Below are 57,671 nucleotides of genomic sequence, written 5' to 3' on the forward strand. Positions count from 1 at the left end.
ACAATCTGTACGCCATCCTTACACTGGTGATGGTATTTTATATCGCGATCACGGCGTTTGACTTCGGGCTTATGAAGAAACATGAGGACAACGCGGCCAAGGGAGACCTTTTTACCAGTGGCGGAGAAGAATTCGAACAGGTCTCTGAAGATGAAGTTAATCCCAACGGAAAGGTGATCGATCTGGTACTTCCCGTGGCGGTGCTCATTGTGTCGGCGATCGGAGCCATGATCTATACCGGATATCTGGGAGGAGCCACGGATATCATCACGGCATTCTCCGGATGTGACGCGGAAACCAGCCTGATCTTCGCAACGATGGTCACCGTGTTCTTCATGCTCTTTCTTTATCTTCCGAGAAAAGTGGTGACGTTCAAAGGCTTCATGGACAGCCTCGTAGACGGATTCAAGCTGATGATCCCGGCGGTCACGATCCTTATTTTCGCATGGTCCCTGAAAGGGGTGGGGGATGCCCTCGGGCTTGCGGATTTTGTGGGACACGTGGTGGGAGACAACGCTTCCGCCAGCATTTTCATCCCGGCAGTCCTTTTTGCGGCGGCAGTGTTTCTGTCCTTTTCCACAGGAACATCCTGGGGGACATTCGCGATCCTGGTACCTATCGCCACGGCTATGTTTCCCGGAGGAACAAATATGCAGATGATGATCATTTCAGTATCGGCAGTCCTGGCGGGAGCAGTGTGCGGCGATCACATTTCACCTATTTCGGACACGACGGTCATGTCTTCGGCAGGCGCTCAGAGTAATCATATCAATCACGTGACCACTCAGATGCAGTATGCGGCTGTCGTGACGGTTATCAGTTTCGCGGGATATATTCTGGCAGGATTCGTACATATCTGGTGGGTAGTGCTGGGAGTGAGTCTGATCGTGCTTCTGGGAGTGCTTACGGGAATGAGAGTGTTCCTGGGCAGAAAGCAGGGCCGGGCAGATGGATGATCCAGGAAGATCCCGGTCAGATGGGAGCGTGTGCATCCGTGCTCCCTATATCGACCAGAGCGGGGCGTATCCTACGGGATGCGAGAGTGTATCCGCGGTGATGCTCCTTCAGTTCCTGGGAGTGGATATCACAGTAGATGAATTTATAGAGAACTGTCTGGAAAAGAAGGAATTCGAGGAGAGAGACGGGGAGCTCTTCGGACCTGACCCGCGGAAATATTTCTGCGGCAGTCCTTATGATGAGGACTCTTTCGGCTGTTACGCCCCGGTGCTCGTGGATGCTCTGAGGAAGACGCTGGGGGACGGGTACGATATCGTGGATGAGACGGGAACTCCCACGGAAGAGCTGATCATGCGTTATATTGAGAAAGGGATGCCGGTCATCTACTGGGCCTGCATCAATATGCGGGAGCCGGTGACAGGTCCCTGCTGGCATCTGTATGACACAGGTGAAATGTTCACCTGGATCTCCAATGAACACTGTATGCTTCTTGTGGGATATGATGAAGAGGGGTACTATTTTAATGATCCTTATGAGAACAATGGGCGGATTCATTATCCGAAAGAAATAACAGAAGACCGCCACCGGGCCCAGCATATGCAGGCGGTGGCGGTCAGGAAAAAAGATTAGAGCAGCTGGATGCCGTTTTCAGCTGCTTTTGTTATGACTTCTTCAGGCCACAGAGAGGACTGGACTTCTCCGATATGAGCCTTTCTCAGATAGTACATGCAGATACGGGACTGGCCCACGCCTCCTCCGACGGTATAGGGCAGTTCTCTGTTCAGCAGCGATTTCTGAAATGGAAGGTCGGCGCGATCCTCACAACCGGCGGTCTTGAGCTGGCTTCTGAGGGAATCTTCATCTACCCGGATCCCCATGGAAGAAAGCTCCAGGCCGATATCCAGCACCGGGTAATAAACGATGATGTCTCCGTTTAAATCCCAGTCATCATAGTCCGGAGAGCGGCCGTCATGCTTTTCTCCAGATGCGAGCACTTTCCCGATCTGGGAAATGAATACAGCGCCTTTTGCCTTGGCGATACGACGTTCTCTCTCTTTGGGAGGACAGTCCGGGAACATATCTTCCAGCTCCTGGGAGGTGATAAAGAAAATGTCATCCGGGAGAAGTGGTTCAATGTAATTATATCTTCTGGATATGTAATCTTCTGTATCCTTAAGCGCACTGTAGACTTTCCGTACGGTATATTCCAGCGTTTCCATGTTCCGCTCTTCTTTGGAGATGATCTTTTCCCAGTCCCACTGATCAACATAGAGAGAATGGATATTGTCTGTATCTTCATCTCTGCGGATGGCGCTCATGTCTGTATAAAGCCCCTCACCAGAGTGAAATCCGTATTTTTTTAAAGCATATCTTTTCCATTTGGCAAGAGAGTGGACGATTTCCGCTGTTGCCTCGTTCTGTTCCCTGATCCCGAATGTGACCGGCCGCTCCACGCCGTTTAGATTGTCGTTCATGCCCGTCTCGGGAAAGACGAACAGGGGGGCGGATACCCGGGTCAGATGGAGAGATTTGGCAAGTGCCCGCTCAAAATGGTCCTTGATCTCTTTGATGGCTACTTCTGTCTCGCGGATCGTGAGAGGAGAAGAGTAACCCTCAGGTATTTTCAGCTGTTCCATTGTCTGGTCTCCTTTAAAACTGCTTAAATTAAAAAGTTCCATTCTATTTTAAAGGGTGCGCGGACAGAAGTCAACAGCAGGGACATGTCAGCGTGTGGAGATAAGAAAGATGTGTGAGAATAAAAGTTTGGAAAGTAATTTTATAAAAAAGTAATTAACAGATAATTTATATAAAAAATTATGAAATAACTAAAAATAGATTGACAATATAAAAAAAGAGTGATATTATAAACACAACAAATAAAACACCTGACGGACAGGGAAACGAAAGCTCAGATGACTGGATACAGAGAAAGATCATAATGACGAGAAAGTTATGAGAGAAGAAAAATCTGTATCAGACAGATATGTCATCGAAGGATCCGGCAGGAATCCAGGAAAAGGAGGTACAGACCACCGGGAACGTAGGTCACTCTATCTGCAAGGGATAGAAATCAAAAAAATAATAAAATGGAATTACCACACTGAAGATGGATGTTGATCAGCACAGTTTGATTGGCATCCATCTTCTCTGTCTTGTGTTTGGAAGAAAAAATTGATAAAATAACTCTATGGCAAAAACAAGGAATCAAAAAGCAAAAATCTTATATTTACTGAAGCTGTTCCGGGAAGAGACAGATGAAGAACATCCTATTTCCCGTAAGGAGATCGAGGAAAGGCTGGCGGATATGGGGATCCGCGCGGAACGGAAAAGTCTTTATGACGATATTGAGACTCTGAAAAATTTTGGCCTGGATATCGCATACAGAAAAGAGCGCCCTGAGGGATACTATCTTGCGGGGAGAGAGTTTGAGCTGCCGGAGCTGAAGCTGCTGGTGGACGCTGTGCAGGCATCCCGGTTTATCACGGAAAAAAAGTCAGATATCCTGATCCGGAAGATCGAGAAGCTGACAAGCAGATATGAGGCCGGAAAACTTCAGCGTCAGGTAGTAGTCGCGGACCGTATCAAAGCCATGAATGAAAGCATATACTATAATGTGGACAAGCTGCATACGGCTATCGCGCAGAACCGGCAGATCACCTTCCGTTATTTTGAGTGGACAGTATCCAGAGAGATCCGCATGAAAAAGAACGGAGGAAATTACAGGGTGAGTCCGTGGGCGTTGACCTGGGACAATGAGAACTATTATCTCATCGGCTACGATATGGACGCGGATCTGATCAAACATTTCCGGGTAGACCGGATGCTCCATATTGAGCTGCTGGAGCTTAAGAGAGAGGGAAGAGAAGAGTTTGGCCGGTTCGATCTGGCCCGTTATACGAAGCGTACATTCGGGATGTTCGGAGGAAATGAAGAGACTGTCCGCATCCGGTTCCATAACAGGTACGTGGGAGTTGTAATGGACCGTTTCGGTAAGAATGTGTCTTTACGGCCGGACGGGGAAGAGCACTTTATCGTCCGCGCGGAAGTTGCTGTCAGTGAGCAGTTTTATGGATGGCTTACCGGACTGGGACGGGATGTCCGCCTGCTTTCTCCGCAGTCCGTAGTAGAAGAGTACAAAAGCCTTCTGGAGGACCTGGGCACAATCTATCAGAGGGACGATGGCGGGAGTGCCGGCACTTTTATGGAGAAATAATAATAAATAAGAGATAAGGTGGGTATTATGAATTTAAATGAAATCTTTCAGAGTATACAGGAGTTTGATCTGAATGCGGTGGTATCTGAGATCAGCGGAAACGGGCATGTACTGACTGGGACAGAGATCACGGTTTTGGCAGTGACAGCGGTCTCAGGTCTGCTTTTGTGTCTGCTGGGGCTTAAGATCATACGGATTTGGGCCGCGCTTATGGGGCTGGCACTTGGGTTTGCCGGTGTGTGTACGGCAGCAGCGGCAGCGGGGCTGGACGGAACAGTGGCTTTGATCGGAGGGCTGGCAGCGGGGATCATACTTGCGGCGCTGGGAGCGGTTCTATACCGGGCCGGTGTGTTTGTGGTGGTATTTTTTTCTGCAGGATTTTTTTGTATCCAGGTGATCAGTCCGGAGAATCAGGCGATGCTGGCGGTTTGTCTGGTCATCGCTCTTGTGGCGGCGATCCTCTCCGTGAAGTTCCTTGTGATTATTACGATACTTGCCACATCGGTCTGCGGCGGAGCGGCGTGCGGAACAGCGGTCAGTTTTCTTCTGTCAGTGAACAACGGACTTATAAGGCTCCTTTTGTGCGTTGTTATCAGTGTTGCCGGTGTGCTTGTTCAGCTTCTTCTGGAATCCAAGAAGCAGAAGCGGAAAAATCTGGAGAAAGCGGCGGAGATCCGGGAAGAATCCTCTACGGCAAATGAGGTAGAACGGGCCCGGGCCGTAATGGAGGATATTGATAAGTAAAGTCCGTTTTATGACACACCTGATCTGATAGGATGGTTTCAGACAAAGAAAATCGTATCAGAGAAAGGTGTGTTTTATTATGTATATCAGAAAGTCGGTTTTAGGAATGATGGTAGCGGCAGGAGGAGCGGCTGTTCTGGCTGTACTGGCGGTGCTGTTCTGTTTCACTGAGATCCGGATCCCGACGGCTGTGTATGGGGCGGCATGGTTTGGATGCCTGTATGCAATGCTGGCTGCCACATCCAGGATCTACAGGTAAATGGAAGACACAGAGCGTCAAAAAGTCAGAGTTCTTTCGGTTGTCACCGGATGATCATATGATGTATAATGGAGTACGGACAATAAAGAAAGGGGGCTCTGCGTATGAAGATCGATATGCACTGCCACGTCAAAGAAGGTTCCATTGACAGCAAAGTAGGGCTTGAGGAGTATATTACGATCCTGAAGAAACATGGCTTCCAGGGAATGGTCATCACGGACCATGACACCTATAATGGGTACAGGTACTGGAAAGATCATATAAAAGGAAAGAAACATTCGGATTTTGTCGTCCTGAAGGGAATCGAGTACGATACCAGGGACGCCGGGCATATCCTTGTGATCATGCCGGAAGGTGTAAAGATGCGTCTTCTGGAGATGCGCGGGATGCCTCTGGCGCTGCTTATTGATCTGGTGCACCGAAACGGAGGCGTCCTGGGACCGGCTCATCCGTGTGGGGAAAAATATATGAGTTTTACCAATGCCAGACGGTTTTATCAGTCACCGGAGATCGTGAAGAGGTTTGATTTTGTGGAAACCTTTAACAGCTGTGAGTCTGTCCGTTCCAACGCGGGAGCGGAAAAACTGGCCCGGAAGTACGGAAAAGTGATGACCGGAGGGAGTGATTCCCACAAGCCTGACTGTGTGGGCAGAGGTTATACGATTCTGCCGGAGCCGGTGACCTGTGAGACGGAACTGATCTCGCTGATCCACAAAAAGACAGTGTTCCGGGCCGGCGGTACGCTTTATGAGAAGACCACGAAGGAGAGGATCGGGAAGATCAACAAGCTGCTGGTCTATTCATTCTGGATATATAACAAGAGCGGCGAGCTCATGAAACGGCGGGGCAGGAATAAAAAGATGGTAGAAGAACATCCATTTGATCCCATCGATCCGGTTGAGCTCTATTATCATTCGTGACAGGACAAGTATGGGAGGACAGGCTGTTTGGAGGCATACACGAGTTTCGCGTCAGTATATGACACATTTATGGACAATGTCCCTTATGAAGAATGGGGAGGATATATACACGGACTGCTCTTAAAATACGGGGCAGAAGACGGGATCGTCCTTGATCTGGGCTGCGGGACTGGGACAATGACAGAGATTCTGGCTGGCTTCGGGTATGATATGATCGGTGTGGACAACTCAGAAGATATGCTGGAGCTGGCCATGGAAAAACGGCTGAGATCCGGCCGGGATATCCTGTATCTGCTGCAGGATATGCGGGAGTTTGAGCTGTACGGAACAGTGCGCGCGGTGGTGAGCGTGTGCGATTCTGTCAATTATATCACAGAGCCGGAAGAGCTTGGTGAAGTGTTCCGTCTGGTCAATAACTATCTGGATCCGGAGGGCATCTTTCTTTTTGACTTCAATACAGAGTATAAATACAGAGAGATTCTGGGAGACCGGATATTTGCCGAGGACAGGGGCGCGTGCAGTTTCATCTGGGACAATTATTATTACGAAGATGAACGGATCAACGAATACGATCTGACATTATTTATACAGGAAAGCGGCAGATCAAAGAGACAGGATCCCGACGGCGGGGAACTGTACCGGAAGTATCGGGAAACCCATTACCAGCGAGGATATACACTGGAAGAGATCCGGTCCCTGTTGAGGGAAGCGGGGCTTGTTTTCGTGGAGGCATATGACATGGATACGCACGAAAGGCCGTCTGGAACCAGTGAACGGATCTGCGTGATCGCCCGGGAGCACGGCAAGCAGATGGAAAACACGACAGGAAGAGGAGAAAGGAAGAGATGAAAGATTATATTGTAAGAGCGTCGGCAGCTGACACACAGATCCGCGCTTTTGCCGCGGTGACGACGGAGCTGGTGGAAGAGGCGAGGACGCGTCACGGGACCAGTCCGGTAGCCACAGCCGCCCTGGGGCGTCTTCTCACCGGGGGAGTCATGATGGGAAGCATGATGAAGAATCCGGAGGATATCCTGACCATCCAGATCCAGTGCTCCGGTCCCATCGGGGGACTTACCGTGACAGCGGACAGCCAGGGAAATGCAAAAGGGTATGTATACGATCCGGGCGTGATGCTGCCCCCGAAGAACGGGAAGCTGGATGTGGGCGGCGCGCTGGGACAGGGTATAATGACTGTAGTTAAAGATATGGGACTGAAAGAGCCATATTCCGGACAGACCATTCTCCAGACCGGAGAGATCGCGGAGGACCTGACCTATTATTTTGCCACTTCGGAGCAGGTGCCGTCCTCCGTGGGACTGGGCGTACTCATGGAGAAGGATAATACCGTCCGCTGCGCCGGAGGATTTATCATACAGGTGATGCCCTTTGTCCAGGACGCGGTGCTGGACCGGCTGGAGGAAAATGTCCGGAATGTCTGCTCCGTGACTTCCATGCTGGATAACGGTCATACGCCGGAGGAGATGCTCTCCCAGGTACTGGAGGGGCTGGATGTCGAGATCACGGACACGATGCCGGCAAGGTTTTTCTGCAACTGTTCCAGAGAGCGGATCGAGAAGGCGATCATCAGTATCGGAAAAAAGGACATCCAGTCTATGATCCGGGACGGGGAGGATATTGAAGTGAAATGCCATTTCTGCAACAGGGCATACAATTTTACGGTAGAAGATTTAAAGGAACTGCTGAAGAAGAGCAGATAGAAAGGCGGGAACAGGATGAGACACGGATTTGTCAGAGTGGCGGCGGCCACACCGGATATCCGGGTGGCAGATGTAGAATTTAATACAGAGAAGATCTGCGAAGAGATCAAAAAGGCCTGCGAAAACAGGGCAAAGATCCTTGCATTTCCCGAGCTTTGCGTGACAGGATATACCTGTGGGGATCTGTTTACCCAGGATGTGCTCCTGCGGGCGGCCAGGGACGGTCTGTTAAAGATCGCGCGGTACACGGCAGACAAGGATATCCTTGTATTTGTGGGTGTGCCTCTCTGTGTAGAAGGCAAGCTGTACAATACGGCGGCGGCTGTCAACCGTGGCAGGGTCATCGGGATCACGACCAAGACTTTTCTCCCTAATTACGGGGAGTTCTATGAAATGCGCCAGTTTACGCCGGGCCCGGACAGAGCAGGATATATCAGTTTTGAAGGGGAGCAGGTGCCTTTCGGTCCGCAGATTTTGTTTAGGGCAGAGGGGATGGAAGACCTTGTGGTCTCTGCCGAGATCTGCGAGGATGTCTGGTCTCCGGTGCCGCCCAGCATCCGGGCCGCGGTAGAGGGAGCCACGGTGATCGTGAACTGTTCGGCCAGCGACGAGACCATCGGGAAGGACGCATACCGCCGGGAGCTGATCGGGGGGCAGTCCGCCCGTCTGATCGCGGGATATGTGTATGCCAATGCCGGTGAGGGAGAATCTACCACAGACGTGGTGTTCGGCGGTCATAATATTATTGCGGAAAACGGCGCTCTCTTAAAAGAATCCCGCCGGTATCACAATGAGATGATCTGTTCGGAACTGGATATCCAGAGGATCGTCAGCGAACGGCGGAAAAATACGACATTTAAGGCAGAGATGGAACATACTCTGATCCAGGTGCCCTTTACTATAGAGAACGAAGAGACGGAACTGTCCAGAGTCTTCCCGAAAAAGCCTTTTGTGCCTTCGGATGAGGGGCTGCGCGCGCAGCGCTGCGAGGAGATCCTCACGATCCAGGCGATGGGACTTAAAAAGCGGCTGGCTCATACCCATGCCAGGACAGCGGTGGTGGGAATCTCAGGCGGACTGGATTCCACCCTGGCGCTGCTGGTCACCGCCCGGGCATTTGAAATGCTGGGCAAAGACAAGAAAGAGATTATCGCGGTGACCATGCCCTGTTTCGGGACGACGGACCGGACATACCGCAACGCATGCGATATGGCCCGCAAGACAGGGGCATCTTTGAAGGAGGTTCCCATCGGCGAGGCGGTGGAGATCCATTTCCGGGATATCGGACAGGATCCGGAGGACCATGATGTAACCTATGAAAACGCGCAGGCCAGAGAACGGACTCAGGTACTGATGGACATTGCCAACCGGACAGGCGGCATGGTGATCGGTACCGGCGACATGTCGGAGCTGGCTCTGGGATGGGCCACCTATAACGGGGATCACATGTCCATGTACGGGGTGAACGCGTCCGTGCCGAAGACGCTGGTGCGCCATCTGGTGAAATACGCGGCGGATGAGACGACAGATGAAGAGCTGAAGCAGGTGCTCTATGATGTGCTGGACACACCGGTCAGCCCGGAACTGCTTCCGCCCAAAGACGGAGATATCGCCCAGAGGACAGAAGATCTGGTGGGGCCCTATGAGCTTCATGACTTTTTCCTCTATTACATGCTCCGTTTCGGCTACGGGCCGGCAAAGATCTTCCGGCTGGCAGAGGCGGCGTTTGACGGAGATTATGAGAAAACCACGATACGCAAATGGCTGGAGACCTTCTGCAGAAGATTTTTTTCCCAGCAGTTTAAGCGGTCCTGTCTGCCGGACGGCCCCAAGGTGGGGACTGTGGCTCTTTCGCCCAGGGGAGACCTGCGGATGCCCAGTGATGCCTGCGCGTCGGCATGGCTGAAGGAACTGGAAGAGATCACAGTAGAGGAGGAACAGAAATGAAACTGATCCGGACACAAGACGCGGTGGGAAGTGTGCTCTGCCATGATATTACGCAGATCATCCCCGGGGTGGTAAAAGGCCCGGTATTCCGCAAGGGACATGTGGTGACCAAGGAGGATATCCCGGTGCTCCTTTCCGTTGGGAAGGAACATCTGTATGTGTGGGAGAAGCAGGAAGGAATGCTCCATGAGGATGAGGCTGCGGAAGTGCTCCGCCAGGTCTGTCAGGGAGACAATATGACGGCCTCTGACCCGAAGGAAGGAAAGATCGAGCTGACCGCCAAGATGGACGGTCTGCTGAAGATCGATCACGAAAAGCTGAATGCCGTGAACGGGATGGGACAGATGGTGATCGCTTCCCGGCATGGCAATTTTCCGGTGAAGAAGGGTGACAAGATCGCGGGTATGCGGGTTGTCCCACTTGTCATAGAAAAGGAAAAGATGGACCGCGTAAAAGAGATCTGCGCCGGCGGGCCGCTCTTCAGGCTCCTTCCGTACCGGAAGATGAAAGCCGGGATCGTGACAACAGGGAGCGAGGTTTTTCACGGGAGGATCGAAGATCAGTTTACTCCTGTGGTCATTGAGAAACTGAAAGAATTTGGCGTGGAGACAATGGGAAATACTCTGTGCAGTGATGACTCTGATATGGCAGCGGACGCAGTCCGCTCGTGGATCGCCCAGGGCGCGGATATGGTCGTCTGCACCGGAGGGATGAGCGTGGATCCGGACGACCGGACTCCTCTTGCCATCCGGAAAGCAGCGGATGAGATCATTACATACGGGGCTCCGGTGCTGCCCGGGGCCATGTTCATGCTGGCTTACAAAGGTGAGATCCCTGTACTGGGCCTGCCGGGCTGCGTCATGTACGCGAAACGCACGATTTTTGATCTGGCCCTGCCCCGCATTGTAGCGGGAGAGCGGCTTAAGGCCGAAGATTTTACCGTGCTGGGCGAGGGAGGGCTGTGTCTGAACTGTCCGGTCTGTACCTTCCCCAACTGCGGGTTTGGAAAGTAAGTTTCAGAAGGGAGACAAAACGTGTTATGAATATTCAGGAAAAAACTGAAGCATATCTGGGAAAGGCAGTTTCCGAGGCATCCGGTGAAGAGATCTACGCCGCCCTGTTCTCTATTGTCCAGGAGATGGCGGCGGAGAAGGAGCGCACGGACGGAAAGAAGAAGCTGTACTATATCTCCGCGGAATTCCTGATCGGGAAACTGCTGTCAAATAACCTGATCAATCTCGGCATTTACCAGGAAGTGAAAGAGATGCTGGAGAAAAACGGCAGGAGTCTCGGTGAGATCGAGGAGATCGAGCCGGAGCCTTCTCTTGGAAACGGCGGGCTGGGAAGGCTGGCGGCGTGTTTCCTGGACTCTGTGGCCACACTGGGCCTGGCCGGGGACGGCATCGGACTGAACTATCATCTGGGCCTCTTCCGGCAGGTGTTTGAGGATCATCTGCAGAAGGAGACGCCTAATCCCTGGATCGAGGACAGATCCTGGCTGAAACGGACGGATGTGGTGTACCCGGTGGAGTTCGGAGGACGGAAGGTCAATGCCAGGATGTACGACATTGAAGTGACTGGGTACAACAATAAGACGAATAAACTTCATCTTTTTGACCTTGACTCCGTGGACGAGTCCATTGTGGGAGAGGGGATCGATTTTGACAAAGAGGACATTGAGCGGAATCTGACGCTCTTCCTGTATCCGGACGACAGTGATGAAAAGGGAAGACTGCTGCGCATCTACCAGCAGTATTTCATGGTGAGCAGCGCGGCTCAGCTGATCCTGGACGAATGTACGGCAAAGGGCTGTGATCTCTATGACTTGCCGGATTACGCGGTTATCCAGATCAATGACACGCATCCGACCCTGGTGATCCCGGAGCTGATCCGGCTCCTGACCGGAAGGGGGCTGGACATGGACGACGCCATCGACGTGGTGTCCCGCACATGTGCCTACACCAACCACACGATCCTGGCGGAGGCGCTGGAGAAATGGCCCCTGGCCTATCTGAAAAAAGTCGTGCCTCACCTGGTCCCGATCATCGAGATCCTGGATGACAAAGTCCGGAGAAAATTTGACGATGAGAGTGTCGCTGTCATCGACCGCAGTGACACGGTACATATGGCCCATCTGGATATTCACTACGGCTTCAGCGTAAACGGAGTTGCGGCTCTGCATACGGAGATCCTCAAAGAGTCGGAGCTGAACAACTTCTATAAGATCTATCCGGAAAAATTTAACAACAAAACTAACGGCATTACTTTCCGCCGCTGGCTTATCCACTGCAATCCGCTTCTTACGGAATTTCTGGATGAGACCATCGGAGACGGGTACCGACAGGACGCGGATGAGCTGGAACGTCTGCTGGACTATCAGGAGGATGACCGGGCGCTGGAGCGCCTGCTGGCCATCAAGCAGGAGAACAAGACGGCGCTGGCCGCTTATCTGAAGGAGACCCAGGGAGTGGAGATCCGTCCGGATTCTATCTTCGATATCCAGGCAAAACGGCTCCATGAGTACAAACGGCAGCAGCTCAATGCGCTTTACATTATTGATAAATATCTGGAGATCAAATCCGGGAAGATCCCGCCTGCTCCGGTGACGGCGATCTTCGGGGCAAAGGCGGCGCCGGCCTACGTGATCGCCAAGGACATCATCCATCTGATCCTCTGCCTGCAGGAGATCATCAACAATGACCCGGAAGTCAGTCCCTGGCTGAAAGTGATCATGGTGGAAAACTATAACGTGACCAAAGCTGAGAAACTGATCCCGGCCTGTGATATCTCCGAGCAGATCTCTCTCGCGTCCAAGGAGGCCAGCGGCACCGGCAACATGAAGTTCATGCTCAACGGCGCGGTGACGCTCGGGACAGAGGACGGCGCGAATGTGGAGATCCACCAGGCAGTGGGCGATGACAATATCTTCGTATTCGGCGCGTCCAGCGATGAAGTGATCCGCCATTATGCAGAGGCCGATTATAAGGCGAAAGACTATTACGAGAAAGATCCGGCCCTGAAGGCTGCTGTGGACTTCATCACCGGGCCGCAGATGCTGAAGGCCGGCCGCAGGGAGAACCTGGAGCGGCTTCAGAAAGAGCTGATCAATAAAGACTGGTTTATGACATTTCTGGATTTTGACGCCTACAAAAAGGCCAGGGAGAAGGCGCTGAAAGCCTACGAAGACAGAAAGTCCTGGGCAAAGATGATGCTGGTCAATATCGCGAAAGCCGGGTACTTTTCCTCTGACAGGACCATCCGGGAGTATAACCGGGATATCTGGAAACTGTGACCGTGCCGGAAAAACTGATATCTGGAGGAAGTAAGAGATGAAACGATCAGGCGGGATTTTACTGCCGGTATTTTCCCTTCCGTCGAAATACGGGATCGGATGTTTTTCAAAAGACGCATATAAATTTATAGATCTGCTGGAGGAGGCCGGGCAGTCCTTCTGGCAGATCCTGCCCCTTGGGCCCACCGGGTATGGCGATTCTCCCTATCAGTCATTCTCCACCTTTGCGGGCAATCCCTATTTTATCGATCCCGGGACTCTGGTCCGGGAAGGGCTGCTGACAAAAAAAGAATGTAAGTCCTATGATTTTGGCGGAACCCCCGGCTGCATCGATTATGAAAAAATCTATCAGTCCAGATTCCGCCTGCTGAGAAAGGCATACTCACGTTTTGAGAAGAATAAGGACTATGAGGAATTTACGGAGAAGAACCGGTTCTGGCTGGATGACTACAGCCTGTATATGGCCATTAAGGACAAAAATGAAGGGACAGCCTGGACCCGATGGGAGGCACCTCTGAAGAACCGGAAGGAAGAAGCGCTGGACCGGATCCGCAGGGAACTGACTGAAGAGATCGATTTCTACCGGTTCCAGCAGTATGAGTTTGACAGACAATGGAGAAAGCTCCATGCCTATGCCAATAAAAAAGGCATCCGGATCATCGGGGACATCCCCATTTATGTCGCCTTTGACAGCGCGGATACATGGGCGGCCCCGGAACTGTTCCAGTTCAACGAAAACAAGGAGCCTACAGGTGTGGCAGGATGCCCGCCGGACGCGTTCTGCGAGACAGGACAGTTGTGGGGCAATCCCCTCTATGACTGGGAATATCATAAAAAGACAGACTACCGGTGGTGGATCCGGCGAATCCAGTACAGCCTGCGGATGTACGATATTGTACGGATCGATCATTTCCGTGGGTTTGATGAGTACTATTCCGTGCCCTACGGGGAGAAGACCGCGGTAAACGGGAAATGGATGCCGGGACCCGGCATGGACCTGTTCCGTGCCGTTGAGAAAAAGCTGGGACAGCCGAAGATCATTGCCGAAGATCTGGGCTACCTGACGCCCAGTGTGCTCCGGCTGCTGAAAGACAGCGGCTTCCCCGGCATGAAGGTGATACAGTTTGCCTTCGATTCCAGGGAATCCTCCGATTATCTGCCCCATACTTATCCGAGAAACTGCGTGGTCTATACCGGGACCCATGACAATGACACGACCCGGGGCTGGTATCACACCGTGGGGAAAGAAGCCAGAGACTTCGCGAAAGAATATATGTGCAAACAGAGACTGGACGAAGATACACTGGCGAAAGATTTTATCTCCCTGGCCATGGGAAGCGTGGCTGATCTGTGTATCATCCCTCTGCAGGACTATCTCGGACTGGGAAGCGAAGCCCGCATCAATACTCCGTCCACGCTGGGCGGGAACTGGGCATGGCGGCTGACGAAAGGGCAGTTCAATAAAAAAACAGCAAAAGAAATAAAACGGATTACAAAACTCTATGGGAGAATCTGAGTTTGTTGAGGGAGGAGGATGCCAAGCTGGGAAAGGAAGAGGATATCCATCTCGGGCACGCTTTCGCTCGGGGCTGCAACGCAGCGGCATATAAGGGCACAAAAGACGCGCCCTAAATGCCGGCGTTGCTGCACGGCCCTCGACGGACACCTCTTTCTTTCCCGGCTTCCTATCCTACCGTCTCAACAATCTCGCGATTTAGAAGTGATTGAGAAAGTGGAACGTTATCGACTATATGGTCTGCCTTCAAGAAAGTCAGAAAACATATGCCAGAGATCCGTGGATGTCAAGGCCAATCCGCATTACGGGCGGTGCTTCGCAGCCCTGATATCTACGGATCTCTGGCATAAAGAATACCCAGGCGGAGTAAGCAGCATCCTGCCGCTTACTCCGCCATAATAATACCTGGAGCCTAAATGTTTCTTTTTCCAATATAGTACCTGTCTCGTGTTACTTTCAAATCGCGGGTTTGCTGCGGGGGGGATGAATCATGACGCCGGAGAGGCTGGATAAAGTGCAGGAAAGGGAAAGAGCCGCGGGTGGAAGAACCTTTCTGCGGCGGCAGATGGGTGAACCGGTGACTTTGGAGGAATCCGATGGAAAAACTTAAGGGACTTAGAATCCGCCGTTAAGCAATCCGATGAGATTGTCTGAGCGAATGCGAGTTGCTCATCGGATTGCTTTGTATTTAGGCGGGGTCTAAGTCCCTTTATGTTTTTCCCGGATTCCGGAACGGAGACGGGGACACCCATCTGTTGCCGCAGAATACGTTTTTCGATACCAGCTTTTTTCTGTTTTCTACGCTTTCTCCATCCTTCCCGGTGGCCACATCCACCAACCCAACAAACTCAGATTTGTTCATTTTTTGTTACGTTTTATCAGCAGCCAGTAAGTGAATATGATCATCGCGATAACGCATAGTATGCTATCTATTTTTACCCCTCCTTTCAGAATTCTTTCCGGTTTATGATGGATATGCTGATCTTCATGGAGATCAGCCAGAGTATGATGGCCACAGTGATCGCGAGAGCGGCCCCCGCTCCGATACCCAGGGCGGGAAGTCGGTTAATGATGCCCGCAGGATCCATGTTCAGGGATTCGGATACCTTAACGATAACGACGCCTATGACAAACAGCAGACCGATGGAAGCGATGATGGCGATCCGGCCCTTTTCTCCTCCGAATTTAATCTGGAACGGCAGCATGACGGCCTGGATCAGAAACATCAGGATCAGTATGATCAGAGCGGATACTATGACATCGTGCAGTGACACCGTGCCCTTCAGCATGCCGGTGATGCCCGCCAGGATCCCGGCTGCTATCCAGGCACCCAGTCCCAGGATCAGACCAAGACAGTATTTTTCTATGATATAGGTCGGGCGGGTGACAGGCAGGCTGAATAAAAAGGGATAGCCGTTGTCAAATTCGTCATAGCTGACTGTGCTCAGTGTAAACAGAGAGACGATGAAGGTAAGGAATCCCAGTGGAAATACGATGTCGTCTGAAAAAAACATCATTCCGATCACGACAGCGATAATGATCAGGAAGAAATTCTTTTGTCCTTTCATCAGTTTAAAGTCTTTGATCAGTAATCCTTTCATAATTTTTCACGTATAATCCAATCATATTAGATAGTGATTGGATTTTCTCCTTTCTCCCAGGTTCTACTGGGTAATTCAATCCTAATCTGATATATTTACTTAAGCACTGTGGATCTGTATCTATACTTTTACAGCTTTGACTGTTCCGAGGTGACTCAGACCACAGCTTTTCGTCTATTACTGTTAATCAGTTTGTTAACGCTTGACGTTTCTATTTACGTGATTACACAGCCGAATTCCCTGTGGAAGACAACAGTGCTAAATACATATCAGGAGGTATTTTTTATGTCCATGTACTTTGTTGGAATTGATATTTCCAAGTACAAACACGATTGCTGCATCCTCTCCGCAGTTGATCAAAACGTCGTTACGAAATTTGCTATCAAAAATGATAACTCTGGATTTCAACAGCTTATCAAAACTTTACATTCGCTCTCCAATTCCGAGGATATAAAAATAGGGTTTGAATCTACTGCCCACTATGCCCTCAATCTGAAACTTTTCCTTGAGAATGCCCACCACAGCTTCATGGAAATCAATCCACTCCTCATCAAGGAATATAAGAAATCCACTTCTCTCAGGCGTACCAAAACCGACTCCGTTGACTGCGAATCAATAGCCCGCTGGTTAATGACAGTAGAGTACAAACCCCATTCAAAAGGATTTTACCATGCTTACTCTTTAAAGTCACTAACTCGTTTAAGAGACAGGCTGGTTCGGCAGCGCTCTTTCTATCTTGTGAAAATCACAAACGTTCTGGATCACACTTTTCCTGAGTTTAAGCCATTCTTTCATGAGCGCTTATCTAAAACTGCTCTGTATCTGCTCGAAAACTACGGTTCTGCTGAAAAAATGGCACGAATGAATGCCGCTTCTTATGAAAAACTCCGCTCCTTATCAAGAGGACGTTTCTCCCCACAGCAGTTCCTTCAGCTAAAAGAACTTGCTGCCAATACGGTCGGCATAAATAATTCTATCTTTGATGTGGAACTCAACAGCCTTCTTACGTTATACAAATCTCTTGTAAAGGAGATTGGCACACTGGAAGCAGAAATCAACAAGTTGATCGAGGAGGTCCATCCTCACTATATGTCCGTTCCCGGAATCGGTCCCATATCTGCCGCTGTCATCTACTCTGAATACGGAGATCTGTCAAATTTTTCTACACCGGCTCAGATGCTCGCCTTTGCCGGTATTGAACCTGGCATAAACCAATCTGGAACAGAATCTCACGGAGGGCGGATGGTAAAACACGGCTCATCACAGCTCCGGTATACTCTCATCAACTGCTGTCTTCCATTAATCCGTTTTGATATGACATTCGCGGCTTACTACGCTAAGAAGCGCGCGGAAGGCAAACCCCACAGAGTCGCGATCACTCATGTTGCCAAAAAGCTTGTTAGAGTCATCTATGCATTGGAGAGGCAGGGAACAGACTTTAACGTCCAAAAGCTCAGATAGCTGTTTAAATCAATAAACTTTGTTCCATCTGAAATACGCTGTATTCAGATGGTCTGTTAAAGTTACCCTTTTTTATACATCAAAAAACTTCCAAAATCCTCTTGACTATTTATAGTTTGTCACCTCGTATCATCATCGTGATCACTTCGTCGATGGTTCCTTTTTCGATGACCGCAGCAGGATAGTTATCCACATAATACTGTTTCTGGTCTGTCAGGCAGCAGTAACCGTATCCCTCTTTCCTGACCCGTAAAAGAAAGCGTTTGTCCAGGGCTTCATACTGGGCGTCACTGACTTTCAGCAGCGCATAGCCGCTCAGAAGGATATCCGTATCCTCGTGCAAAATGATCTTGCCTTCGTGGATCATGTACAGGTCATCGCACAGTGTCTCCAGATCGCTGGAAATGTGGGAACTTATCAGGATCGAACCATTTTCATTCCTTTCCATGAAATCTCTCAGGATATCCAGGAGTTCATCTCTTGCGATGACGTCCAGTCCTGCGGTAGGCTCGTCGAGCAGAAGCAGTTCGGCGCGATGGGAGACTGCCGCCAGTACTTTCAGCTTGGCCTTCATGCCTGTGGAAAATTCTTTGATCCGTTTGTCCAGAGGCAGCTGAAATTTCATGGTCTGTTTCATGAAATATGACTGGTCAAAATTCCGGTACAGATTTTTCATGACCGGCAGGATATCCCGGATGGTCAAGTATCCGCTGAAACCGGAGTCAGAAAGGACTACGCCCAGTTTCTCCTTGTCACGGGCAGTAAAATCCCGGAGATCCTTTCCAAGAATTGTAACAGTCCCGCTCTCCGGCGAGATCAGTCCCAGGACTGCCTTGAATGTGGTGCTCTTTCCGGCGCCGTTCTGGCCGATGAGGCCGGTCACGCAGCCAGGTTTAACTTCCAGGGTGCAGTCCAGCGTAAAATTGGCATAGTGCTTTTGCAGTTGTTGGATCTTTAACATATATCAGCCCTCCATAATCAAGTCAAATAAACTTTTTATATCATCGTCGCTGATGCCGTAGCGTCTGCCCTTCTGGACAGCCTGTTCCAGGTCTGCCTCCAGTTCTTTCTTCTGCTCTTCCAGCAAAAGTTCTGTATTGACCGAGGCTACATAGGTTCCCTTTCCGTGTACAGTCACCGCGAACCCTTCGTCTTCCAGGCTGTCGTACGCCTTTTTGACAGTCAGAGCACTGATCTTCAGCTCTTTGGAAAGGGTGCGGACCGACGGAAGGATATCATTTTCTTTCAGTCCGCCGTTGCGGATGAGGGTTTTTACCTGATCTATGATCTGCTCGTATATCGGCACCATTGAGGTCGTGTTGATTATAATTTTTATCACCGGTGGTTCCTCCTTTTATGTATAACAGCATATAACAGTGATTAACTGTTGTCAAGTGTTATATACTGTTTATTTCTATTTTTTGAATATTTTTTAAAAATCTGTTGACATATATCCGAAATCGGATATAATAAGAATGTACGAAATCGGACAAGGAGTTGAAAATATGCATTATCTGAAAACGGGCAGACAGTATACATATCTGGCAGGGGAGATCAATGCACTGTACCATGAAGCTGCTGTTAAAGCGGGCGTTTCGGACAGTGTCCAGAATATTTTATATGTGTTGTGTGAAAATGGAGAGGAATGCCGGCAGAGTGAAATAAGCAGACTGACCGGCATCAGCCGTCAGACGATTAATTCGGCCATCCGGCGGCTGGAAAAGGACGGGATCGTTTATCTGAAACAGGGAAAAGGAAGAAATACGATCGTCTGTCTGACTGAGAAGGGCAGGGAATTTTCATCTGAAAAAATCAGTCCTTTACTGGAAGCGGAAAATAAAATCTGGGAAGAATGGACAGCTGACGAACAGCAGCAGTATTTAACGCTCACGCAAAAATACCGTGACGCGCTGGAGAAGTATCTGAAAACTGTTTTCTGAAGCGGTCCTTATGAAGGAGCGATCGAACATGAACAGAGAAAATAAACGAAAATTATACGAGAAAGGCTATTATAAAACCCATGGATGCAGCGACAGTTTTACATGTAAAGTATGCGGACGCCCGGTTGTGCCGGCCGGAGCCGGAAGCTCACACCGCAATCATTGTCCCAATTGTCTCAGCAGCCTGCATCTGGATATCGAGCCGGGAGACCGGGAGGCTGACTGCGGAGGCATCATGGATCCGGTGGGCGTCTGGATCCGAAAAGACGGGGAGTGGGCGGTCATACACCGATGCCGCAGATGCGGACATTTCAGTTCCAATCGGATCGCGGCGGATGACAATCCGATGAAACTGATGTCCATCGCGATGAAACCGCTGACTCAGCCGCCGTTCCCTCTGGAGCGCATCGAGGAGATGACGGCGCTTATGGGAGGAGACGGGTGCCTGTACAGGAAGTGACAGGATGGATTAAAACGAGGAAGGAATCAGAATTTTCTGGTTCCTTTTCTTACTTTACTGTGATAAAATACAAAAGTAATGCGTCCTGCACACCGGGCCGCATTTGCCTCAGTTGATTTTAATTATGAAAGGAAGTACATATATGGCATATGAGAAGATCCTGGCGATGGGGAATGAGGCGATCGCCCTGGGAGCGATCCGGGCAGGAGTCCGCATGGCGGCGGGGTACCCGGGCACTCCGTCCACAGAGATCCTGGAGACCATCGCAAAGCATAACGACGGCCATATCCATGTGGAATGGTCGGTAAATGAGAAAGCAGCCATGGAAGTGGGAGCCGGCGCGGCCTACGCGGGAGCCCGCACGCTGGTCACGATGAAGCAGGTGGGGCTGAACGTGGCCTCAGATCCGCTGATGAGCCTTGCTTATATGGGGGTGAAAGGCGGCATGGTGATCGTGTCCGCGGATGATCCGGGTCCGATCTCTTCCCAGACCGAGCAGGATACAAGGACATTCGCCCAGTTTTCCAAGCTGCCTGTGTTTGATCCTTCCTCTCCGGAAGAGGCTTATGAGATGATCGGAGAAGCATTTGAATTTTCGGAGAAATACAGTACACCGGTACTGTTCCGTCCTACCACAAGAGTCTGTCACTCCTGCGCCAGCATCACGCTCCTGCCGGATATGGAAGTGCAGGAACCGGAAGGGTTTGTCAAAGATACAATGCGGTGGGTCATTTTCCCCCGTACATCTTATCTGAATCATATCCGGATCGAGAAGCGGAACCGGGAACTGTCAGACATACTTTCTGATTATCCCCGGAATTTTGTCCAAAATGGAACGGGAGCCGGAGGGAATATCGTCAGAGGCGTGGCGGCGTCCGGCGTGAGCTTTGCCTACACGATGGAAGTGCTTCCGGAGACAGTGCCTCTCCTGAAGATCTCCACACCCCATCCGTTTCCGGAACGGCTGGCAAAGGAATTCCTGGAATCTCTGGATGAAGTGCTGGTGCTGGAAGAACTGGATCCGATGGTGGAGAGAGAGCTTCTCCGGATCGCGGGGAAATATCATCTGCCGGTAAACATATACGGCAAGCTGACCGGGCATACGAAAAATGCCGGGGAGAACAGTGCAGAGAGTATCCGCGAGGATCTCAGGAAATTTCTGGGAGAGGCCGGAGAAGAAAAAGAAGCTGCACTGGGGAAACGGACAGAACCCTCTGCTCCGGAACTGCCGGTACGGCCTCCGGTACTCTGCGCGGGCTGTCCCCACAGAGCATCCTTCTATGCGGTGAAGAAGGCGATGAAGGGGAAAAAGGCAGTATTCTGCGGTGACATCGGATGCTATACCCTTGGAAATGCAAAGCCTCTTGACATGGTGGACACCTGCCTGTGTATGGGTGCCGGCGTGACCATCGCCCAGGGACTCTCCGCCATTGAGCCGGATGTGGTGAATTTTGCCTTTATCGGAGATTCTACCTTTTTTGCGTCAGGGATCACAGGCGTGGTGAACGCGGTATATAATGGAAATGATATCGTGCTTGTCGTGCTGGATAACTCTACTACGGCTATGACCGGCCATCAGCCCCACCCCGGAACAGGCAGGAATATCATGGGGGATGTGGCGGCAAAGGTGAGCATCCGGAAGATCCTGGAAGGAATCGGTGTGGAACAGATCTATGAGTCAGATCCGCTCAAGTTGGATGAGGCAGCAGAGACCGTCCGAAAGGCGGCGGAAGGAGACGGTGTGCGCGCGATTATTTTCAAATCCCCGTGTATCGCGGTGACAAAACCGCAGACCGGTTATGAAGTCAGACAGGATCTGTGCCGTCAGTGCAGGGCCTGTGTAAGAGAACTGGGATGTCCGGCAATCATTATGGAGGGAGAAATGGTTAAGATCGATCCGTCTCTTTGTTATGGCTGCGGCATCTGTGCGTCAGTCTGCCCGTTTGATGCGATCACGGAAAGAAAAGAACAGGGGGTGACAGGCGATGAATAAGAATTGTCTGCTGTGCGGAGTCGGCGGCCAGGGAGTGGTACTGGCGTCCCGTCTGATCGCCTTCGCGGCTATGGAAAAGGGGAATTTTGTGCGGACGACAGAGACCATCGGCATGGCTCAGCGGGGAGGCTCTGTGGTCAGTCATGTAAGGATGGGAGATCAGGTACATTCGCCTCTGATCCCTGAGGGAGAGGCAGACGTGATCCTGGCGTTTGAACCGGGCGAGGCAGTCCGCTGTCTTCCCTATTTAAAAAAGGGAGGACTTGTGATCACCAACCACCGGATCGTGAAGCCGGTGACTGCCAGCCTTGGCGGGAGCAGTTACCGTGCGGAAGAAATGCTGAGCTTCCTGAATGAAAAAGCCGGGCGTCTGATCGTGATCGACGGTGGGGAACTCTGCCGCAGGGCAGGATCGCCGAAAGTGCTGAACACGGTGCTGCTGGGAGCAGCCTCTGAGTGCGGCGCGCTCGGCATTACAACAGAAGAGATGAAGGAAGCGGTCCGGGCGAATGTGAAAGAAAGATTTGTCAGTCTGAACGAAAAAGCTCTGGATCTGGGCAGCGGCGCGGTAAAGGAATCTTCAGAAGACCGGGATTATAAGGCAGGAGGAGAACAGCCATGAAAATGACAGAACTTCAGTTTGAAATGATCAAAGAAAATCTCCGTCAGCTTACATCAAAGGAGTGTTTTTACAAAGAAAAATTAAAGGAATTTGATATTGAAGCGATACAGTCCCAGGAGGATTTTGAGAAGCTTCCCTTTACATGGAAGGGAGATCTAAGAGAGGCTTATCCTCTGGGACTGCAGGCGGTGCCTGACGAAGAGGTGGTGCGTATTCATTCCTCCTCGGGGACAACCGGGATTCCGGTGATCATTCCCTATACAAAAAAAGACGTGGAAGACTGGGCAAAAATGTTTGCCCGCTGCTATGAGATGGCAGGGATCACAGCCCTGGACCGGATCCAGATCACGCCGGGGTACGGACTGTGGACCGCCGGGATCGGGTTCCAGGCAGGAGCAGAATACCTGGGGGCCATGACGATCCCTATGGGACCGGGAAATACAGAAAAGCAGCTGCGGATGATGCAGGATATGAAATCAACGGTACTCTGCGCGACATCTTCTTATGCGCTGCTTCTGGCGGAGGAGATCGGCAGACGGGGGCTGACCGATAAAATCTGTCTGCGCAAGGGAGTTATCGGTTCAGAGAGATGGGGCAGCAAGATGAGGGCCCGCATCGCGGCCGAGCTGGGTGTACAGCTCTATGACATTTACGGGCTGACAGAAGTGTACGGGCCGGGGATCGCCATGAGCTGTGAGTACGAGTGCGGCATGCATTACTGGGACGATTATCTCTATTTTGAGATTGTAGACCCTAAGACCGGGGAGAACCTGCCGGACGGAGAAGTAGGAGAGCTGGTGATCACAACTCTCAGGAAACAGGGAGCGCCGCTGATCCGTTACCGTACCCATGATCTGACCAGATTCATTCCGGGAGAATGTCAGTGCGGTTCAAAATTCCCGCGGATCGATACACTGATCGGGCGGACAGATGACATGGTAAAGGTGAAAGGAGTCAATATATTCCCGAGCCAGATCGAGGAAATGCTGAAGAATGTCCCTGAAGCTTCCAGCGAATATCAGTTTATGCTGGACCATCTGTTCGGGAAAGATGAGTGTACGCTCTTTGTGGAAGTGAATAAGGGTGTGGACAAAAAGCAGGCAGAGACAGCGATCCAGAAGGCGTTTAAGGATAAGATCGGTATCCTGGTGCATGTAAAGCCGGTCTCCATCGGAGACCTTCCGAGAAGTGAGAAGAAGTCCACAAGGATATTTGACAACCGGTATTGATAAGAAATTTTAGAGTGCGTTCGGTTTTTCTCTTGACAAATGTTTTTGATAAGGGTACCATAAAAGCATTAGAAATTCAGCGAGGAGGATATGATTATGAAAATTTTGAAGAAGGCAGCAAGCGTGGCGCTTGCGTCCGCCCTTGTATTTTCGCTGGCAGCCTGCGGAAACGGGGGAGGAGACGAGGGCTCATCCGATGCGGATACATTTAAGATCGGCGGCATCGGACCCACGACAGGAGACAACGCGATCTATGGAACGGCCGTAGAAAACGGGATCCAGCTTGCGGTGGACGAGATCAACGAGGCAGGCGGCATCAACGGATATCAGATCGAGTACCAGTTTGAAGACGACCAGTCTGATTCCGAGAAGTCCGTCAACGCGTACAATACGCTGAAAGACTGGGGAATGCAGATGCTGGTGGGAACCGTGACATCCACACCGTGTACGGCAGTGGTGGAGGAGACCCATGCGGACAATATGTTCCAGCTGACACCGTCCGCGACAGCTGTGGAGAGTATTCAGTATGACAATGCGTTCCGTATGTGTTTCTCTGATCCGAACCAGGGTGTTGCGTCCGCAGATTATATCTCAGAAAACGGGCTTGCTACAAAGGTGGCAGTGATCTATAACAGCTCTGACACATATTCTACGGGAATTTATCAGAGATTTGTAGAAGAGGCACAGACGAAAGGCCTGGAGGTCGTAGCGGCAGAGGCATTTACCGCTGACAGCAAGACAGATTTCTCCGTCCAGCTTCAGAAAGCAAAGGACGAGGGAGCAGAGCTGGTATTCCTTCCGATCTACTATCAGGAGGCTTCCCTGATCCTGGCACAGGCAGACAAGATGGGATTCGCACCGGAATGGTTCGGCTGCGATGGAATGGACGGCCTGCTGGCGCTGGAAGGATTTGACGCAAGTCTGGCCGAGGGACTGATGTTCCTGACGCCATTTACCGCGAATGCGGAAGATGAAGCGACACAGACATTTGTAGCTGATTATGAGGCGGCTTTCGATGAGACGCCGAATCAGTTCGCGGCAGATGCTTATGACTGTCTCTATGTGATCAAAGAGGCGGCTGAAAAAGCAGAACTCACGCCGGATATGAGTATTCCTGACATGTGCGATGCCATGAAGACAGCTATGACAGAGATCACGATCGACGGTCTTACTGGAAAACAGATCACATGGGGCGAGGATGGCGAGCCGTCCAAGCAGCCTACAGTTGTAGTTGTAAAAGAAGGAGAATATCAGGTTCTTCAGGCAGAGTAGTACAGGAGCGGAGGTACACACAATGGAGAAAAAAAATCTTGACTGGGAAAATATTGGATTCAATTATATCCAGACCGATAAACGGTATGTGGCAAATTACAAAGACGGGAAATGGGACAGCGGCGCACTGATCGATGATGCCAATATCGTCATGAATGAATGCGCGGGAGCGCTGCAGTACGCTCAGACTGTTTTTGAGGGAATGAAGGCATATACGACAGAAGATGGACGTATTGTTACTTTCCGCCCGGACCTGAACGCGGCCCGTATGGTGGATTCAGCAAAACGTCTTGAAATGCCGCCGTTTCCGGAGGACAGGTTTGTAGACGCGGTGGTTTCCGTAGTAAAAGCCAACGCGGCATATGTTCCTCCTTATGGATCCGGAGCCACACTGTATATCCGGCCGTATATGTTTGGAATCAACCCGGTGATCGGGGTGAAGCCGGCAGATGAGTACCAGTTCAGGATTTTTACGACCCCGGTAGGGCCGTACTTTAAAGGCGGCGCGAAGCCGATCACGATCTGTGTGTCTGACTTTGACCGGGCAGCGCCTCATGGCACAGGACATATTAAGGCAGGACTGAACTACGCCATGAGTCTTCATGCGATTGTGTCTGCCCATGCAGACGGATTTGATGAGAACATGTATCTGGATTCTGCTACAAGGACAAAAGTAGAGGAGACAGGCGGTGCCAACTTCATTTTCGTCACCAGGGATAATAAGGTTGTGACGCCTCATTCTACCACGATCCTTCCGTCTATCACACGCAGATCGATCATGTATGTGGCAGAGCATTATCTGGGACTGGAAGTCGAGGAGAGAGATGTCTACTTTGACGAGGTGAAAGATTTCGCGGAGTGCGGACTCTGCGGGACAGCAGCCGTCATCTCCCCGGTAGGAAAAGTGGTGGATCATGGCCAGGAGATCTGCTTCCCCAGCGGGATGGAGAAGATGGGGCCGGTGACACAGAAACTGTACGACACTCTGACAGGCATCCAGATGGGGCATATCGAGGCTCCAAAAGGGTGGATCAAAGTCATCGAATAATAAGAAAATAGTGATAAGAGGGCCATTGCCAGATAGATACGTAATGATCTATGGAGCAATGGCCCTCTTTTTCTGATTCAGAGCTGAAACAGGATTGTCGCGATATTAAAATAGATCAGGATGGAGAAGGTATCCACCAATGTAGTGATCAGCGGTGACGCCATGATAGCCGGGTCCAGATGCACCTTGCTGGCAAACAGAGGAAGCATGCATCCGATGAGTTTGGACATGACCGTGGTGCCGATCAGGGAAAGCGCGATCACAAGGGCCAGAGCGGGATCCTCGTACTGGATCAATATGCGGATCCCGTTGGCCAGTGCCAGTACAATCCCTACAATAAGGGAGATGCGGAATTCCTTGAAGACCACTCGGAAAATATCCCGGAACTGAATCTGCGAAAGCGCCAGCCCCCGGATGACCAGAGTAGAGCTCTGGGAACCGCAGTTCCCGCCGGTATCCATCAGCATGGGGATGAAGGAGACCAGCAGGGGAATAGCGGCAAAGGCATCTTCATACTTTGTAATGATGGTCCCGGTAATGATGGAGGCAAACATCAGGATCAGAAGCCAGGGGATCCGATTCTTTGCGTGCGTAAATACGGAAGTCTCAAAATAAGTCTTCTCGCTGGGATTCATGGCCGCCATTTTTGTGATATCTTCCGTGGCTTCATCTACCATGACATCCATAGCGTCATCGAATGTGACGATGCCCACCATCCGGCCGTCCTGATCCAGGACAGGAAGCGCCAGAAGATCATATTTCGTGAAAATCCGGGCCACTTCTTCCTGGTCAGTATGGGTATTGACGGAGATGATCTCTTTCTCCATCAGATCCCGGATCAGCATATCATCATCGGAGGTCATCAGATCTTTGGCACTGACGATGCCGATCAGTCGTCTCCTGTCCGTGACATAACAGGTATAGATGGTCTCTTTATGGATGCCGGTCGCCTTGATGTGCGCCATGGCCTGGGATACGGTCATCGTCTCCCGGATATCCACATATTCTGTGGTCATAATGCTCCCGGCGCTGTCTTCCGGATAATCCAGGAGCTGATTGATCAGCGCCCTGTCCGAAACACTGACCGTATCCAGGATCCGGTTTACCAGATTGGCGGGAAGCTCCTCCAGAAGATCTACGGTGTCATCCATATACAGGTCATCCAGGAGCTCTTTCAGCTCTTTTTCAGAAAAGATTTCCACAAGGTAAGTCTGCATGGAAGTCTCCATGTTGGAGAATACTTCCGCTGCCTTATCCTTCGGGATGAGACGGAAGGCAAGGGCCAGCTCTCTGTCATCCAGCTCTGAGAGCAGGGAGGCTATGTCCACTTCGTTCATCACATCCAGGATACTTCTGACAGCCTTGAACTGACGTTGTTTCAGGAGTTTTACAAAAATGTCCTTGTTCATGATAAGTACCTCTCTTTCTGTGATTTTCTTTATTTAAGCCGCACAAGTGACAACCGGCGCCAGAGTCCATAACCTCACCTCCTTTATCAGCAAAAATCAATGAAAGACAAACAGAAAACTCCGCCACTGCCTGAACAATGACGGAGCTTAATATTTCATCACATAACATGACCAGCATGCATCGTTCAAGCTTTAGCATCACAGGGCATATCAATTGCATTAGGTTGCGCCTTCACGACACAGCCTGCTGACCAGCTCATCGTGTCTCCACGATCCCGCGGCAGCAATCTTCGGGATAAACCCAATCCCTGTGGTAACCTCACCTACCGAAATGACGTATTCTGTTTTTATCTGCCGTCTTATTGTAGTCCGGCAGCAGCCATCTGTCAAGTAGAAATTATCTTGTTATCCATGGAAAAAGGGCGTATACTTCTAAATGGCATAAACAGCGGCATAAGAACATAGAAAAAATCATGGAGAAATGGCACAGAAAAACGAGATGTAATAGATGGAGGACGCGATGGAATATAAGATCACAGGGTACAGACCGGAAAAACTGTTTCATTTTTTTGAGGAAATCAGCGCCATCCCCAGGGGATCCGGCAATGAGAAAGAGATCAGTGACTATCTTGTGAGATTTGCGAAGGAACGGGGACTGTGGGTCTGGCAGGATGATGTGTATAATGTCATTATCCGGAAAGAGGCCAGCCCCGGTGATGAGGCCAGGCCGCCGGTTATGCTCCAGGGGCACCTGGACATGGTCTGCGACAATCAAGCCGGAACCGTCCATGATTTTGAAAAGGAAGGGATCCATCTGGCAGTAAAGGACGGCATCCTTTCCGCGGACGAAACTACGCTGGGAGCGGATAACGGTGTGGCAGTGGCAATGATGATGGCAGTGCTTGACAGCTCAGACCTCAGGCATCCTCCGCTGGAGTGTGTCTTTACCACAGAGGAAGAGACCGGGCTTGGGGGAGCGAAAGCTCTGGACAAATCTCTGCTCCGTGCCCGGACTATGATCAATCTGGATTCGGAAGAGGAGGATACCGCCACTGTAAGCTGCGCGGGAGGTCTCCGCATCCGCTTCGCGAAACCGGTCAGGAGAAAGAAGGCAAAGGGAACGCTTCTGGAGGTCAGAATAGAAGGGCTCTTAGGCGGGCACTCAGGCTCAGATATCGACAAAGAGCGCCAGAACGCGGCTCTGCTGATGGCCCGTATGGCAGATGAGCTGATCCGGAATACAGGAGCAGAACTGGTCACCTTTGAAGGCGGGACAAAAGACAATGCCATCCCGCGAGAATGCACGGCAGTATTTCTCTGCAGGGACAGAGACCAGGCAAAGGAAGCCGAAGAACGGGCCAGGTTTCTGGCACGGCAGATGGCGGAAGAAGTGTGTACAGCGGAGCCGGATTTTACCTGCAGAGTCAGAACCGGAGAAGAGGCTGCGATCCGGGTGCTTTCACAGGAAGATACCGCAGCATTTACAGGAGTTCTGCGTCTTGCGCCCAATGGAGTGCTGAGGAGAAAAGCCGGGGCAGACGGATTTGTTATTGCCTCGTCCAATCTGGGAATCGTCCGGACTGAGGAGGACAGGCTGGAAATCCTGTTCGCGCCTCGTTCTTCATCGGCATCCATCCAGAGCGATACAAAAGAACGGTTCCGGCTGCTGGCGGATACATTCGGCTTTGAAGCAGTGTATAGCGGAGAATATCCGGGATGGGATTACAGGGAACACTCCAGAGTGCGGGAGATCTTTCAGGAAAGCTATCGTAAGCTGACCGGGAAAGAGCTGAAGATCGAGGCCATCCATGCGGGTCTGGAATGTGGGATCTTCGTGGGAGCGCTTCCGGATCTGGACGCAATTTCTGTAGGTCCGACGCTTTATAATGTCCATACACCGGATGAGTGTATGCCGCTGGATTCCCTGGAGCGCTTCTACCGGCTGCTGACGGACGTACTTGAGAGGCTGGCGGAAGAATAAAGGCTTTGTAACAGGAGAACCGCAGATTGTATTTGACAGGAAGAAAGGAGAGCAAAAGTGGATCCATTCTACAGAGAACTGGAACAGGCGCTGGAGAGCGCGGAGGGGGACATCTGGACAGAGACTGTGCTGGAGGGAGAACACAGAGGAGAAAAACGACTGCTTTCTGCTGCGCCGGATGAAGAAATAACTGTACCGAAAGAAAACCAGGATGTGACCGGTACAGACGGGACCGGCTGCCGGGTATTCCGGGAGCGGATAGGCCGGACGCCGAAGTTGATTGTCTGCGGCGGCGGGCACGTGTCCGTCCCAATCATCCAGATCGGGAAGATGCTGGGATTTACTGTGACTGTACTGGAAGACCGGCCGAAATTCGCAGATCATGCCAGGGCAGCGGGAGCAGATACTGTGATCTGCCAGGAATTTGGGGACGGACTTGCCCAGATAAAAGGTGACTGGGATTCTTGGTTCGTGATCGTGACACGAGGGCATCGGTATGATGCCGAGTGCCTGGAAAAAATCCTGAGAAAAGATTATGCCTATGTGGGAATGATGGGCAGCAGGCGGAGAGTATCCATCGTAAAGGAACAGCTGGAGCAGAAAGGTGTGAATCGGGAGAGGCTGGACGGGGTACATACCCCCATCGGACTGAAGATCAAAGCGCAGACGCCGGAAGAGATCGCGGTATCTGTTATGGCAGAGATCATAGAGATCAAGAACAGCAGAGGGATGTCAGGAGGATATTCCGCTGAACTGCTGGAAGCGCTTCTGGACGGACAGAACCCGCAGAAGAGAGTGCTGGCTACGATCATCTCGAGGAAAGGATCTGCTCCCCGGGGCGTGGGGACAAAGATGCTGATCCTGGAAGACGGAAACACCATTGATACGATCGGGGGAGGCTGTGTGGAGAGCGAGATCATACAGACCGCTCTGTTAATGATGCGCACAGGGGAGCCTGTTTTTCAGATCCGCCGGGTGGATATGACCACCGATGTCGCAGAGGAGGAAGGCATGGTCTGCGGCGGAGTAGTGGAAGTCATGCTTGAAGTATTATTTTAACTGGAAATCAGAAGGTGGATATGATAGGATATAAACAAAGCATTTACAGCATTTCCAGTATGATTCATTCTCAGACGGCAGACGCCGTGTCAAAATTCTGACAACAGATCCAGGAAAGAAAACTCAATGCTTTTAATTCCCAATCAATATGGCAGAGAGGCTTTCCCGGAAACAGAAGAGGACTAAGCCTCCTGCGAGTTAATTAAAAAAGGAGGATGTCCATGAAAAACACGAGAGAAACCATCGACAACTATGGAACGAGTGTAAACCGGACCTATAAGTCCACGGTATTTGCCATGCTGTTTACAGAGAAGGAGAACCTGCTGGAACTGTATAATGCCATCAGCGGGAAGCATTACACAGATCCGGAACTGCTGGAAGTAAATACCCTGGAGAACGCCATCTATATGTCCATGAGGAATGACATTTCCTTTGTGGTGGACGGAAGACTTTCCCTGTATGAGCATCAGTCCACTTACAGCCCGAACCTGCCCCTGCGGTTTCTGTTCTACATCTCGAACCTGTATTCGGGGATGACCCGGGAGGTGAACCTGTACGGGACGCGGACAGTGAAGATCCCGGGGCCGGAGTTTCTGATCTTCTATAACGGGAGAGAGGAGATGCCGGAGCGGCAGGTGCTGCGGCTGTCGGATATGTTTACCGCAAAGGGAGAGCAATGCGGACTGGAGCTGGAAGCGGTGATGCTGAACCTGTGCGGGGAGCACAACCGGAAGCTGAAGGAAGCATGCCGGAGCCTGCGGGATTATGCAGAGTATACGGACCGGATCCGGAAGTATGTCAGGGAGATGGAACTGGAGGACGCGGTGGAACGGGCGATCCGGGAATGCATCGGGGAAGGGATCCTGAAGGAATTTCTGGAGAAACACAGAGCGGAGGCGAAGAGCATGAGCATATTTGAATATGATCAGGAGAAGCACATGCGGATGGAGCGGGAAGAGGCCTGGGAGGAAGGCCATGCAGAGGGTCATGCCCAAGGCCATGCGGAAGGATTTGCCGAAGGACGGGCTCAGCTTTTTGGGATCATAGAAAAGAAGCGAAAGAAAGGTGAGACCGCCGAACAGATTGCCGCGGATCTGGACGAGGAGGTGTCTGTGATCGAGGAGCTCTTAAAAGAGCAGGGATTACATAAGTAGCTATCTATGTGCCGCGTATGAGCTATTGACACTCTATTCCGGAGATGCTACGATAATTACAGATGAATACTGCGTGCTTATATAGGTTCATAATCGGTTGAACGTCTCTACCAGCCGCCGGAACGGCTGACTATAGGTATGCGGGATACAGCATGCGCTGTACCGCATATGTTATGGAGAGGAGTCAGGCCGATGAATGAACCTGTTTTTATTTTAAAAGGAAATATCATATATAGTAAAAGTGTGAAAGAATTTGCCGTTTACGAGCACAGCTATCTTGTCTGTGAAGAGGGCAAGGTCAAAGGAGTATATCAGACACTGCCTTTCCGGCTTGGCGGAAGGCCCATCCAGGATTTCGGGGACTGTCTGATTATCCCGGGTCTGGTGGATCTGCATACCCACGCGCCTCAGTATTCCTTCCGGGGGCTGGGCATGGATCTGGAACTGCTGGACTGGCTTGAGACAAATACATTTCCCGAGGAAGCCAGGTATGGATCTTCGGAGTATGCCGGGACCGCCTACCGTATCTTTGCGGACAGTATGAGGAAAAGCGCTGTCACGAGAGCCTGTGTTTTTGCCACGGTTCACCGGGATTCCACTCTGATTCTTATGGATCTGCTGGAAAAGACCGGGCTGGACACTTTTGTGGGAAAGGTAAACATGGACTGGAATGCTCCGGAGTATCTGCGGGAGGAGACGGAGGAGTCGGCAGAAGAGACGCTGGAATGGATCCGGGATGTGGAACACCGTAAATATGCCAATACCCGGCCTATCCTGACGCCCCGGTTCATTCCCAGCTGTACGGACGGACTTCTGGAGGAGCTGAAAAAGCTTCAGATGCGTTTCGGACTGCCGGTGCAGTCCCACCTGTCAGAAAATCTCGATGAGGTGGCATGGGTAAAGGAACTGTGCCCCCGGGCAGAGTTTTATGGAGACGCTTATGACCGGTTCGGTCTGTTCGGAGCGGACTGTCCCACTGTTATGGCCCACTGTGTGTACAGCGATGACAGAGAGATCGGACGGATGAAAGAAAACGGCGTATTTATCGCCCACTGTCCGGAGTCCAACATGAATGTGTCTTCCGGCATCGCGCCGGTGCGGAAATTTCTGGAAGAAGAGCTTCATGTAGGACTTGGCAGCGATGTGGCGGGAGGCAGCACGGAGAATCTGTTCCGGGCCATGGCCCATGCGGTACAGGCCTCCAAGCTGAGGTGGCGCCTTCTGGATAACAGTCTGGCGCCGCTGACAGCGGAGGAAGTTTTCTATCTGGCTACAAAAGGCGGCGGAAAATTCTTCGGGAAGGTCGGAAGTTTTGAGCCGGGTTATGAGTTTGACGCGGTGGTCCTGGACGATGGCAGACTGGCCCATCCCCAGGCGCTTGATATCAGAAGCAGGCTGGAACGGATGATCTATCTGGCAGACGAGAGGGAGATCCGGGCGAAGTATGTAAAGGGACGAAAGATCGATCTCTCCTGAACCGAGAACGGAGGTGAGCGGAAACGATGAGTATCATGAAGAATACTGCGAAAGAACGGGAACATGTAACAGGGAAAAGCGTAAACCGGGTGGATGCCTTTGAGAAGGTTACCGGCCGGGCGAAATATGTTGATGATCTCTGCGACCGCAACGCATATGTCGCGAAAGTGCTGCACTCCACGATTGCTCACGGGTATGTGAGATCAGTGGACACATCCCAGGCAGAGAAGATCCCCGGAGTGGTGAAGATCGTGACCTGTTTTGACGTGCCGAAGAATTATTTTCCTACAGCCGGACATCCCTGGTCCACAGAGCCGGCCCATCAGGATGTGGCGGACCGCCTGCTCCTGACAGATCATGTGCGCTTCTACGGGGACGATGTAGCCGCTGTGGTGGCGGAAAATGAAGTGGCCGCGGCACAGGCTGTGCGGGCGCTGAAGGTGGAGTATGAGGAGTTTCCTTTTGTGCTGGATGTCCATCAGGCCATGGAGGAAGGAGCGCCTCAGCTTCATGAGAAATATCCTGGAAATGTGCTGGCCCATACGTCCATCCGAAATGGAGATTATGAGAAGGCGATACGGGAACCGGGGCTGACAAAAGTGGAGGGCTGGTACCAGACTCCGACAGTACAGCACTGCCATATCGAGAACGTGATCTGCTATGCATATATGGAGCAGGGAAGATATGTGGTTGTTTCTGCCACTCAGATCCCTCATATCTGCCGCCGGGTGGTGGGGCAGGCCCTGGGAGTGCCCTGGGGGCAGGTGCGGATCATCAAGCCTTATATCGGCGGCGGGTTCGGGAACCGGCAGGATGTCCTGTATGAACCGTTGTGCGCGTATCTGAGCGCTCAGGTTGGAGGAAGAACCGTGAAGCTGGAAACATCCAGGGAGGAAACCTTCGCCTCCACAAGAGTCCGGCATGCCATCCATTTTCATATTGTATCCTATGTCAGGCCGGATGGGACCTACGCGGCGCGGAAGTTCGAGAGCTTCTCAGACCAGGGTGCCTATGCATCCCACGGACACAGTATTGCGGCCAAAGGGATGGGATGCTTTCCTCAGCTCTATCCGTGTCCCAACATTGAGGCGGACACTTATACGGTTTTTACAAATAAATCTGTGTCCGGAGCTATGAGAGGATACGGCATTCCTCAGGCTATGTTCGCCATGGAAAGTCATACCGAAGACGTGGCCCGGGCCATGGGAATTCCTCCTTATGAATTCCGGATGAAAAATGTGATGCCGAAAGGATTTACAGACGGATTTTCTAAAAATGTTAATTATTATGATACGTTCCGGGAATGTATGGAAAAGGGGCGGAAAGAATTTGACTATGACCGGAGATTAAAGGAATATGAGGGACAGACCGGAGATGTCCGGCGGGGCGTGGGCATGTCCGTGTTCTGGTACAATACCGGCGTATGGCCCATCTCTCTTGAGACATCTGCCTGCCGCATGGTGCTCAATCAGGACGGAAGCATCCAGGTCCAGGTGGGAGAGACGGAGATCGGGCAGGGGGCGGATACCGCCTTTGCCCAGATGGCGGCAGAGACGCTGGGCATCCCGCTTGAGATGGTCCATGTGATCTCCACGCAGGATACAGATGTAACGCCTTTCGGGACGGGGGCTTACGCCTCCAGGCAGACCTATATGGCGGGGTTCTCCATCCGGCAGACCGGGGAGCTGTTGAAAGAAAAGATTCTGAAAACCGCCTGCGACCTGACCCGGCAGATGGAGGAAAATCTGGATATTATCAATGGCGATATTATCCGGACGACGGACGGGGAAGTGCTGATGTCACTGGGAGAGCTGGCCACGGAGAAACTTTACAGCCTGACGGACAACGGCCATCTCACGGCGGAGAGCAGCTATCAGATTAAGAATAATGCCTATTCGTTCGGCTGTACTTTTGTCGAGGTAGAGGTGGATATTCCTGCCTGCAAAGTACAGGTGACGGATATCCTTAACGTTCACGACTGCGGAAGACTGATCAATCCGGCTCTGGCTGAGGCACAGGTCCACGGCGGCATGAGCATGGCGATCGGATATGCCCTGTCGGAGAAGCTGCTGTATGATGAGAAGACAGGAAGGCCGCTGAACAACAACCTGCTGGATTACAAGCTGTCGACCTTTCTGGATCACCCGGACTTAAGAGCCTCCTTTATTGAAAATTACGAGCCCACCAGCGCATACGGAACAAAGGCGCTGGGAGAGCCTCCTGCGTGTTCTCCGGCTCCGGCGATCCGGAACGCAGTCCTGCAGGCCATAGGAGTGGCGGTAAATGAGATTCCCATGCGACCGCATATCCTGTTTGAGGAATTTAAGAAGGCCGGACTGATCTGACGGCTGTCGGCCGGGTGGATTTATAAACGCAAGATTTAAGACTGTAAAAGGCAGAAAAGAGGTGGAATCATGTATGACATGAAGGCATTGTACGAGGCCGGGAGTGTGGATCACGCGATCTGGCTTCTCAAGGAACATCCCGGAGCTCAGATCATCGCGGGAGGAAGCGACGTGCTGGTCCAGATGCGGGAGGGAAAACGCTCCGGCGCGGAGCTGGTCAGCATTCATGGCCTGGATGAACTGCGGGGTGTGAAGATGGAGAAGGACGGTACACTGCGCATCGGTTCTCTCACCAGCTTTTCTCATATTACAAAGGATCCGCTGATCCGGGAATATTTTCATGTGCTGGGAGAAGCAGTAGACATGGCAGGCGGACCTCAGATCCGGAATATCGCCACTATAGGGGGAAACACCTGCAACGGGGTGACCTCGGCAGATTCAGCATCCACCCTGTTTGCCTGGGACGCGGTCGTGGAGCTGACCGGAGCGGAAGGGATAAGACGGATCCCGATCGCAGATTTTTACCTGGGTCCGGGGAAGGTGGACCTTCGTCCCGCAGAGCTGCAGACAGGGATTTTGATCCGGAAAGAATCCTATGAAGGATACAAAGGACATTACATAAAATATGCGATGAGAAATGCAATGGATATTGCGACTTTGGGATGTTCTGTAAATGTAAAACTTTCTGAAGACAAAAAAATATTTACAGATATTCGTATTGCATATGGGGTGGCAGGCCCTGTACCCCTGCGGGCAGTTCACGCGGAACAGGCAGGAAGAGGTCTGGATGTAACGGAAGAAAACATAGAAAAGATCGGGGATGCCGTTCTGGAAGATATCAGGCCCCGGGACAGCTGGCGAGCCAGCAAAGCCTTCCGGGAGCATATTTCCAGGGTTTTGTGTAAGCGGGCTCTGCGGGAGGCAGCCGGAAAGGCAGGTGGCAGGACAGATGAGTGAAAACGGGAGAAAACAGTATAAGCTTGTGAGGTGCCGGATCAATGGAGTGGAGCGGGAGACGATGGTGGATGTCAGGGCTTCGCTGACGGATATGCTGCGGAATGATTATTCCCTGACCAGCGTTAAGAAGGGCTGCGAGGTAGGTGAGTGCGGCGCCTGCAATGTAATCATCGACGGAGAATGTTATAATTCCTGTATATATCTTGCAGTCTGGGCGGACGGAAAAGAGATCCGTACTTTGGAAGGCCTGATGGGTCCGGCCGGAGAGCTGTCCGATATCCAGCAGGCATTTATCGACGAAGCGGCTGTCCAGTGCGGATTCTGTACTCCGGGCATGATCATGAGCGCGGTGGAGATCCTGGAAAGCGGGAGGGAATACACACGGGAAGAACTCAGAAAACTGCTCTCCGGACATCTGTGCAGATGTACCGGGTATGAAAATATTCTGAACGCAGTGGAAAAGACCATGCGGAAGCGGCTGGAAAACGCGAGAAGGCAGTAATGCCGTTGAAAGATTCCCAAAACATAAAATAAGGAAAAAGGAAAAAAACACCGGGAGACCGATACATGCTCTGAAAGCATGGATCTGGCTCAGGTGTTTTTTTTTCGTCCGGCCGGAAGCTCTTCTTTGAAGTCAAAGAAGTAGTATACAGGGATTTCAAGAGCATCCGCAATATTGAATAATGTCTCAAGGGAAATAGAAGTGGGAACATTAGGCGCTTCGATATTGCTTAAATGTGTCCGGCTTACGTCGATGCGTTCTGCAAGCTGCATTTGAGTCAGTCCCCGCAGTTTGCGGTAATAGGCTATGTTCAGTCCAAGTTTGATATATCGTTCTTCGTGATTCAATGTCGTATTTTTCATAGTCCTCCTGTTCCGTGACATGTATATATTATACACGAAAATAACACTTATTAAAATATTATGCTATTTACACATATTTTTCAATGGGTTTTTGGGGGCAGATGTGCATTTATATTATTTGCTGGATTCGGGGAATCATTCCGATTACGGTGGATAAATTAAAGACATCCTAATTTTACAACATAATAATAAGTGCATAAACAATATATTTATATGCTATTGCAATACTAAATTTTGCAAAACTGTTGAAATTTAAACAGAGGTGTGCTATATTTAAAAATCAAAAGGGGTGGATTCGAGTTAAAGAAAGGATGTGAGGGCTCCGTGTTGGGAAAAAAAGGACATAAGATACTGACCTTTAAAAGAGCGGCGGCATTTTTAATGAGTATGTGCCTTCTTCTGGGAAGCTCTGATTTTGGGTTGACCCTGGAGGCGGCAGAGAATGTCAGCGCGACTTTTTCAGAGAAACTTTCGGAGGACGGGACATCTTCAGAAATAACTATGTCTGTGTCCGCGGCGGATCAGAATACAGAGATACTTCAGATAGAAAATCCGGACGGGACGGTGTCCGGGGATGCCTCAGTGACTACATACAGCGTGGCGGAGAACGGCACGTATGAGTTTACTGTGACTTATCAGGTGAATGGGGAAGATGAGTCGAAAGAAACGTTCAGCTATATTGTCAGCGGGATTGGAAAGACGGAAGAAGGAACAGCGGTTACGGATGAGAATAGTGAGGCCGGAAACGCAACAGAGGAAGAAAATATTCCGGACGTAGCCGGAGAGGCGGGAGATGGAAAAGATACAAATGAAGCAGCCGAGACAGAAACCGGGAATACAGGCGGCGTAACCGCAGCGGTGAACGGACCGGCGAAGGCGCCGAGAGCAGTCGGAGATGTGGAAGTAAATGCTGATAATTTTCCAGATGCAAATTTTAGGGAATATATCCGTACTCAATTGCCATGTGCAGAGGATGGGGTAATTTCAGCTAGTGAGTTGTCCTCTGTGACAACCATAGACTGCAGCACTATGGGAATCGGAAGCCTGGAAGGAATTAAGACATTTACCTATTTAAATACTCTCAGATGTAATGGAAATAGTCTAACGGAACTGGATCTCAGCAATATGCGTATGCTGAAAACTTTACAGTGCATGGAGAACAATATCCGCAGTCTGAATCTGACAGGAGTTCAGATAGACTCCGGTTTTATCTACGATAACTGTCTTACCAGGGTGGAGTGCAGTGCTCAGGCATTCAGTACAAGCAGACAGTTTTCCGGTGGCAGCCAGAAGGTTGAAGTAGTGATGGTACCGTCTGACAGCGGCTGGAAGAGCCAGAACAGTGTGTTCAATTATATGCAGAATCCGACCTTAAGCACGGGAAATGTGGATACAAGTGGATTTATCACACTTTCATCAGGGCAGAAACCGAGTACGTGTACATTTGATGCCAGTGCTTCCAGGTATGATCTGGACTGCCGACTGAGTGGAACGATCAGCTTTGTTTACCAGGAAGAAGTCGGCCTCCCGATCAATGAAGAAAACTTCCCGGATACGGTCTTCCGCCAGTATATATCAGAAAATTTTGATACCGATGGGAATGGAACCCTTTCAGAGGAAGAAATCAGAAAAATTAAGGTGGTAAATGTCCAGAATCTTTCGGAAGGGAAAATAAAAACTCTGAAAGGGATTGAGTATTTTTCGGAGCTACAAGGATTATTTGCCAATGAGAATGAACTGACAAGCCTGGATCTGAGCAGTAATCAAAAATTGATGACTTTGATGTGTGATAATAACGCTCTTACCGAACTGACACTTGCGACTTCCGTTGATATAATCCTGATCGGTTTTCAGAATAACAAATTAACGCATGTGACAGGGGAATACAATGTGACGGGAATGACTGGAGAAGCTGCAGGAAGCAACCAGAAACCAGAGCTTCCGGTGACCTATGACAGTGTGGAAAAGGTATGGCGGACTGCTGATAATTCATTTGGAGACGGCACAAGTATCACGACACCGGGAGTTACCTTTGTGGAAGACGGAAACTACGTGACCTTTTCTGATATAAACATTAAAGAGTCAAATTTTGAATGGCAGGGAAATGGAACATTGAAGGTCATGGGGGCCGTTACTTTTGTCTTGCCGGAGGGTATACCTATAACAGAAGAGTATTTTCCTGATGAGTATTTTAGAGCTTATTTGAAGCGACAGGACTTTGGACAGGATGAGTTTATAGATGCAGAAGAAATTTCTGGAATTACTGAATTGCGTATACCAAGTGGACAAAATAATTACAGGATTGTAACTTTTGAAGGAATTCAATATTTTACTGCGTTGGAGACTCTTGAATGTAATGAAATTACGTATGCTCAAACGTTAGACGTGAGTCAGAATAAAGCGCTTAAATATCTGGACTGTGCTAGATGTACGTCTCTGACAGGATTGGACGTGAGTCAGAATTTACAGCTAGAGTATCTAGACTGTACTGCAACTAGGACTCAACATTTGGATGTATCCAAGAATATTGCTCTAAAAGAATTGCGGTGTAATTCATGCAACCTTAAAGAGTTAGACTTAAGTAATAATGAAAATTTAATTTATCTGAACTGTGGCCTTAATTCTTTAACGGAGTTGGATATCAGCCATAATACTAAACTGGAAGTGTTGCACTGTTTCCATAATAATTTAAATAGTCTGGATGTATCTAATAATATTTTATTAAAAGAGTTGCATTGTTGGAGTAATGACGAATTACATAGTTTAGATTTGTCAAACAATATTTCGTTAACAACCGTAGAAGCTCGTATAGCTGCTTTGACTTATATTATTAGCGGCGATAATAATTATGAGAATTTAGTAACTGCTAATAACAACAGACAGTCAGTTGAGCTGCCGGTTACGTATGATGCTGCAGAAGGAGTATGGCGGACAAAGGATAATACGTTTATGTCAGATACTCAATTTACAGCTTCGGGAATTAGTTTTGTTGCCGAGGGGAATTATATAACATTCCCGGATGAGATCGCTGAAACAGAATTTACATGGACGTTGCCGGCAAATTCTAAAATGACAGTAAGTGGAACTGTTACTTTTAAATATTTGTATGATTATTTCCGGAATGGATATATCAGTGCCGATGAAGCCCAGTCAGTAGAAGACTTAAATGATGTTTTGGCGTTTGAATTGTATAGTAAACTTACAGAGACTGAGATAGCGAGTATAAATGTAACAACTATAGATAATTTTGAGGCATTTAAATCAGGAGAATTAGGAACCTATAATGTGACATATAGTTGGCTGAAAGATGATGGTACTCCTATGCAGGAGACTAGAGAGATTACAGTCGTACACTCTGGGAGCGTATTTACAAGTAACCGGGATTCTTATATGAGCCTGCCGCTTGAGGTTGAGATATCGCTTGATAGAGGAAAAGATCTGGCTGCAAATGGCGTGATGGTAGATTGGCTGTTTTTCCTCAAGAATACCGCTGAAAAAAGTGAAAAATGGGGATATTCTTTTGGAAGTTATAATCCCTTATATGAAGATATAAGTCTGAATGATTTGTTACTACAAGAAAATAGAATAGAAGGGTTGGAGCGCCTTACCACATATGGAGATTTTCCGGTAGTTTATAATTTAGTGCTTCCGCAGGGCAATGGCGGAATAAGTCTGACCCAGATTATCCATATACAGATGCCGGAGGAACCTACATCTCTTGTGATTATACCAAGTGAGATCGAACTAGAAGAGATAAAAGACAGCCAGACAATAGAAGCTTCTCAGACAAGCGAAGTGAGTTTGGTTCCAGAAGCTCAGGGTGAGTATATGCGAGATGTTAATGTCAGTGTAGATCCTGCGTTCCAAATCACCAATGAGGATCAGGAATCGCTGGAATGTGTAGTCTATGTTAATGGAAGCAAATATGACGGTTCGGGACCGCTGGCGGTACTGAACAAGAAGAAGGATACAGTGTCCCAGCAGTTTGAGATCCGGGCCCTGAAGGGTGAAGAAGCGTACGTCGGCCAGTTCAGCGGAACTATGAATTTCACTGTGAGTTATGAGGAGTAGAAGAATATGAAGAGGATATTAAAAGCATTTACCGGTATTCTTGCTGTCTGCTCCTTCACCGTACTCACCGTATTTACGGCCGGAGCGGCAGAGAGAAGCCAGGAGACGAAAGTCAGTTTTACTGTATCACAGGAAGGCAAGTATGAGTTGAGTGTGGAGGCCTCTGGGAACGGCGAGATCCGTGATGGGGCCAAGACCATCCGGAACGGAGCTGTAGAGTACCAGCTTTCCGTGGGAGAGACGAAGACCTTCCGTATCATGCCCGATGAAGGATATAAGATTGGCAGCGTGATTTATGAACAGCCGGAGATTTCGAGGATCCAGGACTTTACAGAGCAGGCGCTTACCGGAGAAATCGAGATTTCTATGGAGAGTACCAGCGGCATCCTAAGGATTGAGTTTGTTGTTGATACTTCTGCCGGCGGGGGCTCTCAAGGAGCCGGGACAGGAGGTTCCGGGGGCGGACAGGATGCGGTCAAGACAGGGGACAGCACCCATGTGGCAGGCTACGCGGCGGCCGTGATCGGAGCAGGAGCAGTCTTTGCTTATCTGTACAGGAGAAAGAAAAAAGCAGACAGCGGGGAAGCAGAAAGTTAAAGATGCATGCCGGCCTGAGGAAAGAGGCCGGGCAAAAGAATGCATATGTATGCGCGAAAGCGTATTTTACATATGACGCCGATAGATTTACCGGCGGAACAAAATTAAATTTTTCATTTAAGGAGGAGAAAAAATGAAAAAAAGAATTTTAAGTGGGATCCTTGTAGCGGCAATGGCTACAACAATGTTCGCGACAACAGCGTTTGCAGCAGAAGCAGAGGGAACAACAAAGGTAATTTATGACAACAGGAAGCAGATAACTGATCCCGATAATGGGAACAATCCGCAGTGGGCAGTAAATATTCCCAGTACGATCATATTTACGGACGATGATAAGGAAATTGCGACAGATGTTGAGCTGACAGCGCTGAATGGTTCCAATATTGAGGCTACGACCGTTGCAGTTACAGTAACATCTACGAATAATTATGTTATGGGCCTTGGCGAGGATAAGACAGATGACCCGGTAGCATATTCCCTGCTGTATAATGACACAGTAATGTCAGGCGAGAAAGCAAGTGTCGGATCTCTGACAGGTGATGGCGATACAATATCAGGTGTGGCAAGAATGACAGGAACAGCTACAAAAGCTGGCGAGCATACTGATATACTTACATATTACGCATCAGCAAACTAATCTGAAAGATAAAATTTCATGAGAGGGACTGCAGAGCAGTCCGCCTTTCACCGGGGAAGGGGCGTCCGCCCCTTCCCCGGAATTTATTTTGACAAGAAAGCAGGTGATCTGCATTGGACCTTTCTTACAACAGACGAAAAGGTTATGACAAAGAATTAAAAACAGCAGATGGTTCTGTTATCGGATATTACAGCAAAACCCGGATGAAGAAGAAATTCCCAAAAGGCGGTTATATTCTGGCGGGAGGGATCGGGAGCGGGATGGGGACATCCATTGGGGACCTTCTGACAGAAGAGGGCAGCATCCCATACTATACACTTCAGTATTCCAGGTTTATATATGGCGTTGACGGGTATATCGACTGTGGAGACAGACAGTATCTGGCAGTGGTGAAAAACCGGCTTCCGAGGAATCTCGTAGTTCTGGTCCTCGTCCTTGCTGTTCTGGCAGGACTTGGTGTATGGATCTATCATCTGGCCGGGAACGGAAATGGCCTAGATCCCAATGCGGAGGATTATGAGCCGTCATTTGACTTCCAGGAAACGGCTGATCCGAACCACATTGCCCTGCCGGGATACGAGGAGATCACGATAACAGCCGGGACGGATACGGCTTATGTGGCGCTGTGGAATCCACCCTCCAACCCCTGCTATTTTCAGTTTCAGATGGTCTATGACGATGAAGTGCTTTATGAGAGCGGATTGATCGAGCCGGGGAAAGCTGTAACGGAAGTGCCCCTGGGGCGAACCTTTGATGCCGGTATCTATGATCTAAATATCGTGATCAACACCTTTTCCCTGGAGGACGGGGAGACTCCGATGAACGGTGGAAATATTGAGTGTAGTCTGGTGGCTGTCGAGGCGCCACAGGGGGATTGACATATCCAGACAGCGAAGTAGCAGCAAGGAGGAGAAAGCGTATGGAATACCGCCTGAGGCAGAGAAAGGACTGTGATAGAGGGTGGACAGTCAGAGAGGGGAAGAAAGCAGAGGGATACTCACTTCGTGCTTTTCGGGAACGCTATCCGAAGGAAGCCGGAGGGTATCAGGTAATCGGAGCCGTCGGGGCAGGCTGCAGGAAAGAGACAGGGGAATGGCTTCTGGGAGAAGAGGTAGAAAAATATTATGAACTGTCCGGCAGCCGTTTCCTGTATAGGACGGCAGGATATATCGAAGTAGGGGAGAATATTTATCTGGCTGTGAGAAAGAGCAGGCTGGCGGAGAGGATTGCAGAGATCCTTCTGATCCTGGCCGTCATTGGCGGGATCAGTGCCGGGATATGGTATCTGTTCTTCGGACCGGAGGGACCGGATATTGACCCGGGGGCCGGAAAGTATACGGCGGATGTTGAGCTTCCAGAAAATATAGATCCAGATCGGATCAGTTTGCCGGGATATGATCAGATTATGATGGCTGCAGGGACGGATACAGCTTATGTGGCGCTGTGGAACCCGGATCGGAATCCGTGCTATTTCCAGTTTGAGGTTGTGTTGGATGAGACCGGAGAGGTGATCTATGAGAGCCGGTTGATCCCGCCCGGGAATGCGGTAACAGAGGTGCAGTTTGACCGGATATTTGACAGGGGGATCTATCCGATCACGATCCGAATCAATACCTTCAATCTGGAGGACTATGAGCAGCCGATGAATGGAGGAGAAATAGCGGCCGAGCTTGTAGCTGTGGAACAGGGATAACAGAATATGGAGATATACAGATACCGGGGGCAAAATGCTTCCGGTTTCTTTTCTGTTTTTTGTTCTTTTCTGTGTGGAAGTTTCTTTTTTTTGGTGGAAATTCTGAGACAGATATGTTAGTATAAACACAAAGCATTTCCTACATTTCCAACATGGTTTATTCTCAGACGGCATGTGCCGTGTCAAAGTTCTGACAACAGATCCAGGAAAGAAAACTCAATGCTTTTAATTCCCAATCAATATGGCAGAGAGGCTTTCCCGGAAACAGAAGAGGACTAAGCCTCCTGCATCAGTTTTACAACAAGAGGAGGGTGCCTATGAAGGACACGAAAGACACCAATGAGACCCGTGTGAACCGGACCTATAAGTCCACGGTATTTGCCATGCTGTTTACAGAGAAGGAGAACCTGCTGGAGCTGTATAATGCCATCAGCGGGAAGCATTACACAGATCCGGAACTGCTGGAAGTGAATACCCTGGAGAACGCCATCTATATGTCCATGAGGAATGACATTTCCTTTGTGGTGGACGGAAGGCTTTCCCTGTATGAGCATCAGTCCACTTACAGCCCGAACCTGCCCCTGCGGTTCCTGTTCTACATCTCGAACCTGTATTCGGGGATGACCCGGGAGGCAAACCTGTACGGGACGCGGACAGTGAAGATCCCGGGGCCGGAGTTTCTGATCTTCTATAACGGGAGAGAGGAGATGCCGGAGCGGCAGGTGCTGCGGCTGTCAGATATGTTTACCGCAAAGGGAGAGCGATGCGGACTGGAGCTGGAAGCGGTGATGCTGAACCTGTGCGGGGAGCACAACCGGAAGCTGAAAGAAGCATGCCGGAGCCTGCGGGATTATGCAGAGTATACGGACCGGATCCGGAAGTATGTCAGGGAGATGGAACTGGAGGACGCGGTGGAACGGGCGATCCGGGAATGCATCGGGGAAGGGATCCTGAAGGAATTTCTGGAGAAACACAGAGCGGAGGCGAAGAGCATGAGCATATTTGAATATGATCAGGAGAAGCACATGCGGATGGAGCGGGAAGAGGCCTGGGAAGAAGGTCATGCCCAAGGCCATGCAGAAGGCCATGCGGAAGGATTTGCCGAAGGACAGACTGAGCTGTTGCAGAATATCATCCGAAAGAAGCTGAAAAAAGGTGAAAACGTATCCCGGATCGCAACAGATCTGGAGGCGGATGAAGCTGTGATCAGAAAATTTGTGAAAGAAATAGAAGAGGCAGAAAAACAAAATACGTAATGAAATTTTAAAATTTTAAAATGGAAATAAGAACAGGTCTCTTGCCCGTTAACAGGGTAAGAGACCGTTTTATGTATAAGGGTTCTGTATCGAAAACGAAAACTGTAAAGAGAAAATATGAAAGTTTCGGAAAAGTGCTCTGATAGTTTTGTGTATGCTTCACCGGATTATGAAGAAGTGATATTCAGCCCGGCAATCCAGTCAGAGACTTCGCTCTGGGCATCTGGCACATTGTTCCTGGAAATAGAAAGGCCGCTTTCTACAACAGCCGCATCCGGCTGCAGCTCCTGTATTGTCTGGACGGTCCTGGAAAGGCCGCTTCCGCCATGGGTCGTGAAGGGAATGATGGTTTTCCCGCTGAAATCATATTCTTCCAGAAACGTGTAGAGGGGCATAGGCAGGTCGGAATTCCAGTTAGGGTATCCCAGGAAGATGACATCATAGTTGTCGGGATTTTCAATCTGGGAGGCAAGTTCAGGCCTTGCGTTTTCAGAGAGTTCATTGTAGGCATAATCCAGAAGCGCGTCATGGCTGCCGGGATATTCCTGCACTGTTTCAATGCGGAACAGATCCCCGCCTGTTTCCTGGTGGATCAGCTGCGCAATATACTGGGTATTGCCTAAAACCTCCCCGTCCACTACAACACGGCTGGCTCCGCTGACAGTGTCAACCCCGTCTGTCTCGGGAACAGAGAAGTAGGCGACCAGTACATTTCCGTCTTCAGTGGATATAGTGGGCGAGTCAGCTCCGTATGAACTGCCGCCGCTTTGACTTCTGCTGCCGCAGGCAGACAGGCTAAGGATCATAATGGCTGAAAGAAGCATTGCCATAGTTTTTTTCATAGTAAGGTCCTCCTTTATTTCTACGATATTTATCATGAAATGTCATATTGATCATCGGTCCGGACGTCCCGGCCCGGGTAAAGGCCGGGATACTGCCGTATGGCAGTTCCGGATCAAGCCCGCCGGATTAAGTCCGTTGGGAGTTTAAATATTCCAGTATGTACTCTGTCGCTTTCTGAGCGTCTTCCCTGTAAAATCCATGACCGCCGCCTTCTATTATTTTCAGTTCCGCAGACGGATAGATTTCCAGTGCCCGCTGGGAGAAGGAGAGTGGAACAACACTGTCCGCGCTGCCATGGATCAGCAGTACGTCCCGGTCATAGGAGGCGATGTGTTCGTAAATATCATACCCGATCAGCGGTTCAAAATAGGCGCGGCCTACATCCATCCACATAAAATAGAGGGAATCGGGGATCTCTTCCGTGCTCCGGAACATTTGGTTGGCGCGTTCCGAAAGGATAAAAGCAGGGTAAAGGAGCACCATGCCGCGGATGTCTTCAGGATGAGACGCACCGGTCAGGGCCGACACGACGCCGCCCTGGCTGGTACCGATCAGAAAGAGGTTGTCACTGTCCACATAGTCGAGTCCTTTTACCCTGGTGATCACAGCTTCCAGATCAGCCTGTTCTGTAAAAACGGACATCTCCAGTGTTGAACCGTCGCTTCTGCTTTCGGGGCTTCCGCCGCAAAAGTCGAAGCAATATACAACATATCCATTTTGCGCCAGTTTTTCAGCATATGAAGTTCCTGCTCGATAGCTGCCGCCAAATCCGTGGGAAAAAATCACGGCAGGCATTTTTTCTCTGGCCTCCTGTGGGATGTAGATGATCCCGTAAATCTGACGGCCATCGTCCTGAATCCAGAGTTCCTGCGTTTCATATTCAAAAACAGCGGCGTCTTCTGGCTCGTCGGTCTCTGTTCCGCTGGTCGGACTGCAGCCGGCCAGCGTCAGGGGAAGAAGCAGAGCAGTACAAAATAATAATAAGGATAATCTTTTTTTCATTTTTCACCTGTGCAGAGTTTGGGCAGTCTGTTTTTATGGGATCAGGCCATTATCCGAGAGATAGTCGTCGATGGCTTCTGTATCGGAAGGTCTTGCGAATAACCCGTCATTTACTGTGGCTCCGGCAGAATTGTCGCGTACAAATTCGATGGAATTGTCAAACTGTTCCGTATCCATGGAAGCAGACTGAGTAAAGGGAAACACTTCTTTACCGTTCAGGTCATAGCTTTCTAAAAAAGTACCGATGATCATAGGCGCGGTGTGCCACCAGATCGGATAACCGATCAGAATGGTATCATATTCATCAATAGATTCAGGCAAATCCGCGATCGCCGGCCGCGCGTTGCTGTCCCGCTCTTCCAGTGCTACATCGCCGCATTCGTTGTAATCTTCTGGATAGGGAGTTTCCGGCTGGATTTCCAGAAGATCTCCGCCTGTCTGTTCCGCGATGTAGGAGGCCATTTCTTCTGAATTTCCGGACCAAGAGAAATAGGCCACCAGTATATTCCTCTCCCTGGGAGTCTGAGCGCAGGTGGACAGAGAGAAGCAGCAGGCCAGTGCCAGCAGCAGACTTATGAGTTTTTTCATAGCAACCTCCTTTGTTTTTTTATAGGGGCAGTCCTTCTACATACATTCACAGAGAATTTCATAGATCTCTTCTCTGTCCAGTTCTCTGGGGTTACATTTTATAATGTTGCAGGTGTCTGCCACGTGTCGGAGCAGCTCCGGTGTGATCCGGGCTTTTGACCGGAGTTCTCTGAGTTTCGTGGGAAGTCCGCATTTTTTAATAAATCCGGCCAGGGCATCCAGCCCTTCTTTGGCTGTATCCACACCGAAAACCTCTTTTGCGAACCGGGCGAACTTGTCTTCTGCATCCGGCAGAATATGACGGTAATAGACGGGGTGGATGACAGCCAGCCCCTGCCCGTGATTACAGTCCGTATAAGCGCCGAGCTGGTGCTCGATCTGATGAGCCTGGAAATCGGTGAGGCGTCCTACCTTCAGGATCCCGTTTTCCGCCATGGCCGAGTCCCACATAAGATTGCCGCGGGCCTGCATATCATTGATATCCAGGAGCAGGCGGTTCATATTGGCAACGGTGTTGCGCATGATAGCCAGCGCTACGTCGTCAGATACATTATCCTGGTCAGAATTTCCCAGATAGGTCTCCATAGCGTGGCTGAGCGTGTCGAAAGCTCCGGAAAGCACCTGCATGGGAGGGACCGTCGCGGTACAGGCCGGATCGAGGATCGCGAAAGCAGCGGCTGTTCCCAGGATCGGGCCTTTCCAGACTTTTTCTTCATAGGTGATGACCGCTCCGGAATTCATCTCCGCGCCCGTGCCTGAGGCAGTGACGACTGCTCCCATGGGAATTCCGTCTGTGGGGAATTTGCCGGAGGAATATTCCATTTCCCAGATATCTTCCTCTATGACGGCCTGGGCAGACACGACCTTGCAGCAGTCGATGACACTGCCGCCCCCTGCGGCCAGAATGAAGTCTACATGGCGCTCCCTGGCAAGACGGGCCCCTTCCTGCACCTTGGCATAGGTGGGATTGGGCATGATCTGGTCAAAATCTACCACTTCTTTTCCGGCCTGGAGAAGCAGGCCCTTCAGCTCATCATAGATTCCGCTTTTTTTCAGGGAGCCTCCGCCGTATGCAAGCATGACGGTTTTCCCCATTCCGGAAAGTTCCTGTCGCAGTGATCCCGCCAGGGTCCCTTCACCGAAATAGACTTTTGTAGGATAAGAATAAGTAAAATGATTCATCGTCGAATACCTCCTTGCAGTTTTCAATGTTTTCCGGACCGTTCTGCTGTTTCTTCGATACATCCTCTGTGGTGTACCCTGTTGTACGGTATCTTGGGACACCTTGGAGTGAAGGTGACGTCTTGAAACAACTCCGGATCCATGCTATAATCCGATGGAAACTATCGGTTCACACAACCGATTATATTATCCGGTAGTAACAACCGGTCAAGAGCTTTTTGAAAAAAATTTTATTTTTTAGGAGGATATTTCAGGTGTACACGATGATGCAGGTTTGCAGAGAGACGGACATGACGTACCAGGCGTTAAAATATTACTGTAATGAAGGATTGATTCCGAATGTGAAGCGGGACAGAAACAACCGGCGTGTATTCGATGAAAAGGATGTGAAATGGATCAAAGATCTTGTGTGCCTGAAAAAATGCGGCATGAGCATCCAGGAGATGAAAGAATATCTGGATCTGTGTCTTCAGGGAGTGGATACGATCCCTCGGAGAAAGAAGATGTTGGAGAAAAAGCAGAAAGTTCTGCGGGCTTCGATCCGGGAACTGGAGGACAGCGTGGCCTATATTGACTGGAAACAGGAATTTTATGATGATGTGCTCTCCGGAAAACGGCCCTATGTCAGCAATCTGATCCGGACAGAAGACTGAGCCGGGAGAGAAGAGCCGATTGCCGGTTATGGGGCAAAAATTCCTTGCAAACCCTGTATTTCTGTGCTATACTACGAATGTTGCAAAAAAACACGTATGCGGATTTCCCGGAAGGTGCCTAAGCCGGATTCCGGACGGTCTCGGAGAAGAACAAAGCATGCGGAAGTACAAAACCAAATGGAGGAAAGAAACATGAGTGTTATTTCAATGAAACAGCTTTTAGAAGCGGGTGTCCATTTCGGACATCAGACAAGAAGATGGAACCCGAAAATGGCTCCGTACATTTACACAGAGAGAAACGGGATCTACATCATTGACCTGCAGAAATCTGTAGGCATGGTAGACGACGCATATAATGCCGTTTCTGATATCGCGGCAGAGGGCGGCACCATCCTGTTCGTCGGGACGAAGAAACAGGCGCAGGACGCCATCAAGACAGAGGCAGAGCGCTGCGGCATGTTCTATGTGAACGAGAGATGGCTGGGCGGTATGCTCACAAACTTCAAGACGATCCAGAGCCGTGTGAAACGTCTCAAAGAGATCGAGGCAATGTCAGAAGACGGAACATTTGATGTTCTTCCGAAAAAAGAAGTCATCGCGCTGAAGAAAGAGTGGGCGAAGCTGGAGAAGAACCTTGGCGGTATCAAAGATATGAAGAGACTGCCGGACGCGATCTTCGTTGTTGATCCGAAAAAGGAGAGGATCTGCGTTCAGGAAGCACATACACTGGGCATTACACTGATCGGTATCTGTGATACAAACTGTGATCCGGAAGAGCTGGATTATGTGATCCCGGGCAATGACGACGCGATCCGCGCGGTCAAGCTGATCGTATCCAAGATGGCGGACGCTGTCATCGAGGCAAATCAGGGAGCGACAGGCGAGGATGGATACGCGGACGAAGAGTATTATGAAGAGGGAGCTGCTTACGAGGAAGAAGCTTACGATGAGACAGAGGCAGCTGAAGTAGAAGAAGCTGCGGAGGAGTAAGAATTTATCCGGGCAAGAACAGTATCTGATCAACGAAGTTAATGGAGGAATTTATCATGGCAATCACAGCGGGAATGGTAAAAGAATTAAGGGAAATGACAGGCGCCGGCATGATGGACTGCAAGAAAGCCCTGACAGAGACAAACGGCGACATGGACGCGGCTGTTGAGTTTTTAAGAAAGAACGGCCAGGCAAAGGCTGAGAAGAAGGCTGGAAGGATCGCGGCAGAGGGTATCGTCAAGACAGTTGTCAGAGATGATAAAGTGGCAGCGATCGTGGAAGTCAATTCAGAGACTGACTTTGTGGCAAAGAACGATGAGTTCCAGGGATTTGTAGAGAATGTTGTGAATCAGGTTGTTGATTCCGACGCTGCGGATATGGACGCGTTCATGGCGCAGGCATGGGCAGCAGATCCTTCCAAGACAGTGAAAGACGCACTGGTAGAGAAGATCGCGGTGATCGGCGAGAACCTGAATATCAGAAGATTTGAGAAGGTTACAGCAGAGAACGGATGCATCGTATCCTATATTCACGGCGGCGGACGTATCGGTGTTCTTGTAGTGGCTGATACAGATGTTGTAAATGATGAGATCAAGACCTGCCTGAAGAATGTGGCTATGCAGGTGGCGGCAATGTCTCCGAAGTATGTCTCCAGAGATGAAGTGTCTCAGGAGTATATGGATCATGAGAAAGAGATCCTGCTTGCTCAGGCAAAGAAAGAAAATCCGGAGAAGCCGGACAATATCATTGAGAAGATGATCATCGGACGTCTCAACAAAGAGATGAAAGAGATCTGCCTGCTGGATCAGGTATACGTTCAGGACAGCGACCTTACAGTTGCGAAATATGTTGACAAGGTAGCGAAAGAGAACGGAGCGAAGCTGGCAGTGAAGAAATTCATCCGTTATGAGACAGGTGAAGGAATTGAGAAAAAGCAGGAGAACTTCGCGGAAGAAGTAGCTGCACAGATGGGAATGTAATCTCATAAGTTAAAAGGTGCTTGAAGCCCTTGAAAATCCCGTAAAACGGGCATTTTCAAGGGCTTTTTTCTGGATTGAAAAGGAGGAACTGGCTGACTGGATAAATAATGGTTCTGCCGAAGGGAAATATCCCCCTTATATTAGCGGAAATCACTTGATATTAGGAAAAGGCATGTGATATATTATTGCTATATGGACGTAGTATGATTCAGAAAAAGTATTTATGAAAAAGAGAATGGCAATAACGACACGGAACACGATAATTCATGACTTGACAGACAGAATCAATCTGCCTGCATTTGGAGTGGAAAAATTGAAATCTGTTTTCGCTGATATGGGCTGAAGACAGAGTTTTTTTGCGTTGAAAAACAGGGGGAGGAAGCAGCGGACTGCATGGAAAGGACGGAGGAAGAAGAATGAAAAGAAAAAGCAGGAAATTATTGGCGCTGATACTCTGCGCGGGAATGCTGATGCCGTTATTCAGCGGCGTTGCCTCTGCAGAGGAAGGCGGTGCGCAGGGAGTCGATGAATCGACGGATCCGGCAAACCCGGGCGGGAGTGCAGTGGTGCAGAACGCGGACCCGGTACCGCAGAATGTAACGCTGGCAGAAACTCCGGTGATCGACGAGGCAACTCTCCTTGAAGCATTGACTGCCGGCGGAACGGTAACTCTGGGAGAAAGTTTCGCTTTGACCGCAGATGCGACAATCGGAACCGACGTTGTGCTGGATTTAAACGGAAAGACGCTGACGACCGGAAGCTACAGTTTGAAAATAGCCGGCGGAGACCTTACGATCCAGGATACTGCCGGAAACGGCAAAATTACGGGAACAGACTATATCGTCGATATGATGACAGCCGGCGGAGATACGGTAACACTGGAAAGCGGGATACTGGAAGGCACCGGATGGACTGCGGCCGTGCGTATCGCGAGCGAAGACCTCTTTTACATGACGGGCGGAACCGTGCGGCAAATGCAGAGCAATGTCCAGAGCGTTCTGGCAGTAAACGCAGGCGGCACTGCGGAAGTGACCGGAGGACGGATCGAAGGCGGGATCCGCGGGATTTCGGCCGCCGCCGCTTCATCAAAGATCATTGTAGGAGAAGTGCCTGCCGGTGCAGCGCAGACAGAGGAAGAAGCCGGTAAAGTATATGTTTCCAGCGTATACGCCAGCAATGCCGGCGCCGGAGTGACACTCAACAGCGGCACAGTCGGCAGGGTGTTTGGCAATGTGGGCACAGGCTTTGTATTAAACTGCTGGTTTGAACAGGATGTGTCCGGTTATTTGCCGGCAGGAATGACGTGTTCCAATGTAGACGGGCATTGGGTAGTAGAACAGTTAAACGAGCAGAACGCCGCGGCAAGGATCGGGGATGTCTATTACGCTTCTCCGGTTAAAGCAGCCGCAGAATTGCAGGACGGAGAAACGCTCGTGCTCCTCAGGGATTATGTCGGCACCGGGAGTGTAAAGATTCAGGCAGATACTGCTGTGATAGATTTAAACGGATATGACATTACCAACACCGCATCGGGAGGATACGGTTTGGAGATTACATCTGACAGTGATCTGGCTGCAGGAGAAACAGGCATTGTGATATGCAATAGTGGGGCGGATACGGCGGCGATTACGGCGGCGGTTCCTGTTCATGCGCATTCCGGGAACAGTCTGAAGGCACTGCCGATCACCTTGGAAGACGGCATCATGCTGGTTTCCACGGAGGAGGGCGGAACGCAGATCGAGCTGGGTACAGCCGCGTATATCGAATACAGCGAAGAAACTGCAGGTTATATTACGGTTGGAGGATTTCTTTCCACTCACAGCGACGGAAAACAGTATATCCATGGCAGTTTTACACAGGCGGCGGAAAACGATGTAAATAAAACGGCGGTCTTATTGAATGATTATACAGGAAGCATTTCGCTGAGCTCGGAGGACAGCCTGACGCTTGACTTAAATAAGAATACCGTGACTAGCAGCGGCACTGCGGTCATCCGTGTAAATGCAGACAACGCTTCCCTGACCATAAAAAACGGAACAATGATTACCGAAAATGGCTCCGGCGCCGAGGTGGGAATACCGGCCGACGGGGGCATAGGCGGTCTTGTTATCTATAATAATGTGACCTTGAATTTAGAAAATGTGGATTTGACAGCGAACGGAACGGAAGCAGATGATTACGGGATTGTCTGTAATGGGCAAAGCTCGGGGATCAATATTAATCTTAAGGGCGGTTCTGTGGCTGCGCCGAATGTAGTCGGAATATACTTCCCCGCAAAGGACAGCACACTGAATATTGACGGAACGAAAATAGCCGGAACCATGGGCGTAGCGGTGAAAGGCGGAACCGTAACCGTTAAAAACGGTACGGAAATCAGCGGCACCGGCGCAGAAAATATCCCGGATGCGGGCGTTTCAAGCGGCGTAAATAATACTGGCGCGGCGCTCTATGTAGAAGGGAATTATACGGATCGTGAAATCAAAGTAAACATCCTGGGCGGTACATTCCAGAGCGAGCATGGCGAAGCTGTACAGATGCTTTTTGCGGAAGAGACTGGCGCCGGCAGGGAGATCACTGTTACAGGCGGTACCTTCAGCGACGACAGTGCGGAGCCATATCTGGCCCCGGGCGCTTCTCTTGGCGAACCGGACGGAGACGGAAATTATACTGTAACAGCACATTATGTTGCGGAAATCGACGGACAGCAGTATGTAAACCTGGCAGATGCCATCGCTGACGCGGATGGCAGGACCGTCAGACTGCTGGATAATATCGAGACTGCCGAAACAATCGAGATCACAGGGACGGACATTACCCTGGATCTGAACGGCAGGACGATCAGCGGGGAAATCCGGTCCGACGGACTGATCAAAGCGATGCCGGGGACGAGCCTCACGATTACAGACAGCGCCCGGGATAAAGGCAGAATCGTGAACAGCGCCGCGTCGCTCCCCTATGGGGTCTATGTGGACGAAAACGCAAGTGTGATCCTTGACGGCGGTGTGATCCTGAACGATGAGGGCGGAAGCACTTCCGGTGCGGCCGTATATATGGATTCAAACGATACTGCTCCGCCGCGTCTCACGGTAAAAGACGCGACGCTGACCTCCGCGAAAGGATATGCCGTTAGGCTGAGATCCAGTTTCTACAGCGGGTATGTCACCATTGAGGGCGGCAGATTCGAAACGCCGGGGAAAACAGAAACAACTTCTGTAATCAATGGCTCAAATACTCCCGTAGCCGATTATATCACCATCTCCGGCGGTACTTTCACAAACTGGAACGCTACCACAAGCAATGCGTGTCTGGCGGAAGGGTGCAGCATCAGCGTGGACGAAAACAACAGTGTAAGCATTGTAAAAGAAGCTCCGGCATCAGCTGCTGCGTCGGCCACCAGGGGCGACGTTACGGGATATCTGACGGGCGGTGATCTTTATAACCTGATCCAGCGCCTGGGCATTATCTCGCAGGATTCTTCTTTTGAGATTTTCAGTGATGTAACGCTGACCTATCCGGAAGACAGCGGGTTCGGTCTTGACAATGAAACGGCGGCCATACCGATGGTGACGCTGAACATTGCTCCCGGAGCAGAGCTTTCCGGCAATATGTATCTTAAGGTGGCTGATGTCGCTGTTACGGGCGAAGGAGCGGTTGCGGATGATTTCTTCCTGCCCGTGAATGAGGATTTCACAGTGGGACAGACCGGAAACATCATTCAGGGACGCCTGGCAGACAGCGCTGTCGTGGCCACTGCCGCGGTTGATGGGAACACCTACCGCTACACAGATTTCACAAGCGCCTGGAGCCTTGTCAGCGGTTCCGGGACTTCGGACTGTGTGATCACGCTGTATCAGGATATCAGCGCCAGTTACGGACGCAGCATTTCAACAGCGAACCTGACGCTTGACCTGAATGGACACACGTATACCTTTACCAGCAGGAGCAGCTCCGGCAACGCGTTCACGGTCAATTATGATAAAACATTTACCATTGTGGATCATTCGGAAAACGGCGGCGGCAGGATTACTTCTACATACGACAACATAAATTCTCTGCTGCTGACGGGAAGAACATCTGACGGCGCGGTCATCAGCATTGCAGAGGGCGTAACAGTGGAAGGCCCTGTTCTCATCCTGGGGAAAAATGCGACACTGGACGTCTATGGCACGATAAATACGGAAAACCGCGGGAGCGCGGCTGTCTATAACAACGGAGCCGATACAGAGAACAGCATCATGAACCTGTACGATGGCGCAGTGGTAAAAGGCGATCATCACGGCATCTATCACCCCGGAACCGGCACGCTGAACGTATATGGCGGTTCGGCGGTCGAGGCGGACAGTGTAGGTATTGAGATCCGCAAAGGCACATTGAACGTGTACGAGGAAGCGGTAATTACCGGCGGCAGCGACGGTGAAACTACATCCACTCCGAACGGAAGCGGCACAACAACGCAGAACGCGGCTGTTGCGGTAGCACAGCACGGGAACTCCACAGATCCCGTCGTTGTCAATGTCTACGGCGGCACACTCACCGGTGCATCCTCGGTGTATGAATCAAACCCGCATCAAAATGAAACGCAGTATACCGACCTGATCGAACTGAACCTGCGCGACGGGAATTATGTGGGCAGCGTTTACAGCGAAACACAGACAGGATTTATCTCCGGAGGTACATTTACAGAAGAGCCGGAGAACGGGGATATCTATCCGGGCCTTCAGGCGGTTCAGGAAGGCGGCAGCGGTAATTTTATCATAGAGCGCCTGCAGGATGTTTATGTAAACGGTATATCCGGCGACGATACCAATAATGGCACGGACGCCGAAAACGCGGTACAGACACTGGAACGCGCCTTGAAGCTGGCAGCCGATGACGGCACGATTTACGTCTGCGGGACTGTAACGGTGGATTCCGGTCTCACGGTAGACGGCGCGAAGATCGAGCGGGCGGATGGTTTTGATGGTGTACTTATTTCCGTGGATGGAGCAAACGCGGTGATGACGCTTAAAAATACATCAATAGACGGGAAGGACGAAACCGTCTCTTATGGCAGCTATCTGGTCTTCATTACAAACGGCGGCACGCTGAACATTGAAAGCGGAACAGAGATCATCAACAACAAAACAACCGCCGTATATGTAAATAACAGGAGCTATCTCTATATGGCCGGCGGCGCAATCAGGGATAATGAGAGAATAAACCCAACGGCAGACGGATTTTATGATGGCGGCGCGGGCATTTATAACTGCGGTACTACGGAAATATCGGGCGGTGAGATCTCCGGCAACACCGTAACGGAATATGGCGGCGGAGGTATCTTGAATGGAAGAGGCACCGTAACACTGAGAGGCTCTGCGGTCGTGAAAGGAAACAGCGCGAGCTGGGGCGGCGGCATCGCCACGCTGGGAGCGCAGACGATTCTCAGTGAAAACGCCTCGATTGAAGGAAATATATCGCAGCATAATGGCGCGGGTGTATATTTGGAGGGATACAGTAATTTCGAAAATACTCCGTCGGTCTTTGAGATGACGGGCGGTTCCATCACCGGAAATGAGGTAACGGCAAACGGATGGGGCGCAGGGATCTTCGGATACCATGTCGAAGGGGAAACGGTGGTCCGGATTTCCGGCGGCACAATTGCGAACAATCAGTCTTCTTATGACGGCAAGGCCATAGCCCTGGGAGGAGACTTTGAACCCTATGCAGGGCTGGAGCTGAGCGGCACGCCTTCCATCTCC

50 protein-coding genes and 2 riboswitches (2 of these 52 cut by a window edge) are annotated in these 57,671 nt (G+C 50.4%); of the genes, 39 read left to right on the plus strand and 11 right to left on the minus strand.

Translation table 11 applies throughout. The features are described 5' to 3' along the window. Positions 1–956: the 3' portion of a Na+/H+ antiporter NhaC family protein gene (locus BQ7367_RS07495; protein ID WP_072524871.1), read on the plus strand. Its footprint begins 571 nt before the window's first position; only the last 956 of its 1,527 coding nucleotides appear in the window; its start codon lies off the left edge, out of view; its stop codon occupies positions 954–956. Further along, positions 949–1,587, plus strand: a complete 639-nt coding sequence (locus tag BQ7367_RS07500) for a C39 family peptidase (protein WP_072524872.1) — start codon at positions 949–951, stop codon at positions 1,585–1,587. The genes BQ7367_RS07495 and BQ7367_RS07500 overlap by 8 nt, the downstream gene beginning before the upstream one ends. Here BQ7367_RS07500 and asnA read toward each other — a convergent pair. After that, positions 1,584–2,594 (minus strand): aspartate--ammonia ligase, encoded by a 1,011-nt coding sequence (gene asnA / locus BQ7367_RS07505; RefSeq protein ID WP_072524873.1) that lies wholly within the window; start codon positions 2,592–2,594, stop codon positions 1,584–1,586. The genes BQ7367_RS07500 and asnA overlap by 4 nt on opposite strands. 316 nt (positions 2,595–2,910) lie before the next feature. On the opposite strand from asnA, the gene BQ7367_RS14450 reads away from it, so the two are divergent. The 11 genes from BQ7367_RS14450 (at position 2,911) to malQ (ending at position 14,570) form a co-directional block, all read left to right on the plus strand. Next, positions 2,911–3,075 carry a hypothetical protein gene (locus BQ7367_RS14450; protein ID WP_159431635.1) on the plus strand — a complete coding sequence of 55 codons (165 nt, stop codon included), beginning with the start codon at positions 2,911–2,913 and terminating at the stop codon, positions 3,073–3,075. A 70-nt stretch (positions 3,076–3,145) separates the two neighbouring features. Then, positions 3,146–4,171, plus strand: coding sequence for a helix-turn-helix transcriptional regulator (locus tag BQ7367_RS07510; protein ID WP_072524874.1), 1,026 nt, complete (start codon positions 3,146–3,148; stop codon positions 4,169–4,171). Between the two features lie 27 nt (positions 4,172–4,198). Continuing rightward, entirely contained in the window at positions 4,199–4,915 is a 717-nt protein-coding gene (locus BQ7367_RS07515) for a hypothetical protein (protein ID WP_072524875.1), read from the plus strand. A gap of 79 nt (positions 4,916–4,994) precedes the next feature. Then, positions 4,995–5,174: a hypothetical protein gene (locus BQ7367_RS07520; RefSeq protein ID WP_072524876.1), complete on the plus strand. Its 180-nt coding sequence runs from the start codon at positions 4,995–4,997 to the stop codon at positions 5,172–5,174. Positions 5,175–5,278: 104 nt separating this feature from the next. Next, entirely contained in the window at positions 5,279–6,094 is an 816-nt protein-coding gene (locus tag BQ7367_RS07525; protein WP_072524877.1) for a PHP-associated domain-containing protein, read from the plus strand. A gap of 27 nt (positions 6,095–6,121) precedes the next feature. Next, positions 6,122–6,943 (plus strand): class I SAM-dependent DNA methyltransferase, encoded by an 822-nt coding sequence (locus tag BQ7367_RS07530; RefSeq protein WP_072524878.1) that lies wholly within the window; start codon positions 6,122–6,124, stop codon positions 6,941–6,943. Next, positions 6,940–7,815 (plus strand): Hsp33 family molecular chaperone HslO, encoded by an 876-nt coding sequence (gene hslO, locus BQ7367_RS07535; protein WP_072524879.1) that lies wholly within the window; start codon positions 6,940–6,942, stop codon positions 7,813–7,815. Before BQ7367_RS07530 ends, hslO begins: the two co-directional genes overlap by 4 nt. 15 nt (positions 7,816–7,830) lie before the next feature. Continuing rightward, the gene (locus BQ7367_RS07540) at positions 7,831–9,762 is read left to right on the plus strand and encodes an NAD(+) synthase (RefSeq protein ID WP_072524880.1); all 1,932 of its coding nucleotides are present in this window, start codon (positions 7,831–7,833) and stop codon (positions 9,760–9,762) included. After that, positions 9,759–10,775, plus strand: a complete 1,017-nt coding sequence (locus tag BQ7367_RS07545; protein WP_072524881.1) for a molybdopterin-binding protein — start codon at positions 9,759–9,761, stop codon at positions 10,773–10,775. Before BQ7367_RS07540 ends, BQ7367_RS07545 begins: the two co-directional genes overlap by 4 nt. Positions 10,776–10,801: 26 nt before the next feature. Beyond that, the gene (locus tag BQ7367_RS07550) at positions 10,802–13,054 is read left to right on the plus strand and encodes a glycogen/starch/alpha-glucan phosphorylase (RefSeq protein ID WP_072524882.1); all 2,253 of its coding nucleotides are present in this window, start codon (positions 10,802–10,804) and stop codon (positions 13,052–13,054) included. 37 nt (positions 13,055–13,091) lie between these two features. Next, positions 13,092–14,570: a 4-alpha-glucanotransferase gene (gene malQ / locus BQ7367_RS07555; protein WP_072524883.1), complete on the plus strand. Its 1,479-nt coding sequence runs from the start codon at positions 13,092–13,094 to the stop codon at positions 14,568–14,570. Positions 14,571–15,279: 709 nt separating this feature from the next. On the opposite strand, the gene BQ7367_RS14455 is transcribed toward malQ, so the two are convergent. Both BQ7367_RS14455 and BQ7367_RS07560 read right to left on the minus strand, forming a co-directional pair. After that, positions 15,280–15,432, minus strand: coding sequence for a hypothetical protein (locus BQ7367_RS14455; protein WP_159431636.1), 153 nt, complete (start codon positions 15,430–15,432; stop codon positions 15,280–15,282). Between the two features lie 85 nt (positions 15,433–15,517). Further along, positions 15,518–16,171, minus strand: coding sequence for an ABC-2 transporter permease (locus tag BQ7367_RS07560; RefSeq protein ID WP_072524884.1), 654 nt, complete (start codon positions 16,169–16,171; stop codon positions 15,518–15,520). 285 nt (positions 16,172–16,456) lie between these two features. Here BQ7367_RS07560 and BQ7367_RS07565 point away from each other — a divergent pair, with 285 nt between their 5' ends. Beyond that, a complete protein-coding gene (locus BQ7367_RS07565; RefSeq protein ID WP_072524885.1) occupies positions 16,457–17,632 on the plus strand; it encodes an IS110 family RNA-guided transposase in 1,176 nt (391 codons plus the stop codon). Positions 17,633–17,741: 109 nt separating this feature from the next. Here BQ7367_RS07565 and BQ7367_RS07570 read toward each other — a convergent pair whose 3' ends face one another. Together BQ7367_RS07570 and BQ7367_RS07575 are read right to left on the minus strand one after the other, a co-directional pair. After that, positions 17,742–18,593: an ABC transporter ATP-binding protein gene (locus BQ7367_RS07570; RefSeq protein WP_072524886.1), complete on the minus strand. Its 852-nt coding sequence runs from the start codon at positions 18,591–18,593 to the stop codon at positions 17,742–17,744. A gap of 3 nt (positions 18,594–18,596) precedes the next feature. Beyond that, a complete protein-coding gene (locus BQ7367_RS07575) occupies positions 18,597–18,968 on the minus strand; it encodes a GntR family transcriptional regulator (RefSeq protein WP_072526135.1) in 372 nt (123 codons plus the stop codon). A gap of 169 nt (positions 18,969–19,137) precedes the next feature. Between BQ7367_RS07575 and BQ7367_RS07580 the strand changes: the two genes are divergently transcribed. From BQ7367_RS07580 to BQ7367_RS07610, 7 genes are all read left to right on the plus strand, one after another. Next, positions 19,138–19,572, plus strand: coding sequence for a MarR family winged helix-turn-helix transcriptional regulator (locus tag BQ7367_RS07580; RefSeq protein ID WP_072524887.1), 435 nt, complete (start codon positions 19,138–19,140; stop codon positions 19,570–19,572). Between the two features lie 28 nt (positions 19,573–19,600). Further along, positions 19,601–20,032 (plus strand): RNHCP domain-containing protein, encoded by a 432-nt coding sequence (locus BQ7367_RS07585; protein WP_072524888.1) that lies wholly within the window; start codon positions 19,601–19,603, stop codon positions 20,030–20,032. A 142-nt stretch (positions 20,033–20,174) separates the two neighbouring features. Next, the gene (iorA, locus tag BQ7367_RS07590) at positions 20,175–22,025 is read left to right on the plus strand and encodes an indolepyruvate ferredoxin oxidoreductase subunit alpha (RefSeq protein WP_072524889.1); all 1,851 of its coding nucleotides are present in this window, start codon (positions 20,175–20,177) and stop codon (positions 22,023–22,025) included. Continuing rightward, positions 22,018–22,647, plus strand: coding sequence for an indolepyruvate oxidoreductase subunit beta (locus BQ7367_RS07595; protein ID WP_072524890.1), 630 nt, complete (start codon positions 22,018–22,020; stop codon positions 22,645–22,647). The genes iorA and BQ7367_RS07595 overlap by 8 nt, the downstream gene beginning before the upstream one ends. Beyond that, positions 22,644–23,876, plus strand: a complete 1,233-nt coding sequence (locus tag BQ7367_RS07600; protein ID WP_072524891.1) for a phenylacetate--CoA ligase family protein — start codon at positions 22,644–22,646, stop codon at positions 23,874–23,876. The genes BQ7367_RS07595 and BQ7367_RS07600 overlap by 4 nt, the downstream gene beginning before the upstream one ends. A gap of 96 nt (positions 23,877–23,972) precedes the next feature. Continuing rightward, on the plus strand, positions 23,973–25,148 hold the full coding sequence (locus BQ7367_RS07605; RefSeq protein ID WP_072524892.1) for an ABC transporter substrate-binding protein: 1,176 nt from the start codon (positions 23,973–23,975) through the stop codon (positions 25,146–25,148). 22 nt (positions 25,149–25,170) lie between these two features. Next, complete coding sequence (locus BQ7367_RS07610; protein WP_072524893.1) at positions 25,171–26,196, plus strand: branched-chain amino acid aminotransferase; 1,026 nt, start codon at positions 25,171–25,173, stop codon at positions 26,194–26,196. Between the two features lie 77 nt (positions 26,197–26,273). On the opposite strand, the gene mgtE is transcribed toward BQ7367_RS07610, so the two are convergent. Beyond that, the gene (gene mgtE / locus BQ7367_RS07615; protein ID WP_072524894.1) at positions 26,274–27,605 is read right to left on the minus strand and encodes a magnesium transporter; all 1,332 of its coding nucleotides are present in this window, start codon (positions 27,603–27,605) and stop codon (positions 26,274–26,276) included. A gap of 171 nt (positions 27,606–27,776) precedes the next feature. Beyond that, positions 27,777–27,943: riboswitch (M-box (ykoK) riboswitch) on the minus strand. 182 nt (positions 27,944–28,125) lie between these two features. On the opposite strand from mgtE, the gene BQ7367_RS07620 reads away from it, so the two are divergent. From BQ7367_RS07620 to xdhC, 7 genes are all read left to right on the plus strand, one after another. Next, complete coding sequence (locus BQ7367_RS07620; protein ID WP_072526136.1) at positions 28,126–29,586, plus strand: aminoacyl-histidine dipeptidase; 1,461 nt, start codon at positions 28,126–28,128, stop codon at positions 29,584–29,586. Between the two features lie 57 nt (positions 29,587–29,643). Beyond that, entirely contained in the window at positions 29,644–30,645 is a 1,002-nt protein-coding gene (locus tag BQ7367_RS07625) for an XdhC family protein (protein WP_072524895.1), read from the plus strand. 221 nt (positions 30,646–30,866) lie between these two features. Continuing rightward, positions 30,867–31,799, plus strand: a complete 933-nt coding sequence (locus BQ7367_RS07630) for a hypothetical protein (RefSeq protein WP_072524896.1) — start codon at positions 30,867–30,869, stop codon at positions 31,797–31,799. A 57-nt stretch (positions 31,800–31,856) separates the two neighbouring features. Next, a riboswitch (purine riboswitch) is annotated at positions 31,857–31,952 on the plus strand. A gap of 39 nt (positions 31,953–31,991) precedes the next feature. Next, on the plus strand, positions 31,992–33,275 hold the full coding sequence (locus BQ7367_RS07635) for an amidohydrolase family protein (protein ID WP_072524897.1): 1,284 nt from the start codon (positions 31,992–31,994) through the stop codon (positions 33,273–33,275). Positions 33,276–33,301: 26 nt separating this feature from the next. Beyond that, the gene (xdhA, locus tag BQ7367_RS07640; RefSeq protein WP_235837570.1) at positions 33,302–35,620 is read left to right on the plus strand and encodes a xanthine dehydrogenase subunit XdhA; all 2,319 of its coding nucleotides are present in this window, start codon (positions 33,302–33,304) and stop codon (positions 35,618–35,620) included. Positions 35,621–35,689: 69 nt separating this feature from the next. Then, positions 35,690–36,577, plus strand: coding sequence for a xanthine dehydrogenase subunit XdhB (gene xdhB / locus BQ7367_RS07645; RefSeq protein WP_072524898.1), 888 nt, complete (start codon positions 35,690–35,692; stop codon positions 36,575–36,577). Next, positions 36,570–37,079, plus strand: a complete 510-nt coding sequence (gene xdhC / locus BQ7367_RS07650; RefSeq protein ID WP_072524899.1) for a xanthine dehydrogenase subunit XdhC — start codon at positions 36,570–36,572, stop codon at positions 37,077–37,079. The genes xdhB and xdhC overlap by 8 nt, the downstream gene beginning before the upstream one ends. Before the next feature lie 89 nt (positions 37,080–37,168). Here the strand turns inward: xdhC and BQ7367_RS07655 are convergent, their stop codons facing one another. After that, a complete protein-coding gene (locus tag BQ7367_RS07655; RefSeq protein WP_200786721.1) occupies positions 37,169–37,441 on the minus strand; it encodes a helix-turn-helix domain-containing protein in 273 nt (90 codons plus the stop codon). Between the two features lie 639 nt (positions 37,442–38,080). Here BQ7367_RS07655 and BQ7367_RS07660 point away from each other — a divergent pair. The 6 genes from BQ7367_RS07660 to BQ7367_RS07685 all read left to right on the plus strand — a co-directional run bounded on the left by BQ7367_RS07660 (position 38,081) and on the right by BQ7367_RS07685 (position 45,695). Then, complete coding sequence (locus BQ7367_RS07660; protein ID WP_159431637.1) at positions 38,081–41,512, plus strand: hypothetical protein; 3,432 nt, start codon at positions 38,081–38,083, stop codon at positions 41,510–41,512. Positions 41,513–41,518: 6 nt separating this feature from the next. Next, positions 41,519–42,109, plus strand: coding sequence for an LPXTG cell wall anchor domain-containing protein (locus tag BQ7367_RS07665; protein ID WP_072524901.1), 591 nt, complete (start codon positions 41,519–41,521; stop codon positions 42,107–42,109). 133 nt (positions 42,110–42,242) lie between these two features. Continuing rightward, positions 42,243–42,746 (plus strand): hypothetical protein, encoded by a 504-nt coding sequence (locus tag BQ7367_RS07670; RefSeq protein WP_072524902.1) that lies wholly within the window; start codon positions 42,243–42,245, stop codon positions 42,744–42,746. 113 nt (positions 42,747–42,859) lie between these two features. Then, positions 42,860–43,624 (plus strand): hypothetical protein, encoded by a 765-nt coding sequence (locus BQ7367_RS07675; RefSeq protein ID WP_072524903.1) that lies wholly within the window; start codon positions 42,860–42,862, stop codon positions 43,622–43,624. Between the two features lie 41 nt (positions 43,625–43,665). After that, entirely contained in the window at positions 43,666–44,439 is a 774-nt protein-coding gene (locus BQ7367_RS07680) for a hypothetical protein (protein ID WP_072524904.1), read from the plus strand. Positions 44,440–44,756: 317 nt separating this feature from the next. Continuing rightward, positions 44,757–45,695, plus strand: a complete 939-nt coding sequence (locus BQ7367_RS07685) for an RpnC/YadD family protein (protein WP_072524905.1) — start codon at positions 44,757–44,759, stop codon at positions 45,693–45,695. 167 nt (positions 45,696–45,862) lie between these two features. On the opposite strand, the gene BQ7367_RS07690 is transcribed toward BQ7367_RS07685, so the two are convergent. The 4 genes from BQ7367_RS07690 to BQ7367_RS07705 form a co-directional block, all read right to left on the minus strand. Then, entirely contained in the window at positions 45,863–46,537 is a 675-nt protein-coding gene (locus BQ7367_RS07690; RefSeq protein WP_072524906.1) for a flavodoxin, read from the minus strand. Between the two features lie 127 nt (positions 46,538–46,664). Next, positions 46,665–47,540, minus strand: coding sequence for an alpha/beta hydrolase family protein (locus tag BQ7367_RS07695; protein ID WP_083588901.1), 876 nt, complete (start codon positions 47,538–47,540; stop codon positions 46,665–46,667). A gap of 33 nt (positions 47,541–47,573) precedes the next feature. After that, positions 47,574–48,128, minus strand: a complete 555-nt coding sequence (locus BQ7367_RS07700; protein WP_072524907.1) for a flavodoxin — start codon at positions 48,126–48,128, stop codon at positions 47,574–47,576. A 36-nt stretch (positions 48,129–48,164) separates the two neighbouring features. After that, on the minus strand, positions 48,165–49,310 hold the full coding sequence (locus BQ7367_RS07705) for an iron-containing alcohol dehydrogenase (RefSeq protein WP_072524908.1): 1,146 nt from the start codon (positions 49,308–49,310) through the stop codon (positions 48,165–48,167). A gap of 263 nt (positions 49,311–49,573) precedes the next feature. Between BQ7367_RS07705 and BQ7367_RS07710 the strand changes: the two genes are divergently transcribed. The 5 genes from BQ7367_RS07710 to BQ7367_RS07725 all read left to right on the plus strand — a co-directional run. Further along, a complete protein-coding gene (locus BQ7367_RS07710; RefSeq protein ID WP_072524909.1) occupies positions 49,574–49,963 on the plus strand; it encodes a MerR family transcriptional regulator in 390 nt (129 codons plus the stop codon). A gap of 192 nt (positions 49,964–50,155) precedes the next feature. Next, positions 50,156–50,953 carry a 30S ribosomal protein S2 gene (gene rpsB, locus BQ7367_RS07715; protein ID WP_072524910.1) on the plus strand — a complete coding sequence of 266 codons (798 nt, stop codon included), beginning with the start codon at positions 50,156–50,158 and terminating at the stop codon, positions 50,951–50,953. Positions 50,954–51,009: 56 nt separating this feature from the next. Further along, positions 51,010–51,933 (plus strand): translation elongation factor Ts, encoded by a 924-nt coding sequence (gene tsf / locus BQ7367_RS07720; protein WP_072524911.1) that lies wholly within the window; start codon positions 51,010–51,012, stop codon positions 51,931–51,933. A gap of 16 nt (positions 51,934–51,949) precedes the next feature. Beyond that, positions 51,950–52,111 (plus strand): hypothetical protein, encoded by a 162-nt coding sequence (locus tag BQ7367_RS14460; protein ID WP_159431638.1) that lies wholly within the window; start codon positions 51,950–51,952, stop codon positions 52,109–52,111. Between the two features lie 238 nt (positions 52,112–52,349). Then, positions 52,350–57,671, plus strand: partial view of a PKD domain-containing protein gene (locus BQ7367_RS07725; RefSeq protein WP_072524912.1) — the 5' portion only. The gene runs 891 nt beyond the window's last position; 5,322 of the gene's 6,213 nt are visible here — the first part of the coding sequence; the start codon lies at positions 52,350–52,352; its stop codon lies beyond the right edge, outside the window.

Origin of the sequence: Clostridium sp. Marseille-P3244 (genome assembly GCF_900120155.1) — a bacterium.
Classification (GTDB): Bacteria; Bacillota; Clostridia; order Lachnospirales; family Lachnospiraceae; genus Mediterraneibacter.

Coding starts and splice junctions, on each gene's coding strand:
- BQ7367_RS07500 (WP_072524872.1), top strand. CDS start 949: ATGGATGATCCAGGAAGATCCCGGTCAGATGGGAGCGTGTGCATCCGT.
- asnA (WP_072524873.1), bottom strand. CDS start 2,594: ATGGAACAGCTGAAAATACCTGAGGGTTACTCTTCTCCTCTCACGATC.
- BQ7367_RS14450 (WP_159431635.1), top strand. CDS start 2,911: ATGAGAGAAGAAAAATCTGTATCAGACAGATATGTCATCGAAGGATCC.
- BQ7367_RS07510 (WP_072524874.1), top strand. CDS start 3,146: ATGGCAAAAACAAGGAATCAAAAAGCAAAAATCTTATATTTACTGAAG.
- BQ7367_RS07515 (WP_072524875.1), top strand. CDS start 4,199: ATGAATTTAAATGAAATCTTTCAGAGTATACAGGAGTTTGATCTGAAT.
- BQ7367_RS07520 (WP_072524876.1), top strand. CDS start 4,995: ATGTATATCAGAAAGTCGGTTTTAGGAATGATGGTAGCGGCAGGAGGA.
- BQ7367_RS07525 (WP_072524877.1), top strand. CDS start 5,279: ATGAAGATCGATATGCACTGCCACGTCAAAGAAGGTTCCATTGACAGC.
- hslO (WP_072524879.1), top strand. CDS start 6,940: ATGAAAGATTATATTGTAAGAGCGTCGGCAGCTGACACACAGATCCGC.
- BQ7367_RS07540 (WP_072524880.1), top strand. CDS start 7,831: ATGAGACACGGATTTGTCAGAGTGGCGGCGGCCACACCGGATATCCGG.
- BQ7367_RS07545 (WP_072524881.1), top strand. CDS start 9,759: ATGAAACTGATCCGGACACAAGACGCGGTGGGAAGTGTGCTCTGCCAT.
- BQ7367_RS07550 (WP_072524882.1), top strand. CDS start 10,802: ATGAATATTCAGGAAAAAACTGAAGCATATCTGGGAAAGGCAGTTTCC.
- malQ (WP_072524883.1), top strand. CDS start 13,092: ATGAAACGATCAGGCGGGATTTTACTGCCGGTATTTTCCCTTCCGTCG.
- BQ7367_RS14455 (WP_159431636.1), bottom strand. CDS start 15,432: ATGAACAAATCTGAGTTTGTTGGGTTGGTGGATGTGGCCACCGGGAAG.
- BQ7367_RS07560 (WP_072524884.1), bottom strand. CDS start 16,171: ATGAAAGGATTACTGATCAAAGACTTTAAACTGATGAAAGGACAAAAG.
- BQ7367_RS07565 (WP_072524885.1), top strand. CDS start 16,457: ATGTCCATGTACTTTGTTGGAATTGATATTTCCAAGTACAAACACGAT.
- BQ7367_RS07570 (WP_072524886.1), bottom strand. CDS start 18,593: ATGTTAAAGATCCAACAACTGCAAAAGCACTATGCCAATTTTACGCTG.
- BQ7367_RS07580 (WP_072524887.1), top strand. CDS start 19,138: ATGCATTATCTGAAAACGGGCAGACAGTATACATATCTGGCAGGGGAG.
- BQ7367_RS07585 (WP_072524888.1), top strand. CDS start 19,601: ATGAACAGAGAAAATAAACGAAAATTATACGAGAAAGGCTATTATAAA.
- iorA (WP_072524889.1), top strand. CDS start 20,175: ATGGCATATGAGAAGATCCTGGCGATGGGGAATGAGGCGATCGCCCTG.
- BQ7367_RS07595 (WP_072524890.1), top strand. CDS start 22,018: ATGAATAAGAATTGTCTGCTGTGCGGAGTCGGCGGCCAGGGAGTGGTA.
- BQ7367_RS07600 (WP_072524891.1), top strand. CDS start 22,644: ATGAAAATGACAGAACTTCAGTTTGAAATGATCAAAGAAAATCTCCGT.
- BQ7367_RS07605 (WP_072524892.1), top strand. CDS start 23,973: ATGAAAATTTTGAAGAAGGCAGCAAGCGTGGCGCTTGCGTCCGCCCTT.
- BQ7367_RS07610 (WP_072524893.1), top strand. CDS start 25,171: ATGGAGAAAAAAAATCTTGACTGGGAAAATATTGGATTCAATTATATC.
- mgtE (WP_072524894.1), bottom strand. CDS start 27,605: ATGAACAAGGACATTTTTGTAAAACTCCTGAAACAACGTCAGTTCAAG.
- BQ7367_RS07620 (WP_072526136.1), top strand. CDS start 28,126: ATGGAATATAAGATCACAGGGTACAGACCGGAAAAACTGTTTCATTTT.
- BQ7367_RS07630 (WP_072524896.1), top strand. CDS start 30,867: ATGAAAAACACGAGAGAAACCATCGACAACTATGGAACGAGTGTAAAC.
- BQ7367_RS07635 (WP_072524897.1), top strand. CDS start 31,992: ATGAATGAACCTGTTTTTATTTTAAAAGGAAATATCATATATAGTAAA.
- xdhA (WP_235837570.1), top strand. CDS start 33,302: ATGAGTATCATGAAGAATACTGCGAAAGAACGGGAACATGTAACAGGG.
- xdhB (WP_072524898.1), top strand. CDS start 35,690: ATGTATGACATGAAGGCATTGTACGAGGCCGGGAGTGTGGATCACGCG.
- xdhC (WP_072524899.1), top strand. CDS start 36,570: ATGAGTGAAAACGGGAGAAAACAGTATAAGCTTGTGAGGTGCCGGATC.
- BQ7367_RS07655 (WP_200786721.1), bottom strand. CDS start 37,441: ATGAAAAATACGACATTGAATCACGAAGAACGATATATCAAACTTGGA.
- BQ7367_RS07665 (WP_072524901.1), top strand. CDS start 41,519: ATGAAGAGGATATTAAAAGCATTTACCGGTATTCTTGCTGTCTGCTCC.
- BQ7367_RS07670 (WP_072524902.1), top strand. CDS start 42,243: ATGAAAAAAAGAATTTTAAGTGGGATCCTTGTAGCGGCAATGGCTACA.
- BQ7367_RS07680 (WP_072524904.1), top strand. CDS start 43,666: ATGGAATACCGCCTGAGGCAGAGAAAGGACTGTGATAGAGGGTGGACA.
- BQ7367_RS07685 (WP_072524905.1), top strand. CDS start 44,757: ATGAAGGACACGAAAGACACCAATGAGACCCGTGTGAACCGGACCTAT.
- BQ7367_RS07690 (WP_072524906.1), bottom strand. CDS start 46,537: ATGAAAAAAACTATGGCAATGCTTCTTTCAGCCATTATGATCCTTAGC.
- BQ7367_RS07695 (WP_083588901.1), bottom strand. CDS start 47,540: ATGAAAAAAAGATTATCCTTATTATTATTTTGTACTGCTCTGCTTCTT.
- BQ7367_RS07700 (WP_072524907.1), bottom strand. CDS start 48,128: ATGAAAAAACTCATAAGTCTGCTGCTGGCACTGGCCTGCTGCTTCTCT.
- BQ7367_RS07705 (WP_072524908.1), bottom strand. CDS start 49,310: ATGAATCATTTTACTTATTCTTATCCTACAAAAGTCTATTTCGGTGAA.
- BQ7367_RS07710 (WP_072524909.1), top strand. CDS start 49,574: ATGATGCAGGTTTGCAGAGAGACGGACATGACGTACCAGGCGTTAAAA.
- rpsB (WP_072524910.1), top strand. CDS start 50,156: ATGAGTGTTATTTCAATGAAACAGCTTTTAGAAGCGGGTGTCCATTTC.
- tsf (WP_072524911.1), top strand. CDS start 51,010: ATGGCAATCACAGCGGGAATGGTAAAAGAATTAAGGGAAATGACAGGC.